This is a genomic window from Lentibacillus kimchii, from assembly GCF_042666895.1.
Lineage (GTDB): Bacteria > Bacillota > Bacilli > Bacillales > Amphibacillaceae > Lentibacillus > Lentibacillus kimchii.
The window spans coordinates 1-55893 of sequence record NZ_JBHTGR010000011.1; the positions used below are offsets into that span (position 1 = coordinate 1).

60 protein-coding genes and 1 pseudogene are annotated in these 55893 nt (G+C 41.7%); 33 read left to right on the plus strand and 28 right to left on the minus strand.

Features of this window, described 5'->3' with window-relative positions; genetic code table 11:
• Positions 1-540: 540 nt before the first annotated feature.
• The 7 genes from arsC to ACFQU8_RS06640 all read right to left on the minus strand — a co-directional run bounded on the left by arsC (position 541) and on the right by ACFQU8_RS06640 (position 4717).
• Positions 541-960 (minus strand): arsenate reductase (thioredoxin), encoded by a 420-nt coding sequence (gene arsC / locus ACFQU8_RS06610; RefSeq protein ID WP_382358412.1) that lies wholly within the window; start codon positions 958-960, stop codon positions 541-543.
• 133 nt (positions 961-1093) lie between these two features.
• Positions 1094-2383, minus strand: a complete 1290-nt coding sequence (locus ACFQU8_RS06615) for an arsenic transporter (protein WP_382358471.1) — start codon at positions 2381-2383, stop codon at positions 1094-1096.
• A gap of 25 nt (positions 2384-2408) precedes the next feature.
• Positions 2409-2753: an ArsR/SmtB family transcription factor gene (locus ACFQU8_RS06620; protein WP_382358413.1), complete on the minus strand. Its 345-nt coding sequence runs from the start codon at positions 2751-2753 to the stop codon at positions 2409-2411.
• A 167-nt stretch (positions 2754-2920) separates the two neighbouring features.
• Entirely contained in the window at positions 2921-3127 is a 207-nt protein-coding gene (locus ACFQU8_RS06625) for a hypothetical protein (RefSeq protein WP_382358415.1), read from the minus strand.
• A 137-nt stretch (positions 3128-3264) separates the two neighbouring features.
• The gene (locus tag ACFQU8_RS06630; protein WP_382358416.1) at positions 3265-3417 is read right to left on the minus strand and encodes a hypothetical protein; all 153 of its coding nucleotides are present in this window, start codon (positions 3415-3417) and stop codon (positions 3265-3267) included.
• Positions 3418-3431: 14 nt separating this feature from the next.
• Positions 3432-4316: a permease gene (locus ACFQU8_RS06635; RefSeq protein WP_382358417.1), complete on the minus strand. Its 885-nt coding sequence runs from the start codon at positions 4314-4316 to the stop codon at positions 3432-3434.
• Positions 4317-4390: 74 nt separating this feature from the next.
• The gene (locus ACFQU8_RS06640; protein ID WP_382358418.1) at positions 4391-4717 is read right to left on the minus strand and encodes an ArsR/SmtB family transcription factor; all 327 of its coding nucleotides are present in this window, start codon (positions 4715-4717) and stop codon (positions 4391-4393) included.
• A 352-nt stretch (positions 4718-5069) separates the two neighbouring features.
• Here ACFQU8_RS06640 and ACFQU8_RS06645 point away from each other — a divergent pair.
• The 6 genes and pseudogenes from ACFQU8_RS06645 to mqo all read left to right on the plus strand — a co-directional run.
• A pseudogene (locus ACFQU8_RS06645) lies at positions 5070-5633 on the plus strand (recombinase family protein); the annotation flags it as partial.
• Between the two features lie 449 nt (positions 5634-6082).
• On the plus strand, positions 6083-6724 hold the full coding sequence (locus ACFQU8_RS06650; RefSeq protein WP_382358419.1) for a GntR family transcriptional regulator: 642 nt from the start codon (positions 6083-6085) through the stop codon (positions 6722-6724).
• 14 nt (positions 6725-6738) lie between these two features.
• A complete protein-coding gene (locus tag ACFQU8_RS06655) occupies positions 6739-7116 on the plus strand; it encodes a CidA/LrgA family protein (protein WP_382358420.1) in 378 nt (125 codons plus the stop codon).
• Positions 7113-7793: an LrgB family protein gene (locus ACFQU8_RS06660; protein WP_382358421.1), complete on the plus strand. Its 681-nt coding sequence runs from the start codon at positions 7113-7115 to the stop codon at positions 7791-7793. The genes ACFQU8_RS06655 and ACFQU8_RS06660 overlap by 4 nt, the downstream gene beginning before the upstream one ends.
• Before the next feature lie 285 nt (positions 7794-8078).
• On the plus strand, positions 8079-9812 hold the full coding sequence (locus tag ACFQU8_RS06665) for a pyruvate oxidase (protein ID WP_382358422.1): 1734 nt from the start codon (positions 8079-8081) through the stop codon (positions 9810-9812).
• Between the two features lie 76 nt (positions 9813-9888).
• Entirely contained in the window at positions 9889-11430 is a 1542-nt protein-coding gene (mqo, locus tag ACFQU8_RS06670; protein ID WP_382358473.1) for a malate dehydrogenase (quinone), read from the plus strand.
• A gap of 636 nt (positions 11431-12066) precedes the next feature.
• Here mqo and ACFQU8_RS06675 read toward each other — a convergent pair.
• The gene (locus ACFQU8_RS06675; protein WP_382358423.1) at positions 12067-12336 is read right to left on the minus strand and encodes a type II toxin-antitoxin system RelE/ParE family toxin; all 270 of its coding nucleotides are present in this window, start codon (positions 12334-12336) and stop codon (positions 12067-12069) included.
• A gap of 3 nt (positions 12337-12339) precedes the next feature.
• Entirely contained in the window at positions 12340-12648 is a 309-nt protein-coding gene (locus tag ACFQU8_RS06680; protein ID WP_382358424.1) for an AbrB/MazE/SpoVT family DNA-binding domain-containing protein, read from the minus strand.
• 564 nt (positions 12649-13212) lie between these two features.
• Between ACFQU8_RS06680 and ACFQU8_RS06685 the strand changes: the two genes are divergently transcribed.
• The 3 genes from ACFQU8_RS06685 (at position 13213) to ACFQU8_RS06695 (ending at position 15008) form a co-directional block, all read left to right on the plus strand.
• Entirely contained in the window at positions 13213-13917 is a 705-nt protein-coding gene (locus ACFQU8_RS06685; protein ID WP_382358425.1) for an LPXTG cell wall anchor domain-containing protein, read from the plus strand.
• A 141-nt stretch (positions 13918-14058) separates the two neighbouring features.
• Complete coding sequence (locus tag ACFQU8_RS06690; RefSeq protein WP_382358426.1) at positions 14059-14718, plus strand: class D sortase; 660 nt, start codon at positions 14059-14061, stop codon at positions 14716-14718.
• Positions 14719-14771: 53 nt separating this feature from the next.
• Entirely contained in the window at positions 14772-15008 is a 237-nt protein-coding gene (locus ACFQU8_RS06695; protein WP_382358427.1) for a hypothetical protein, read from the plus strand.
• An 898-nt stretch (positions 15009-15906) separates the two neighbouring features.
• Here ACFQU8_RS06695 and ACFQU8_RS06700 read toward each other — a convergent pair.
• Together ACFQU8_RS06700 and ACFQU8_RS06705 are read right to left on the minus strand one after the other, a co-directional pair.
• Positions 15907-16431 carry a DinB family protein gene (locus ACFQU8_RS06700; protein WP_382358428.1) on the minus strand — a complete coding sequence of 175 codons (525 nt, stop codon included), beginning with the start codon at positions 16429-16431 and terminating at the stop codon, positions 15907-15909.
• Positions 16432-16552: 121 nt separating this feature from the next.
• Positions 16553-16738: a hypothetical protein gene (locus ACFQU8_RS06705; protein ID WP_382358429.1), complete on the minus strand. Its 186-nt coding sequence runs from the start codon at positions 16736-16738 to the stop codon at positions 16553-16555.
• A 268-nt stretch (positions 16739-17006) separates the two neighbouring features.
• On the opposite strand from ACFQU8_RS06705, the gene ACFQU8_RS06710 reads away from it, so the two are divergent.
• The gene (locus ACFQU8_RS06710) at positions 17007-17417 is read left to right on the plus strand and encodes a Fur family transcriptional regulator (protein ID WP_382358430.1); all 411 of its coding nucleotides are present in this window, start codon (positions 17007-17009) and stop codon (positions 17415-17417) included.
• A gap of 11 nt (positions 17418-17428) precedes the next feature.
• Here ACFQU8_RS06710 and ACFQU8_RS06715 read toward each other — a convergent pair whose 3' ends face one another.
• The gene (locus tag ACFQU8_RS06715) at positions 17429-18193 is read right to left on the minus strand and encodes a ZIP family metal transporter (protein WP_382358431.1); all 765 of its coding nucleotides are present in this window, start codon (positions 18191-18193) and stop codon (positions 17429-17431) included.
• 504 nt (positions 18194-18697) lie between these two features.
• Positions 18698-19513, minus strand: coding sequence for a ZIP family metal transporter (locus ACFQU8_RS06720; RefSeq protein WP_382358432.1), 816 nt, complete (start codon positions 19511-19513; stop codon positions 18698-18700).
• A 430-nt stretch (positions 19514-19943) separates the two neighbouring features.
• On the opposite strand from ACFQU8_RS06720, the gene ACFQU8_RS06725 reads away from it, so the two are divergent.
• Complete coding sequence (locus tag ACFQU8_RS06725) at positions 19944-23459, plus strand: SCO7613 C-terminal domain-containing membrane protein (RefSeq protein WP_382358433.1); 3516 nt, start codon at positions 19944-19946, stop codon at positions 23457-23459.
• Positions 23460-23593: 134 nt separating this feature from the next.
• Positions 23594-24274 (plus strand): LiaF transmembrane domain-containing protein, encoded by a 681-nt coding sequence (locus tag ACFQU8_RS06730; RefSeq protein WP_382358434.1) that lies wholly within the window; start codon positions 23594-23596, stop codon positions 24272-24274.
• A 111-nt stretch (positions 24275-24385) separates the two neighbouring features.
• Here ACFQU8_RS06730 and ACFQU8_RS06735 read toward each other — a convergent pair whose 3' ends face one another.
• Positions 24386-24550, minus strand: a complete 165-nt coding sequence (locus ACFQU8_RS06735; protein WP_382358474.1) for a DUF4083 family protein — start codon at positions 24548-24550, stop codon at positions 24386-24388.
• Positions 24551-25051: 501 nt separating this feature from the next.
• Between ACFQU8_RS06735 and ACFQU8_RS06740 the strand changes: the two genes are divergently transcribed.
• Positions 25052-25504, plus strand: a complete 453-nt coding sequence (locus ACFQU8_RS06740) for a hypothetical protein (protein ID WP_382358435.1) — start codon at positions 25052-25054, stop codon at positions 25502-25504.
• Positions 25505-25652: 148 nt separating this feature from the next.
• Here the strand turns inward: ACFQU8_RS06740 and ACFQU8_RS06745 are convergent, their stop codons facing one another.
• The 4 genes from ACFQU8_RS06745 to ACFQU8_RS06760 all read right to left on the minus strand — a co-directional run bounded on the left by ACFQU8_RS06745 (position 25653) and on the right by ACFQU8_RS06760 (position 28962).
• Positions 25653-27287 (minus strand): BCCT family transporter, encoded by a 1635-nt coding sequence (locus ACFQU8_RS06745; protein WP_382358436.1) that lies wholly within the window; start codon positions 27285-27287, stop codon positions 25653-25655.
• A gap of 233 nt (positions 27288-27520) precedes the next feature.
• On the minus strand, positions 27521-27643 hold the full coding sequence (locus ACFQU8_RS06750; RefSeq protein ID WP_382358437.1) for a hypothetical protein: 123 nt from the start codon (positions 27641-27643) through the stop codon (positions 27521-27523).
• A gap of 31 nt (positions 27644-27674) precedes the next feature.
• A complete protein-coding gene (locus ACFQU8_RS06755) occupies positions 27675-28142 on the minus strand; it encodes a hypothetical protein (protein ID WP_382358438.1) in 468 nt (155 codons plus the stop codon).
• Between the two features lie 13 nt (positions 28143-28155).
• Positions 28156-28962: a hypothetical protein gene (locus ACFQU8_RS06760; protein WP_382358439.1), complete on the minus strand. Its 807-nt coding sequence runs from the start codon at positions 28960-28962 to the stop codon at positions 28156-28158.
• A 129-nt stretch (positions 28963-29091) separates the two neighbouring features.
• Between ACFQU8_RS06760 and ACFQU8_RS06765 the strand changes: the two genes are divergently transcribed.
• The 3 genes from ACFQU8_RS06765 to nhaC all read left to right on the plus strand — a co-directional run bounded on the left by ACFQU8_RS06765 (position 29092) and on the right by nhaC (position 31882).
• On the plus strand, positions 29092-29472 hold the full coding sequence (locus ACFQU8_RS06765) for a hypothetical protein (protein ID WP_382358440.1): 381 nt from the start codon (positions 29092-29094) through the stop codon (positions 29470-29472).
• 60 nt (positions 29473-29532) lie between these two features.
• A complete protein-coding gene (locus ACFQU8_RS06770; protein ID WP_382358441.1) occupies positions 29533-30159 on the plus strand; it encodes a fumarylacetoacetate hydrolase family protein in 627 nt (208 codons plus the stop codon).
• Positions 30160-30448: 289 nt separating this feature from the next.
• The gene (gene nhaC, locus ACFQU8_RS06775; protein WP_382358442.1) at positions 30449-31882 is read left to right on the plus strand and encodes a Na+/H+ antiporter NhaC; all 1434 of its coding nucleotides are present in this window, start codon (positions 30449-30451) and stop codon (positions 31880-31882) included.
• Between the two features lie 87 nt (positions 31883-31969).
• Here the strand turns inward: nhaC and sda are convergent, their stop codons facing one another.
• Positions 31970-32140: a sporulation histidine kinase inhibitor Sda gene (sda, locus tag ACFQU8_RS06780; protein WP_382358443.1), complete on the minus strand. Its 171-nt coding sequence runs from the start codon at positions 32138-32140 to the stop codon at positions 31970-31972.
• Between the two features lie 242 nt (positions 32141-32382).
• Between sda and ACFQU8_RS06785 the strand changes: the two genes are divergently transcribed.
• Together ACFQU8_RS06785 and ACFQU8_RS06790 are read left to right on the plus strand one after the other, a co-directional pair.
• Positions 32383-33444, plus strand: coding sequence for an AbrB family transcriptional regulator (locus ACFQU8_RS06785; protein WP_382358444.1), 1062 nt, complete (start codon positions 32383-32385; stop codon positions 33442-33444).
• A gap of 128 nt (positions 33445-33572) precedes the next feature.
• On the plus strand, positions 33573-34058 hold the full coding sequence (locus ACFQU8_RS06790; RefSeq protein WP_382358445.1) for a PaaI family thioesterase: 486 nt from the start codon (positions 33573-33575) through the stop codon (positions 34056-34058).
• Between the two features lie 161 nt (positions 34059-34219).
• On the opposite strand, the gene ACFQU8_RS06795 is transcribed toward ACFQU8_RS06790, so the two are convergent.
• From ACFQU8_RS06795 to ACFQU8_RS06805, 3 genes are all read right to left on the minus strand, one after another.
• Positions 34220-35281 carry an NAD(P)/FAD-dependent oxidoreductase gene (locus ACFQU8_RS06795; RefSeq protein WP_382358446.1) on the minus strand — a complete coding sequence of 354 codons (1062 nt, stop codon included), beginning with the start codon at positions 35279-35281 and terminating at the stop codon, positions 34220-34222.
• Between the two features lie 187 nt (positions 35282-35468).
• Positions 35469-36161, minus strand: coding sequence for a DUF421 domain-containing protein (locus tag ACFQU8_RS06800; protein ID WP_382358447.1), 693 nt, complete (start codon positions 36159-36161; stop codon positions 35469-35471).
• Between the two features lie 14 nt (positions 36162-36175).
• Positions 36176-36547 (minus strand): DUF4363 family protein, encoded by a 372-nt coding sequence (locus ACFQU8_RS06805; RefSeq protein ID WP_382358448.1) that lies wholly within the window; start codon positions 36545-36547, stop codon positions 36176-36178.
• Between the two features lie 229 nt (positions 36548-36776).
• On the opposite strand from ACFQU8_RS06805, the gene ACFQU8_RS06810 reads away from it, so the two are divergent.
• The 3 genes from ACFQU8_RS06810 (at position 36777) to ACFQU8_RS06820 (ending at position 37887) form a co-directional block, all read left to right on the plus strand.
• The gene (locus tag ACFQU8_RS06810; protein ID WP_382358449.1) at positions 36777-37166 is read left to right on the plus strand and encodes a hypothetical protein; all 390 of its coding nucleotides are present in this window, start codon (positions 36777-36779) and stop codon (positions 37164-37166) included.
• Positions 37167-37220: 54 nt separating this feature from the next.
• Positions 37221-37484, plus strand: a complete 264-nt coding sequence (locus ACFQU8_RS06815; protein ID WP_382358450.1) for a DUF4190 domain-containing protein — start codon at positions 37221-37223, stop codon at positions 37482-37484.
• Between the two features lie 79 nt (positions 37485-37563).
• Positions 37564-37887 carry a hypothetical protein gene (locus ACFQU8_RS06820; protein WP_382358451.1) on the plus strand — a complete coding sequence of 108 codons (324 nt, stop codon included), beginning with the start codon at positions 37564-37566 and terminating at the stop codon, positions 37885-37887.
• A gap of 229 nt (positions 37888-38116) precedes the next feature.
• Here ACFQU8_RS06820 and ACFQU8_RS06825 read toward each other — a convergent pair whose 3' ends face one another.
• Complete coding sequence (locus tag ACFQU8_RS06825) at positions 38117-38572, minus strand: DinB family protein (protein ID WP_382358453.1); 456 nt, start codon at positions 38570-38572, stop codon at positions 38117-38119.
• Positions 38573-38678: 106 nt separating this feature from the next.
• On the minus strand, positions 38679-39680 hold the full coding sequence (locus tag ACFQU8_RS06830; RefSeq protein WP_382358454.1) for an LLM class flavin-dependent oxidoreductase: 1002 nt from the start codon (positions 39678-39680) through the stop codon (positions 38679-38681).
• A 190-nt stretch (positions 39681-39870) separates the two neighbouring features.
• Here ACFQU8_RS06830 and rlmN point away from each other — a divergent pair, with 190 nt between their 5' ends.
• Entirely contained in the window at positions 39871-40956 is a 1086-nt protein-coding gene (gene rlmN, locus ACFQU8_RS06835; RefSeq protein ID WP_382358455.1) for a 23S rRNA (adenine(2503)-C(2))-methyltransferase RlmN, read from the plus strand.
• 123 nt (positions 40957-41079) lie between these two features.
• Entirely contained in the window at positions 41080-41733 is a 654-nt protein-coding gene (locus ACFQU8_RS06840) for a DUF421 domain-containing protein (protein WP_382358456.1), read from the plus strand.
• 56 nt (positions 41734-41789) lie between these two features.
• Here ACFQU8_RS06840 and ACFQU8_RS06845 read toward each other — a convergent pair whose 3' ends face one another.
• Complete coding sequence (locus tag ACFQU8_RS06845; RefSeq protein ID WP_382358457.1) at positions 41790-43433, minus strand: BCCT family transporter; 1644 nt, start codon at positions 43431-43433, stop codon at positions 41790-41792.
• Positions 43434-43608: 175 nt separating this feature from the next.
• On the opposite strand from ACFQU8_RS06845, the gene ACFQU8_RS06850 reads away from it, so the two are divergent.
• The 5 genes from ACFQU8_RS06850 to ACFQU8_RS06870 all read left to right on the plus strand — a co-directional run bounded on the left by ACFQU8_RS06850 (position 43609) and on the right by ACFQU8_RS06870 (position 45621).
• Positions 43609-44064, plus strand: a complete 456-nt coding sequence (locus ACFQU8_RS06850; protein ID WP_382358458.1) for a nucleoside deaminase — start codon at positions 43609-43611, stop codon at positions 44062-44064.
• Between the two features lie 170 nt (positions 44065-44234).
• On the plus strand, positions 44235-44423 hold the full coding sequence (locus tag ACFQU8_RS06855; protein ID WP_382358459.1) for a helix-turn-helix transcriptional regulator: 189 nt from the start codon (positions 44235-44237) through the stop codon (positions 44421-44423).
• Positions 44424-44425: 2 nt separating this feature from the next.
• Positions 44426-44923: a DUF3278 domain-containing protein gene (locus ACFQU8_RS06860; protein WP_382358460.1), complete on the plus strand. Its 498-nt coding sequence runs from the start codon at positions 44426-44428 to the stop codon at positions 44921-44923.
• Between the two features lie 90 nt (positions 44924-45013).
• Positions 45014-45349: a hypothetical protein gene (locus tag ACFQU8_RS06865; RefSeq protein WP_382358461.1), complete on the plus strand. Its 336-nt coding sequence runs from the start codon at positions 45014-45016 to the stop codon at positions 45347-45349.
• 71 nt (positions 45350-45420) lie between these two features.
• Positions 45421-45621: a hypothetical protein gene (locus ACFQU8_RS06870; protein WP_382358462.1), complete on the plus strand. Its 201-nt coding sequence runs from the start codon at positions 45421-45423 to the stop codon at positions 45619-45621.
• A 905-nt stretch (positions 45622-46526) separates the two neighbouring features.
• Here ACFQU8_RS06870 and ACFQU8_RS06875 read toward each other — a convergent pair.
• Together ACFQU8_RS06875 and ACFQU8_RS06880 are read right to left on the minus strand one after the other, a co-directional pair.
• A complete protein-coding gene (locus ACFQU8_RS06875; protein WP_382358463.1) occupies positions 46527-46946 on the minus strand; it encodes a universal stress protein in 420 nt (139 codons plus the stop codon).
• 41 nt (positions 46947-46987) lie between these two features.
• Positions 46988-48427 carry a SulP family inorganic anion transporter gene (locus ACFQU8_RS06880; RefSeq protein WP_382358464.1) on the minus strand — a complete coding sequence of 480 codons (1440 nt, stop codon included), beginning with the start codon at positions 48425-48427 and terminating at the stop codon, positions 46988-46990.
• 152 nt (positions 48428-48579) lie between these two features.
• Here ACFQU8_RS06880 and ACFQU8_RS06885 point away from each other — a divergent pair, with 152 nt between their 5' ends.
• The 5 genes from ACFQU8_RS06885 (at position 48580) to ACFQU8_RS06905 (ending at position 53632) form a co-directional block, all read left to right on the plus strand.
• Positions 48580-49122 (plus strand): recombinase family protein, encoded by a 543-nt coding sequence (locus ACFQU8_RS06885; RefSeq protein ID WP_382358475.1) that lies wholly within the window; start codon positions 48580-48582, stop codon positions 49120-49122.
• 69 nt (positions 49123-49191) lie between these two features.
• The gene (locus ACFQU8_RS06890; protein WP_382358465.1) at positions 49192-49506 is read left to right on the plus strand and encodes a TIGR04104 family putative zinc finger protein; all 315 of its coding nucleotides are present in this window, start codon (positions 49192-49194) and stop codon (positions 49504-49506) included.
• Positions 49507-49966: 460 nt separating this feature from the next.
• Positions 49967-52177, plus strand: a complete 2211-nt coding sequence (locus ACFQU8_RS06895; protein ID WP_382358467.1) for a ribonucleoside-diphosphate reductase subunit alpha — start codon at positions 49967-49969, stop codon at positions 52175-52177.
• Positions 52174-52608 carry a flavodoxin gene (locus ACFQU8_RS06900; RefSeq protein ID WP_382358468.1) on the plus strand — a complete coding sequence of 145 codons (435 nt, stop codon included), beginning with the start codon at positions 52174-52176 and terminating at the stop codon, positions 52606-52608. The genes ACFQU8_RS06895 and ACFQU8_RS06900 overlap by 4 nt, the downstream gene beginning before the upstream one ends.
• Positions 52589-53632, plus strand: a complete 1044-nt coding sequence (locus ACFQU8_RS06905; protein ID WP_382358469.1) for a ribonucleotide-diphosphate reductase subunit beta — start codon at positions 52589-52591, stop codon at positions 53630-53632. The genes ACFQU8_RS06900 and ACFQU8_RS06905 overlap by 20 nt, the downstream gene beginning before the upstream one ends.
• A gap of 259 nt (positions 53633-53891) precedes the next feature.
• Here ACFQU8_RS06905 and ACFQU8_RS06910 read toward each other — a convergent pair whose 3' ends face one another.
• Positions 53892-55172 (minus strand): hypothetical protein, encoded by a 1281-nt coding sequence (locus ACFQU8_RS06910; RefSeq protein WP_382358470.1) that lies wholly within the window; start codon positions 55170-55172, stop codon positions 53892-53894.
• Between the last annotated feature and the right edge of the window lie 721 nt (positions 55173-55893).

Sequence of the window (55893 nt, forward strand, 5' to 3'; positions counted from 1 at the left end):
CTGTGGGTGTGTTTTGGCTAACTCTATTCTACAGGAAAGGGTCTTCCTTTTTCTATGACCATTATTGAGTCATTGCGATTTACACAAACTATTTTACGCTCTCTGACCAAATTCGAGGAGGTTTTACAGGCATATTCACATTCTATGTATCCTTTTATGAACAGGTCACATAGAAAAGAATACTTTTCCACAAACGGAGCATTGACTCTGCCAAAGACTTTGAAGCTGATAATGCCGGGCTAATTTATAGTAGCTATGATGCTATAAGTGTCCAGGAGGAGTTGATTAAAATAATAAAATATCTGTTTCCTTTCTTGCTATTTATTTGTCTTATTTTAGCTTCCTGCAGTGTAACTTTAAACACTATTTTGCATTTTTTTAGGCGTAATTATGCACTGTAAATTGATATATAAAACCTAATCCCCCTTTAAACGAGAGAAATTAGGCTTATGATTTTCTATAATCGCGCCCGATCGTATAACGAAAGAGTCGTTTTAAGTTAATAGTTTCCGGTAGACAAAATTAATTCGGACACATTGATTATTCTCCTGTATCTGCAAAGCCTTTAATTCGTTCTCCTATTTCATCACGAACGCGCTGAAATACTTGCCATATTTCTTCTTCCGTACCTTCTGCTTTTGCCGGGTCATCAAAACCCCAATGTTCTCTTCTAACATGGGGTGGTGTCATTTGACATCTATCTTCCGCATCCGCGCATAAGGTTACTGCCATCGTTGTATTATTCAAAAACGCTGCATCAATTTTCTCTGATTTTTGTTCAGAAATATCGATTCCAACTTCATTCATGGCTTTTACTGCGTTTTCGTTTAAACCATGTGCTTCAATGCCAGCACTCCTAATTTCCCATTCGTCTCCAAGGTATTTTTTAGCCCAGCCTTCTGCCATTTGACTACGGCATGAGTTTCCTGTGCACAGAAAATAAATCTTTTTTTGAGACATCCTAATTCTCCTTTTACATTATATTCTTCTTTTTGATAAAGCTTTTGAAAGATAAACAATATAGGAACTGCGAAAGAACATCCCACCTTACGATATTCCTCCCCAGAAGCTACATAACCCTATAATCAGATTCTTATAAAAAGGACAACGTTAAGAAAAGTCCCAGTAACGTTATAAACAGGATCGGAATGGTTAAAATTATCCCTGTTTTAAAATAAGTACCCCATGAAATCTTGACGCCTTTTTGCGACAAAACATGAAGCCACACTAAGGTCGCAAGTGAACCGATTGGTGTAATCTTTGGTCCCAAATCAGATCCAACGACGTTTGCATAAATCAGCGCCTCTTTGATAGCGCCGGAAGAATCGGTTTCAGCAATCGCCAGCGCATCAATCATCACGGTTGGCATATTGTTCATGATGGAAGACAAAAAAGCCGCAATGAAACCCATTGATACAGTCGCCACGAATAATCCCTGTTCTGCGGCCGCCTCAATGACGCTGCCCAAAGCACTCGTCAGTCCGGCATTCCCTAATCCATAAACAACCACATACATACCCAGGGAGAAAAACACGATATCCCAGGGTGCACCTTTTACCACCGCTTTTGTATCCACCGCCTTGCTTTTTCTCGCCATAAGTATGAAGAATATCGCTATAACCCCTGCAACAATAGAAACAGGAAGCATAATGAACTCACTTAAAAAGTAACCGACCAATAATACGCCAAGAACATACCATGATAAGCGAAACATCTTATGATCTTTAATGGCATCTTTAGGTTCACTTAATTGAGAAACATCATATGATCTCGGTATACTTTTTCTGAAATAGATTAATAATACGGTTATTGTTGCGGCCAATGCAAAGAAGTTTGGAATAATCATTCGGGATGCATATTCCACAAACCCAATATCAAAGAAGTCAGCTGACACAATATTAACAAGGTTGCTGACAATAAAAGGCAGTGAAGTCGTATCCGCGATAAAACCGCTGGCCATGATAAACGGAAAAATCATTTTTTCTGTAAAGTTTAAATTCCGAACCATTGCAAGAACAATAGGTGTAAGTATTAATGCTGCACCATCATTGGCAAAAAGGGCAGCTACGACCGCTCCTAAAATACTAATATAGACGAACATCTTGATTCCATTACCTTTTGCAATCCGTGCCATATGCAGTGCTGCCCATTCAAACAGTCCAATTTCATCCAGTATCAAGGAAATAAGTATAATAGCAACAAAAGCCAGGGTAGCGTTCCACACAATTTCCGCTACTTCTATGACATCGCTAAAACCTACTACGCCTACTAATAAGGCAACGATAGCTCCACCAATGGCAGACCATCCAATATTTAACCCTCTGGGCTGCCAAATAACTAAAACAAGTGTTACTAAAAAGATTAAAACAGCTAGTATCAACATTGATGACAAAAATATTCCCCTCCACTTAACAACAAATAATTCGCGTACCTTTTTCGTCCAACTCTTTCAGTTTGTGATCCTGACTAGGTAATTGGTCAAGAATTGGCTGAACAAACGGATAATATTCATTGTTTTTATTTATGGAGTAAAAAATCCATTGTCTTTTTCGTTCTTCCTTAACCAATCCAACATCTCTTAATTTCCTAAGATGTTGACTAATGGATGGTTGGCTTGCTTTAAAAATCTCAACAAATTCACAAACACAACAAGCTTGATTATCAATTAATTTCATCATCGTCAACCTTGTTTTATCGCCCATTAATTTTAAAATAACCGCAGCCTCTTCCATTTCAATGGCTGTTTGCAGCATACAAATTCCTCCCTCCATTACAATATTATTATATAACTATTTGCTTATATAAACAATGAAAAAGTAGACGAATATGTGAATGTATTTAAAAATCGTTACTCGGAAAATATGTGCGTTAAAAGAATCCATTTCAACAGTTTATGAGGAGGCTGTAAACTGGTCAAACATTACTCGATTTCATTCTCTAATTTTTGATAAGCTAATAAAAAGTTCTTATAGGTTTCCTTCCCAAAACGGCTTTCATTTGTTCCAAATAACTGTTTAAAAGCAATGTTCTTTGTTTCTTCTAGCGGACATTCATTCACATTCATAATCAACTTTATATAAGACTTAAAATAATCTTGAGTTAGTGTTCCTGCATGATTAACAACCATTACCTGTCCCCCTTTCAGATCTGAAGGTTTATTTATGACTTTTTCAGCAAGAAAGATAAACTTAGTGGAAACAAACAAAGGACTTACTTAAAAGTCCTTTGTTTGGGTGCTAGAATAAGTGATGACTGTTTAATTCATTAAGCTTCTTTCTGGTGCTTTTCACTGTTCTTATCGGTCTCACCACAGCAACTGTCGTTTTCGGTTGATTTGACTTCTTCAATTTCAACACTGCAACAGTCCTGATTGGGCTTGGAGAACAGCTTTTTCAGTCCTGACTTTTTCTCTGCCATGCTTATCACCTCCTTCAAAGGATAATGTGAAGGATAAATCCTGTACTAATAGCTACAATCAAAATAGAAGCCACAAATGTAATCACTAATTTCTTTTTAAAAAGCTTACTCAACAGGAGAACCTCGGGAATACTTGCTCCGGCTCCCCCAATTAAAAGGGCGATTACAGGACCAATCCCCATCCCTTTGCTCACCAGCGCATCACCGATAGGTAAAATGGCTTCTGCCCGAATATACATCGGAATACCGACAACGGAGGCGATTGGAATCGTCCAGGGGTTATCGCCTCCTGCATATTTAACGATGAAATCTTGTGGAATAAAGTCATAAATAAACGCCCCAATAAAGACCCCAATCAATAGGTAAGGCAGCAATGGATAAAAGAATCCCCAAGCATCTTCGAGCGCTAATTTCCACTTGGATTTTTCGATATTATCGTCTTGACTGCTTCCTTTTCTGACGTTGACATTTTTAACGGAATGTTCAAGCCCCAGTGCTTTCCAAACAACACCAATCAGCACAGCAAATATCCCAACAATAATCACGTAATAAAGGGTCAATTGCCATCCCAGTAATGTCCAAAGTAAGATGACGATAACAGGGTTCAAAAGTGGAGAAGCAACTAAAAATGACATTGATGGACCAAACGGAGCCTTAGATGATAATAACCCTGCTAAAATAGGAATCGTTGAACAGGAACAAAACGGAGTCAATGCTCCCAGACCAGTTCCATACAGATAACCACTCCATTTATTTGGGCGATCCAGTACTCGTTTAATCCTATCCTCGGTCACCTTTTGTTGTAGCCAACTAACCAAAAAACTGATGAAAATAAATAAAACTGTTAATTCCAAGAGAAGCTTAAAAAATGTTTGTAAGAAACCCAAAAAACTATCCATCGTATTTCCTCCGTCTAATACATCAAATAAAATTGATATTTTAATCAAAAATATTTGATCTATTGGTTAAAAATTTATTTTTTTTCGGGATAAAAAACACAGCACAATTCTTCTGACAAGAGTGCTCGAACCTTGTCATCATTCAAACGGTAATAATTCCACGTACCGATTTTTTCACGTTGAATGAGATCAACATCAAGTAAGATTTTTAAATGATACGACAACTTTGATTGAGGCAGATTTACGATTTTAACTAAATCACAGACACAAACCTGACCTCGCTGGTTCAACTCATACATGATTTTCAGGCGAAGTTGGTCAGCTAAAGCCTTGAATTTTGCTTCATAGGTTTTAAGTAATTCTTCTTGATCAACGTTATCAATTCGATTTAAAACTGGCATATGTACACTCTCCTTAGATCAAATTTTTTTGATTTATTAATTATTGTATTAGTTATGATTTAAAGTTGCAACCATATTAATCAAATTTTTTTGATTAACCGATTAAAAATTTTCACCCTGTGACTCCTGCCCTTTTATATGACAGTACATGAAAGATTTCTTAAACAATATGGTACGATTGTTTAATTCTGTCTAATATATGTTGTATTAAAAATGAATGTTTTTGATACTGATGTGCTGACCTGTTTTTTCTTAATAAATTACAGGATTATTAGTTTCAAAAGTTTATTCAAAAACTATGTATTTAAAACCTCCCTTAATGATACAATTGATTAGAAAGGTGGTTTTTTTATTGCCTCAATATATTTATGGATATGCAAGAGTCAGTACCCAACAGCAAGATTTATCCCGACAGGTAGATTTATTGAAAAAGTATAATTGCAATGAGATATTGACGGAAAAAATGACAGGGACCAAAGCCGATCGTCCTGAGTTAACCCGTTTGAAAGATAAAGTAAGACCTGGAGACATGGTTATTGTTGAAAGTTTCTCGAGACTCGGGAGAAGTACGAAGGATTTAATCGATCTCGTTAACTATTTTGAAGAGCATGAGGTGAAATTGGTCAGCAATAAGGAAAACTTTGATACATCGACGCCTCAAGGCCGGTTAATGATGACCGTGTTTCAGGCGTTCAGCCAATTCGAAAGAGATCTGACCGTTGAACGAACGAAAGAAGGACTGCAGGCTGCAAGATCCCGGGGAAGAAAAGGTGGACGCCCCACCGTTAATCAAAAAGCCATATCAAAGGCCATTAAGCTATATCATACCGAGGAATACAGTGTTAACGAAATTGAGGATATGACTGAAATTAGCAAGGCTACGCTATATCGTTATTTAAATAAAAATAAGAACTCTTAATAAGGAAGAAAATGATCAAAGGTAGTGACCCCACAAAGTTAGAGTTTTTTATTAAGCAACTGTTTGGCTGGTTTGAGTTCGGTATTGTACTGGACTTAAGCCAGCCACCGATTGAGTGTTTCATGGGTTATGTCGGACAACCATTTGATGAAAGTATGTTGTCTCGATTAATTTGACAAATCAGATTATTTAAAATATCACAGAAGGGCTGTGTACTTTCATTTTAAAAAAGGGGCATAGTCCCAAAGTTATTTAAAATGTCATGATATGGATTTGTGTGCTTTCTGATTGGGTGTTTAATACAATTTTCGCTTGGACGGGACAGATGTTACAAACAAAAGTCACCCCTCCACGTTCCCTTTATCTTTCATTTTCAAAGCATAACCATTGTAAAACACTCTTATATTGTATACAATACACATAATAACATTATTTGAGGTGTCATAATGCCAGAGCCCACATTTAATCCAAAACCATTAAAAGCACAAGCCCAATCCATTTTGAAAGAAGCGATCATTAACGGAGAATTGACCGAAGACATGCCGATCACAGAAAGGCTTGTACTGGAAAATTATCATATTAGCAAAACGCCGTTTCGAGAAGCGATCCAGAGTCTCGAAGCCCAGGGTTGGGTCAAAAATGTCCCTTATAAAGGAACGTATGTCATACCGTTAAAGGAAAAAGATATCGAAGATATTTTCGAACTGCGCTTGTTGCTTGAGCCGTCATTGCTCACCAAAATGGACGAGACGCAAATCAAAGAGATGACAGAGATTGCCGAAGACATGAAAAACAGCCATGCAAATTTGTCTGATGAGGAACTGATGCTGCTGGACCAGCAATTTCACCAGGTTCTTTACAAGAGTTCAAACAACCATCGACTCATGCAAATTTTCGACGGAATTAACGAGGCTGTCCGCCGTATTGGTATGCAGGTGCTGAACTATCAAACGAGACGAGAAGAGCTTATCCGCGAACATGAACAAATTGTTGCGGATCTCAAAAATGATACCGAAGCAGAGGCGATGAAAACTCATCTACGTAACCAGAAGCAGGCATTTATAAGCATCATCGAACACTCACCATGAAAGGAGCACCTATGTTGAAAATCATTCGCATCATTGTCCAAATTGTCGGCCTGTATGTCATCTATCTCATCGGACAAGGGATCCAGCATGTGACAGGCCTACCAATTCCCGGCAGCATTATCGGCATGATCTTATTGTTTTTCCTGTTGTTGACCGGCATCATCCGTCAAAAGCGGCTCGCATACGGCTCGTCTTTTTTACTTGCCTGGCTTCCTTTATTGTTTTTACCATCGGCCATCGGTGTGATAAAATATGAGTCTTTTTTTGCCCATAAAGGATTGTGGCTTATCATGCTAGTCTTCGTCAACACCGTTTTCATCATGGCCATCTCTTCTTTAATCGGCCAACGACTCGCTACCCGCGACACCAAAAAAAGGAGCCTTGAGCAATGATCCTTGCGATTGTGATTATTCTTGCTACCGTCGGAATTTATATTTTAGCTGTGAAATTGTACAGCCGTTTTCCAATGCCGTTGCTGCTGCCGATCTTCACCTCTGCGATCGTCATTATTTTTATACTGGATGGATTTCAAATTCCATACCATGTCTATATGCAAGGCGGAACGTGGATCAACCATCTGCTCGGCCCAGCGGTCGTCGCCCTGGCCTTCCCGCTTTATCAAGAGTGGCATCTTGTCAAACGCCATTTCGTGCCGATTCTGGGTGGCGTCCTCACCGGATCGGCGCTTGCGATTGTCGGGATGTGGGCTGTCGCGTCCATCTTCGGGATCAAACGTCAAATGATACTTTCGTTATTGCCGAAGTCCGTCACCACTCCTGTCGCCATCGACGTAGCGAAACAAATCGGGGGATTGCCTTCGCTGACCGTAACGTTCGTCATGATTGCGGGGATCGGTGGCGCACTTATTGGCCCTTACTTGTTTTCGTGGCTGCACATTCGCCATGAACTGGGTAAAGGCATCGGGTACGGCAGTGCTTCCCATGCGATCGGCACATCCAAAGCACTTGAAGATAGCGGCACGACTGGTGCAGTTAGCTCTGTCGCGATGATTTTGTCCGCACTTGTCATATCGGTGGTCCTTCCCGTGTTGTTCACCTTCATAACATAAAGCTTCTTGATTTCACCTTTTCAGTCCTGATTTCCTGTCATCGTTCTATTTATTGCAATAGAGATGGGTCGAATTGGCTTGATAAAGGCAAAATGAAAATTAAGTTAGATCCGAAAAGGGAAAAACGAATTAACCGTCCCTTTTGTCCTGAAGATTTTACGTCTGTAAAATCTTTAAAAGAGGAGGTTTTGATGATGTGAAAATCGTAAACGGCTTATCCATGGTGGTCTTAGGATGATGAATGCAACTCCGGAAACACTATTGAATAAAGAGAGGAGTAAGAAGATGGCAAAAATCAAAGCGAATGATGCATTAGTCAAGGCGCTTAATCATTGGCAAATTGATCATGTTTATGGAATACCTGGTGATTCAATCGATTCCGTGGTAGATGCCCTTAAAAAAGTTGAAAATGAGATTAAGTTCTATCACGTTCGCCATGAAGAAGTGGCAACACTTGCCGCAAGCAGTTATGCAAAATTAACCGGGAAGATTGCCGTCGCATTAAGTATTGGCGGCCCCGGCGCGATTCATTTATTAAATGGGATGTATGACGCGAAAATGGACAACGTCCCGATGCTCGTCTTTGCCGGGCAGGTTGCAAGCAGCGTAATGGGAACAAAATTCTTCCAGGAGGTTGATTTGCCTTCTGTATTTGAAGATGTAGCTGTGTATAATAAACAACTTGATTCTCCGGATAACATCCACGAAGTTGTAAATGAAGCGATTCAAACGGCTTATCAAAGAAAAGGTGTTGCGGTACTGACAATTCCGAGTGACATTCTTGATACCAAAATTGAGGACCGGGTTCCCTATGAAACCTACACATTTGAAAATCCACAAAATGAATTCACGGATTCGGATATCAAAGAAGCAGCAGCCCACCTGGACAAGGCGAACAAACCCGTTGCTCTGGTTGGGGTTGGGGCAAAAAACGCAAAAGATTCGTTACTTCAGTTCATCGATCATGCAAAAATACCTTCAGTGATCACTTTGCCGGCAAAAGGGATTGTGCCTGACACACATTCGAACTATTTAGGGAATCTGGGCAAAATTGGTACGAAACCAGCGTTTGAAGCCGTACAAGATGCTGATTTACTGATCATGATTGGAACCAATTATCCCTATTCCAATTACTTACCCAAAAGCGACATTCCCAGTATCCAAATTGACAATGATGCCTCGAATATCGGCAAGCGTTTTCCTGCAACGGCGGGAATTGTCGCTGATGTGGAAGATGCTTTGCAAGCATTGATCAAGGAAACAAACCAGGTCATGAAACGATCATTCCTCGATGCTTGTATGGAAAATATGAGAACCTGGAATGAGTGGATGCAAGAAGATAAAGAAGATCATTCAAAACCCATTCGCCCGGAACGATTAATGGCTGAAATTGCGCATATATCGGATCCTGACGCGATATTTTCTATCGATGTTGGTACAGCAACAGTTTGGGCAACACGTTACTTGAAGCTAGACCATGGACAAGATTTTCTCATCTCAAGTTGGTTAGGTACGATGGGATGCGCCCTACCGGGGTCAATAGCTAGCAAAATTGCTGAACCCCAAAGACAAGCCATTTGTATTACAGGTGATGGTGGATTCTCCATGGTGATGCAGGATTTTGTCACAGCAGTCATTTATGATTTGCCCATAATCGTGATCGTACTGAATAACAGTGAATTATCCTTTATTAAATATGAACAACAATCGGCGGGTGAATTAGAATACGGCATCGAGCTTGGAGATATTGACTATGCCAAATTTGCTGAATCCTGCAATGGCATAGGTTATACCGTGACTGAACCTGAACAGATTGCCCCTACACTTGAAAAGGCGAAAAACGCCAATAAGCCGGTTGTTGTAAATGTTTGGGTTGACCCGGACGCCGCCCCTCTTCCAGGTAAAATCATCTGGGATGAGGCCGTGGGTTATGCCAAATTTGAACTGAGATCAGCATTAGAGGAAAATAAATTGAAAAAAATGCCACCCCTTAAAACAGTGATGCGAAGAATCTTTTAAAAACGATTCATGTGATTATATAATAAAGAGAGAAGGTGTGAGTGCGCCCGGGTTTGCAACGAATCAGCGCACTAATATTCTCCCTGCAGAAAAGAGGTACCAGGAAATGAACAACAGACAAAAAAAAACCGAAGTGATCCTCGTTGGTGCCGGAGTCATGAGTGCAACTGTGGGCACGCTTCTAAATAAATTAGAGCCGCACTGGCATATTACACTGTTTGAGAAGCTCGACAAGGCGGGAAATGAAAGTTCTAATGAATGGAATAATGCAGGGACAGGACACGCAGCCCTGTGTGAACTAAATTATACGACGGTAAAGCAGGATGGATCCATGAATATAAGCAAGGCGGTTGAAATTAATGAACAATTCCAGGTTTCAAGACAACTCTGGTCTTATCTGGTGGACGAGAATCAAATTCGTGACCCGCAGGCGTTTATTCGACCCTTGCCCCATATAAGTTTTGTGCATGGTGAAGATAATGTGAAATTCTTGAAGAAACGGTTTGAAGCACTGTCAAACCATCCACTGTTTGAGGGGATGGAATATTCCGAGGACCTAGAAACATTAAAGGAATGGATCCCTTTGATGATGGAGGGCCGTACATCAAAAGAACCGATAGCGGCTACAAAAGTTGCCTCTGGAACAGATGTTAACTTTGGAGAACTAACGCGTAAAATGCTTGCCAATCTAGAAAATCAAAATAATGTGGACATCTATTACAATCATAGGGTGGATGATATCAAACGTATAGCGGACAATTCATGGGAGGTCAAGGTGCGTAACTTTGAGGACGATATGCTTGAATACCATACGGCGAATTTCGTTTTTATCGGTGCCGGTGGAGGAGCCTTGCCTTTACTCCAAAGAACGGGGATTCCCGAAAGCAAGCATGTTGGTGGATTCCCGATAAGCGGTGAATTCTTGATTTGTGATAATCCGGAAATTGTCGATCAACATCATGCAAAGGTATATGGTAAAGAGCCCGAGGGCGCCCCACCCATGACAGTGCCACATCTTGATAGCCGCCATATCGCGGGTAAAAATATTTTGCTATATGGACCGTTCGCGGGTTTCACGCCTAAATTTCTGAAGGCTGGATCTTATATGGATTTATTGGGCTCTGTTGAACCAAATAATATCTTTACTATGCTGGCAGCAGGCGCAAAGAACATGTCATTAATCAAATATTTGGCCCAACAGCTGTTGATGTCAAAAGAACAACGTATGAAGGAGCTCAGGAATTTTGTGCCAAATGCCAAAAATAAGGACTGGGATACACTAGTAGCAGGACAACGCGTTCAGGTACTTGAAGATACTGAGACTGGTGGTAAAGGGACACTTCAATTTGGTACAGAATTAATTTCTTCCAAAGACAATACGATGGCCGCGTTGTTGGGAGAGTCACCAGGTGCTTCAACTTCTGTTTCGATTGCGTTGGATGTTATCAAAACATGCTTTCCAGAATATCTAGAAGAATGGGAGACGAAAATCAAGGAAATGATTCCATCTTATGGCGAGTCATTGGCGGAAAACCCAGAACTTTTTCATAAGGTTCACCATTCAAGTTCGTGTACACTCGGTTTAGTGGAGAAGAATAAAAAAATGACCCTTCACTAAATGATTGGATTTTTCTTAGAAGTACAGGTTTCACGTGTAGAAGACATTTTTCTGGTAAAAGGGTACGCAGATGGTGTCCTTTTTTTAGTGTCTCGCTTAATTTTACAATCTAGGACTTTAAAATAACTGATTATCGTAGGCCATAGAGTATTATTTTCCCTAGAGGTTTCCACCAAATTGAGGTTCAGTAATGATCACGACCAGATGGGAGTGGCCCATCTACACGCAGTGGTTTTTATTTGCTTACGCTGCATAAAACAACTGCGTGTTTACGATGGGAGTTCATGCAAAGATTATTGAATATATAAGAGTCGATGGAACGACTTTTATATTAATTTTCCTGCAGGGGCTTTTGTAAATAAATAATTGTGATAGCAGAGTAAGGCAAGCTACGGGTTTGTCATGACAAACCCCAAAAACGAAGTTTTTGGCTTGTTAGGATAAAATCCTAATACCTTTACTTGTTATGAGGTGTCGCTTCGCTCGAATTTCAAACATTCAAGGGACGCTTTAAGATTTGTAATTGATGACGAAAAAAAAGACAGAGATTGTTGCTCTGTCTTTTGTATTTACCGGCCAAAAACATATGTTGCATGAAAAGCAGGAGAGAATAAAGCTATTAGTTTTACATCATGCCTAAGGATTATTTAATGTTTGATCATGATGGCCGCAATTGCGAAGAATAATCGTATCAGGTTTTTCGATTTCAAACGTTATGCGTAAATCCATACTGGCACTGGCTTCCCATATGGCTGGCTGACGATAGCCTTTCATCTTTTTGACGCGAAGGGACGGGTAAGAGAGATCTTGTTCCAGCTGCTGTAGTGTGATCTTAATCTTTCCCTGATTTTGAGGATCCAGTTTTTTATAGCGTTTAACAAATGCTTTGGTAAAGGCTAATTTCATGTCTTAATCCTTATGGGACCATGACTCGGCGTCATCACTATCCAGCCATTTTAAAGCACTGTCACTGTCTTCAAATGATTGAACCCTGCCTGCTTGAATATCTTCGTCAGCTTCTTGTTCTCCTTGCTGCCATTCTTTTCTCCAAAACCATTGTTGATTGGCAGGTACTTGGACCATAGGGACAATAGCTACGTCACCGTCCTCCGTGACTTCTAATTCCAGTGAATCGCCTTCCTCCAGATGAAATTTCTCCATAAAATGCTTGGGTAAGGTGATTTGGCCTTTTTTCCGAATGGTAATCCGTTCTTTCATGTCCATCCCTCTTTCATGAGCTTTTAAAGACATGATATGCACTTCCTTTTTATTGTTTCCGATTTTCCGAATTTCATACTTTCATTATAGCATAATTGATCGAGAATACAATCTTACGGAAGGGACTCTTAATGATCTTATTAAATAGGTCTTAGCATTTGCTGTTGAACTTGAGAACGCATGAGAGGCAATTTGGTAGAAAGAGCATAAGGAGAAAATGATATCATTTATTTTTAAAATTATTCTTGTTTTACCCCATCAAAGGGTTTATGCCATCTATCAAAAAAGCTGTTATAGAAATGATCCTTATTTGGACCAAAAAGTATTGTCAAAATAGGATGTTGTTTTCGGTATAAAAATTTGCCCCCCAATGTTTCGGAAATAAGTTTGGATGTTGAATAATTTTTAAATAAGTAGTATTCTTTTTTACAGGAAATAAATCAAAGTTCTTCCATCAAACCTAATAAAATTATTAAGTTTGAATTCGGAACGTTCATTTATTTTTCATTTCTTAGTGTCCTCGTGTTTAGAAGCATTTAAAATTAAAGAAAAGGAGAGATACGTATGACAGTAAATATAACAAAAAAATTATCTTTTATTGTTATTGCTCTACTTATAGCAGTTGCCATGTCTGGAGCCGTAGGACTTCATTTTAACTTGGGCTCCCATCAGGTTCATGCCCAAGCGAACAGCTCAGTAGGGAAAAATGCAGCAAGCCAAACAGCTCAGAATCAGTATGGCGGCGAGATTGGTGACGTTGATGCTAAAGAAGATAAATCACTTTATATCGTTGAGCTGCACAACAGCGAGAAAGGACACATTAGTGTAGCCGTGGGCGAATCTTCCGGGGACATCGTGGATATGCAAAAAATAGACGAGGAAGAACATGAAGGCGCAGCGAGCAACCCAACAAAAGGAAAAATGGGAGAATCCGCAGACACTGCGAACAATGAAGGCGCAGCGAGCAACCCAACAAAAGGAAAAATGGGAGAATCTGCAGACACTGCGAACAATGAAGGCGCAGCGAGCAACCCAACAAAAGGAAAAATGGGAGAATCCGCAGATACTGCGAACAATGAAGGCGCGGCGAGCAACCCAACAAAAGGAAAAATGGGAGAATCTGCAGATACTGCGAACAATGATCAAGAAGGCGGGGCTCTTCCCGATACTAGCAGCAACGCCCCATTAGGCTTATTAATCGGCGGGATCGTTGCTATGTCTGGCGGTGCATTACTTGCCTTCCGTAGAAAGAAAAAAGTAACTGAATAAAGGGATTATCAGGGAAGCGGGGGACTCCGCTTCCTTTTGTTTAGACAACACATCATCCATTAGAGAAAAGTGTCATTGTTAATGATGATAGCTGATAGGTGTATATATTGTCAGAAAACCACTGTGTAAGGATGATTACTGATGAAAAAGTTTGGTATTACGCTAGTTATATTTGGTTTGGTGATTGTTTCCTGGTATGGGTACCAATGGTGGAACAGTCAACAATCGGTGACTGACCTTGATGAAAAAGAAGTAGCCGTAGCCGAGGATTCGGATCAGCAACAGACAGACCATGAATCTGATCCTACGCTGTCTGCCAGTAATAAACAAGATGACCACGTTAAAGAAGATCATCATAAGCCAGAAATACCGGATTATCAAGAAGGTGAAGAAGTAGCTAAGCTTACGATACCTAAACTGGAAAAGGCCTTTAGCGTATATTGGGGAACTAACAGAGATACCCTGAAGAAAGGGGTCGGCGAATACGTAAGTAAATGGACGGTTCCTCCGGATCAAGGTGGTCACACTGTCCTGTCTGGACATAACAACACTGTATTTGAGGAATTAGGCGATCTTGATGATGGCGATTTGCTTTATATGACCTATCAGGGGAAAGACTATCAATACAAAATCAATAAAACCTGGATTACGACAGAGGATGACCGTTCAGTGATTGTCCAAAAAGATGATCCAACGCTGACGCTTACGACTTGCTATCCATTTGGCTATATTCAATATACACCAAAACGCTACATTGTTCAGGCTAATCTTATTGATGAAGGGGATCTGCTTAGCGATTAATCAACTAAACTAACAGATACCTTGTTCATTAAGATGCCAAAGGGGTCATTGAATTGGATTTAGAGACCAAATTGAATGGTAAGTCAGTTATCATTTTAGTGTTAGGCATTCTCTCAGTTTTAATTGAAGAATGGCTTGGTTTAATCGTTGGTATTGCTGGCATTGTGTTATATATAGAAGCTAAAAACCATATGTTACAGCATCAGATGCCAAGTAGAGGAGTTGCCCTTGCAGGTGTCATACTAAGTGTTGTTGGAACATTAATACAGTTCCTTGATATTATTGATTAATTTGCCGAGGTTGTTTGTTCATTAAACGTTAATGCCTAAAAAGAGGCCAGAAATATTTTTAATAAACTTGAGAACGCATGAGAGGAATTTAGTAGAAAGAGCATAAGGGAGAATTGATATCACTTTCATGCTATGGCCGGCAGTTCCGGCCTTTTCAGTGATAGCAAAAAATCGTCAAATATGTCATCATTGTGCCTTATTCTAAACACGCAATTTAGAATGAAAGCCATTAATGAAACAAATGTTGTCTTAAGACAACGGACATGATAAGGACCTTGGCTGTCTTTGTTTGTTGCAACATGTGTTGTGTAGAAAGCAAGAACCTTTATTGACGTTTCGCCCTTATAATTGAAAGTCTTTCAAGCTGTTCTTAATATCGTCCTCACGTAACAAAAGAAGTACTTTTTGAATGCTTATGAGGAAGATAGTTTTTCAATTTAATGGGTTCCATCAATCAAAAAGCCTAAAATTTAAAGCTAGGGGCTAGCTTTAAATTTTAGGCTTTTTATGAGCAAGTTATACAGAAAGTATTGTGACTAGTTATTCATGCTTAGAACTCATAAAGAAGGTAGTCTTAGTTTAAACGCTTTTTTATAATAAGACAAGGATTTTTTGACAAGTGTATATTTCCGAAAAAAGGTGGTATACTATAACTGCTCATCTTGATTTTGATGTTTAAAACCTAACCTCTTTAACGCAAATCTTGGGACCCTGAAATATCCTTCTCAGGGTCCTTTTTCGGTGTATGGTTTTATTAACTGTTTAAGGTTACCATACATGTTGTGAAAGGTCTAAAATAAAATACTAGCAAATGGGGATTTCACATGTAAGGTTTTAGCAAAACATTACATCAAATTACTACTAAAAAATAAAAAATCTGCCTATTTAAGACAGACCTCTATTCCACAATCGCGCCCGATTGTTTCAAATATAAATAAAGACCATAATCAGTCGGAACAGAAGCATAACCCATCTGTCTTAACATAGCTGTGATATTACCACGATGATATGTTCCATGATTAACGACATGGGGTACTTGTTCAAATACACTAGTTTCCATAATGTCGCCATTCGGATTCTCAATTTTGAGGGACTTATCTAAGCCTTCCAATTGATTAAAGAACAACTTATATCTTTCTGATAGTTTAAGAAACTTCGCTTCCATCTCCTCCAATCCTTTTGACTCCATTTCTCCTTTTAGTTGCTCTTGTAACGTCAAAGCATGCTCCATGTTTTTACCGGAGAAAACCTCAATCCAACCAAGGTCAGAAAGATAAACATGAGCCAAAACACGGGATATCGAGGAAAATACACTTTGAATTTCTTTACCATAAACATCCTTTGGAAGCTCTTTTAGTCGGTTGAAAATTTGTCCATTTGCCCATTCGTTATAATCATACAACTGTAATTCAAGTCGTTCCATTTGAGGCTTCTTCCCTTCGTGTTTAATTTAGCGCCAGCCCAATTATACAATACCATTTTTATTATTAGTAACATCAAAAAGGCTCTATCCTACTTCCATTAACTGGCCCGATTCTGACATATTAATTTTTATTATCTTTTTCAGAAAATATCTTATCTCCAATCAAAAAACCAATTAAAGCTGCTGACCCACTAATAAGCATTGATAAAAAAACATTTGTATTAGGAAAAAGGGATTCTTTAAGAAAGATAATTATACCGACAAATAAGCCTGTGAATAAAGCTCTATCGATGTTTTTTATATTCATAATCACTCTCCGAAACCATACTTTAAAAACAATTTAAAAAGAAATCTTCAACCTTACAAAATGGCCATATCGATTAGTTTGATCCTATCACAATGGTTTTTTTGACATGTAAGGTTTTATGAAAACATTACATGTTTTAGCACGACGATCGTTTCATTTTAATTGGAAGGGGTTGCCTTAATGACAACCTCTATGGAAACTCAAATTGTTAAAATCTTATCTTTTTACTTTTTCTTTGCTAAAATTAATATAGATGGGAGTAATGATCATGCTTGTGAGTGAAGCTTTACTAAAAATAAAAACAAATGGATACAAAATAACAGAAAAAAGAAAAGAAATCTTGACCTTTTTAAGCCAACATCCGCAGTATGTATCAGGCTCAGATGTTATTCAACATTTGAAAAACGATCATCCAGGTTTGAGCTATGATACCGTTTACCGAAACTTGGCGCTGTGTAGTGAATTAGGCATCCTTGAAGAAACGGAATTCGCTGGTGAAAAAAAATATCAACTATGTGCCGAATCTGATCATCATCATCATTTTATTTGTTTAAAATGCGGGGAAACCCGAGTTATTAAAAATTGTCCAATTCATGATATACCGGAAATGAATGACTTTCACATTACAGGGCATAAATTTGAAGTTTACGGTTATTGTCGTTTGTGTAAAACACCCTAATTACACATATATTAAAGGCCAGTGGCAGGCAGCATACCTAGTATCCATTGCATGATAAGATAAGCCAAAATGCTAAGAATAAAAGACAAAACGACAAGACGTTCACGTGAATGATTGATGATTGGGAGTAAATCCACTGCTGATACGTGTAAAAAGATGCCGGCCGTTAAAGAAAGCGCAATAACTAAAACTGTATCACCATTGGCGAAAAATCCTGTTATGAGCCAAGCTGCGAAGCCGCCGACAATCGTGGCAACCCCCATGATCAAAGCCGATAAGATCGCCTTACTCTTGTTCTTTGAAATGGAAAACACGATGGATGAGATGGTAACACCATCAGGTATTTTATGGAGAATAATCGCAACTAGTACCATGATACCTATACGTGTGTCCATTTCAAAACTGACAACGATAGCAAATCCATCAAAAAAAGCATGTATCATCATGCCAAAAATAGACCCGACAAGAGCGTTCTTTGTATTAATTATTTCTTGTGTGTCATTAGGGCTATGGGAGTGGGGCATCCAGCGCTCGAGAAAAAAAATCAACAGCATGCCAATTAAAATATATACCGGGTTGAACTTATTGCTTTCGGCTACATCTGGAATTAATTCAAGAATGGCGATTGATAGCAAAAGCCCTGCGCTGATTGCCATCAATGCATGAAGTGCCCGGTCAGACCAAATCTTTTTTATATAAATAATCAATCCACCCGCAACGTTGGCGATGGCTGCTAAGATAAGATAGTTTAAAATTCCCCAGGTTATTGAACTCACCCTCTTTCACATGATAATGAAAAAATCTAATTTGTAATCATTACGATTTACATGTTTAAAATTATATCGTAATCATTACGATATGTAAATCAATGTGAGAAAGTTATAGCAAGAAAGAACCCACAAGGTTTTAAGCATGTTTTTCTTTCCTACAAAATGGCTCGTTTCTTGAGTGAATCTCGAGATTATTTTAATCCTATCACAACGCGATTTGGCATGTAAGCTTCTAGGAAAACATTACATCGAAACAGAGAAAATTATAAAAGAGGAGAATACTATTTACTGTATTCTCCTCTTATTTAGAACAATTGGTTATTCAACAACTGCGTCCGTTAGTTAAATATTTAGCATCTGATTCCATGAAGCAGAGCGCTCATATTTGCATTTAGGGCTACTCTCGCAAATAATGAATTTACATGACGGACCATTTCATTCACCTGATACAGACGGCGGATAAGACGTGGACAGGGGAATGAAAAACGGAACGATAGCTATCCTGCCTTCCTATCCCAGTGCGACATCGAGAACCATCATAATGGTAAAGCCGACCATGACACTCATGGAGGCGAGATCGGTGTTTCCATTTTCCTGCGATCCTGGAATCACTTCTTCAGCGACAACGAAGATCATCGCACCCGCAGCAAAGCTTAAGGCATAAGGCAGCAATGGCTGCATAATGGTGACGGCAAGCGCCCCAATGATGCCAGCAATGGGTTCAACGATGCCAGATGCCTGCCCGTAGGCGAAACTTTTTCCCCGGGACATGCCTTCACGCCGGAGTGGCATCGATACGGCCAGCCCCTCAGGAAAGTTTTGAATGCCGATACCGAGCGCCAGCGCCACGGCTCCTCCAAGTGACGCGGTCGGCAAGTCAGCGGCAATGGCTCCGAATGCAACACCAACAGCCAGCCCTTCCGGAATATTATGCAGTGTAATGGCCAAAACGAGAAGCGTGCTGCGTCTTTTTCTGTCCGGATTGATTCCTTCAGCTTCATCCGTGGCCAAGCCCGGATGGAGATGCGGGAGGAGTTTATCGGATACCCAGAGGAAGATACCACCAAGCAAAAAGCCTATTGCGACTGGAGCCCATACCGGTAAAGGCCCGCCTTCCGCTTTTTCCAATGCCGGTGAGAGCAAGGACCAAAAACTTGCAGCAATCATGACACCCCCGGCAAAACCCAGCATACTGTCCATAAAACGCTGATTAAAGCCTTTCGTTGCAAAAACAAGCGCTGCACCGAGTGCAGTCATGCCCCATGTAAAAAGTGTGGCAATGGTTGCCTGTGCGATCGGGTTTAATTCCAGAAAATAATCAAACATAATAAATCAATCCTTCCCTATAAATTTACATTTTAAATCGTTTTAATCTTTCATAAATTAAAAAGGAACAGGGTCATTTATACAAAACTATTGATGCGCCCTTTTAACGACCCCAGAAACCTGAATGAATAGGCATACATTGGCGCTGGTTTCCCACAATCATACTGATAACTTTTTAGCATCGTGTATCAAAATTAATTACCAATAAAAAGGAAAATTCTGATATAATTCAATTAAGCATGCCATATTATTAAATGAAATCATTTTTGTGCAGACGAAACAAAAGGGAAATTAGTTACTTTTGGGGTATCCTAGGCTGCGATGACAGTGTTTATCGTATGGAATGTATCTCTCCATAATTAAAAGGCAATTAGCGCTGAAACTTTCGCTGTGCTGTCAATGTATTCAAGTATGCAGGGGTGTGTAACATATGAGTACTCGAGAGCCATCTGATCGGGAAAAGGTAACAAAAGAAGAGATTCGTCAATTAAAAGAAAAGCAGTATATCACACCAGGTGTTTATGAGGAAATCATACAACGCTATGAGCAGTTTCTTAAAGATGACCAGACCTATGTACAAGACACATTCGATCAGGAAAACGAAGCAATACAGCAAAACCTTGCAGACAAGACAAATCCGGAAAATAAAGCTGCTTCGACAAAAACATATGCTGCATTTGCCTCGGAGACCCCAGCTGCCCAACAAAGTGATTCAGACCAGTCAGCTGTACATAAGACAGTGCCCAAACAAAAAAGCAAGCAGCAAATAAGGGATCAAAATATTACATGGTCATTGAGCATAGGGATCATTCTGCTTTTAATTGGCGGTACTGTCCTTGCCACAAGTAACTGGGACATAATGTCGAGTTGGATGAAGACGGGGATGATAGCCGCTATTGCTGCATTATTTTTTGGGCTGGCGGTATTTACGAAAAACATCTTGAAAATCCGCAAAACAGCATTGGCTTTTTATGTGCTCGGAAATTTGTTTTTGCCTATTGTTTATATATCTCTCGGGTTTTATGAACAATTGGGGACTTATTTTTCCCCAGGTGGTGAGGGGCGTTATCTATACGGTGCCACCGGAAGTTTGCTGTTGTTTTCGGTTTATCTTTATTCGGCTTTTAAATTGAATACCCGGTTGTTTGTTTGGTTTGCCAATAGCATGTTAACGCTGTTTGCCGGCTTTTTCATCGGCTGGCTGGATCTGTCTGTGGACGGTTTCTATTTAGGTGTGATTCTGTTTAATTCATTGCTTGTTGGAGCTTATCAGTATCTTAAAAGGCAAGCCAAATGGCAGTTGTTCGTAAATGAATTCACCCTGTATATTCAGGCAAATCTCATTTTATCAACGCTTTTGATGCTGCTGTTCTACAGCAATGACGTGTTCCATGGATTCAATCTGCTGTTAACCGCAGCCGTATACATGTCGATGTTGTATGTCACGAAGCGGACCGAATACTTTTTTGTCTTTACCCTGATGCTTGTCTACGGGGCCTATCAAACAATTGAGTTTTCTGTTGCGCACAATATAGGGGCAGTTGCCTATGCTCTGCTGGGGTTTGTGTTTCTTGTGTTACCGAAACTCATCGCTCACCAGGCTGCACTCGATAAATTGTTCAAATACACCAGTGCGGTTGTTTCCGGTTTTGCGTTTATTTATATAAGTGTGCAAGGTCTCCTGATACATATGGATGATCCATCGCTTACTTTGATCCTGGCTTACTTTCTGATTGCCGGTAACTATATTTATTTATCAAACCTGACCGACATTAAACGAACGATCTTTTACTATTTGAGTTCTGCCTTTCTCCTGGCAGGTCTGTTTGAACTGGTCAGATTAGGTCAAACCATCCTGCCTTATGAGTCTATGACATTCTCAATGTTTATCGTGTCGTTTGCCTTTTATGTGGGGGTTGGCTGTTTAGGAAAATTGCCTTATTTAAAAGCGATCAATACTAGTGCCAGAGACATGGCGATGCTGGTGATGGCTGTCTGCCTTTTATGGGAAGCAGCGGCTATGAACTGGATGCATCTTGGCATTATGCTGCTTCTGACTAGCGCTTTGGGCGTTGTCATGGATGCTTTTGAACAGCGCCTGGCAAGCAGTAATGCCCGCTTGACGGCCTATTTGCTGCAGCCAATTGCTTTGGGCCTTGCTGTAACCATGTTTTATATGACAGGGCAAGGTGACATTTTGCCTGGCGGGGATCCGGGTCCTTTTGCACCGGTACCGCTTGTACTGGCAAGCCTTTCTTTACTGCTTGCAACTTTCATATGGCAGCAGCTCAAACGTCATTCATTCAGCAACCAGTCATTTTATGTGGCTCAGGGCTTTTATTTGCTGGCGATATTCCAAACGTTATCATTAACCAATTTGGAATTTAATCCAACACTGAGGTACGTCATAATCTTGGGCGGCGTCATCATGGCTTATTTATTGTACCGGAAAGTGGCGTCTGCGATTATTCCCTATGTGATGGGGCTTTTCACGTTATTGTTTTATTTATCGCTGTTGTATGCTCTGCATGACGGCTATGCATTGACCTCCGAGTTATTTATCTCGCTGCAATTTGCAATTGGCGCCTTCCTGCTGTTTGTCACAGGTGCCGGTTTCTGGAGGTTTGACCAATCGATAGCAAACGCCTATTGGTATGTTGCGCACATCTATTATCCGCTGGCTTTGATAGTTTCGCTATTCTATGGCGATATTGCCGTATGGTCCGCGATGCTGGCCGTGGTTGTTTACGGCGTCAGTACTTGGGCTGCAAGGGTGGAATGGACACGGAAACTATGTTTATATGCCGGACTGACGTCTTTTTGGCTGCTGGTCATGTATACCATGCTTTCGTTCGATAGGGGCGATGACTTGCATTATGCCTCGCTCATAACAACCATTCTGTTAACCAGTGGCTGGGCATTAAGCAATACCATCTGGAGACAGCGAATCATCTATTATGTTATTCCTTTTTCATTAATCGGATTGATGAATTTTGCGCTGCTTCATCCATTTGATCTCACACAGCTCATCGTTACAATGCTATACACCAGTATCATCCTGGGCATGCTGCACATACAGAAATGGGATACGTTAAACGGCATCCCGTTGATGATATTATTTATCGCCTTAATCAACTTTATCCAAACACATCCGACCTATGATGACATTGTTTTAGTAGTGGCCAGCGTTATTTTCCTGATTATTGGGTTACTGCTTTATCCAGTCATTTATAAGGCGCACAAGGCTACATTTCCCCTGGTGGACTGGTATACGATAGCCGGATTCGTTTCGCTGGGATTTCTCTATGTTTATGACGGTGATACGCTCTTTCAGCAATTACTGCCGGGCATCCTTGTGTCACTGGCGATTTACGTACAACGCAATCGTCTTCCATTTGTAGCAGGCAAATGGCTGGTTGCGGGGGCTGTCGGATACTTGCTTCAGCCTTATTATACGTTACTTAATCATTTGGCTATACCGGATTTAATCGAAGCGGAATGTTATGTATTGCCATGGGTCGGATTAGCTATGTTCATCAAGGCCATCGCTGGGAAACAGCATCAACGTCTCATGAATGATACTCAATGGGTTGTGCTGGTGCTTGTTTCGCTGGTTCTTGTACAAGACGGTTTGCAAAGTAATACCGTGTATGATGCGATCATCCTTGGATCCCTTTCACTTCTGGCCATGCTTGGAGGAATGATGTTCAAGCAAAAGTCATTCTTTTTCACAGGCTCAGGCGTATTGTTATTGAATCTGCTGATACAAACAAGGCCTTTTTGGGGTAACATGCCATGGTGGGTATATCTGCTCATTGCTGGATCGATCCTGATTACAGTTGCAAGTTATTATGAATGGCATAAGCAAAAGACGTCAAAAGGAAACGATACGTTTATGACCTTATTTTATAAAAATGTTGTTCAGCGGATTAAAAAATGGGAGTAATAGGAACAAGACGCCGCTGTCTTTCTTATGGCAGGCTGTTGCTTGGTTTAGCACCAGGCTAATAAATTGTTATGAATGTTTAGAAGAATAATAGTTGCACAATGCATATAATTATAGTGATAGGAGTGTTGTTTGTGGGAGGACGCGTGTGGGTAGGCGTGTTGTTGATTGTGCTGGGACTGGGTTTTTTCCTGCAGCAGTCAGAATTATGGAATTTTGAGCAGGTTCTTTCAGCATGGTGGCCTCTTATTTTGATCGTTATTGGCATGGTTCAGCTTATCAAGCGCACTTATTCATCTCCCATTACCGGATTAATACTTCTTATGGCAGGTATATTGTTTTTAATCAATCAATGGGTTGATTTTAACGCTGCTGCTTTTATATGGCCGCTGATTTTGATTTTAGTTGGTATAGATTTTCTATTTTCCAGGCGTGAAAGGAAGGGGTCAGAACAGCGTTATACGAAGAAGTCACAGCATACCGATCAATTGATTAAAACATTTTCTCTGTTTTCCGAAGCGGACGTTAAAAGTCGCTCATCGGATTTTAATGGGGGCTATGTAACAACGTTGTTTGGCGAAGCGAAAGTAGATTTGCTGGAGGCGGACTTTCCTCATGAAGCAACCATGGATTTAACAAGTATCTTTGGTGACATTGACGTAAAAGTGCCCAAAAATGTAAATGTAGAAATATCAGGGCTCCCGGTTTTTGGCGAATGGGATAACAACACACGGCTTCAAGACAGTGACGGGGATACTGCTGTATTGAAAATAAACTGTTTAGTCATTTTCGGTGATGTTGATATTAAAAATTGACAGTGAAAAAGTGCATATGGCACAAAACCAGCTAGCGGAGGAAAACACGAAGACGCCTGCGGGAAAGCGCAGTGGAAAGATCCCGCAGGAAAAAATGTTGATCCTAAATGATTAGTACTTTTTTTCTTTCAATTCATCTAACTTTTGTGATATGTCATCCATTTTATGAAGCAGTAATTTATCATTGTGGCTTTTCGTTCTCATAAACTGTAATACACTTATTAAGAAATAAACGACAAAAGCAAAAATCGCTAGATATATGAGCATCATAATCATCGAAAATGAAACCAATTATTTCTCTCCTTATGTCCTTTTTTACCTGATTCCACTATATCTTCTAAGGCGATATCTGTTTTTTAATTCTTCGTACAGGAGGATACAACGTTAATAGTCCAAAGGCAGAGATCATAATCCGCCCCATTTTCCCAAATTTATTACCTTTCCACATGAGGATGAAACCTGCTGGGAAAAATAAAATTAACATAAATACGACAAACCAAGTTCTGTAGTAATAGGGGTATTTCTCTGGCATTGACTAGTCTCCTTTTCGCTTTGTTATTTAAGAACATGCAGCACAGGCTCGGAGCTTAAACTAAACCCTATTTAACTTTTGCATTTGATTTTACAATGAAGCATGTTTAATACAGACTATGACACTGTGCAGGCATTTATTATGGCCAGCGGCAAGTAGTTGCTTTGCGTATTCCGTGTGGCAACATTACAACGAGAAATCTTATCGCTCGTTTTAGCCATCGTTTGAAAGGGAGGGGAGATAATATGGACGTCAAGAACAGGACCATTCGCATGGGTGGTGAAGGTGCTCATTTTATAATAGATGAGTATGGTATTGCTGATGGCGCGATTTTTCACCGGTATGTTGTTTTAAGCTGGGATCTTTATGAAATGTTCCAAAAGAATCCGGATGATGACATGCATTTTGATGCATTTTTAAGACAACATAATCTTGATTCAGAATGGAAGCGTGTGGCAAAGGACGACATCGGCAATTTCCCGGGATTGCTGCAAGATACAGATTGCGAAAATGTGCCAGCTGGGACCGCCGAAGCAGACGAGGAACCTAAAGACAGAACTTATAGGACGGTTTACGACGCATTGTCAGAAAAGGAAACACTTATCACTGATCCATTAATCATGGATGTTTTCAACGAGGCAATCAGGGGTGACTCGGACTTGGCTGATTGGGAAAGTATTTTTCCTTTTTTTCGATGAGATTAATGCATCCCCGCACTCTCCCAGGATCCCTAACATATTGACAGTAATAAAATTTCATAACGCTGGAATTTAAAAATAAAAACACGAAGTCCATATTGGATGATAAGGAAATGGACTTCGTGTTTTGAACTCGTTTAATCTAAGCCTAAATTTCGTCGTCATCTTCTGCATCAGGAAGGCTGTCACGAAGTTGTTTACGTTTATGTTTAAGTAATCGTTTCTGTCTTTTTCGATAATCATCATCATATTCACGCTGTTTGTTTTCCATTTTTAGAATGTCATACTCGCTTGTTAAAGCTTTGAGAAGCGATATACACATAAATATGATGAGAATCGCAAATGGAAATGCTGCGATTAACATGGCCATTTGCAGGGCTGACAGGCCGCCAGTCCATAGTAAGACTGATGCGATAGCGGCGAGAATAATGGCCCAGATAATTTTAACGATCATGCTTGGATTTAACTTTCCGCCTGTTGTTAACATACCGAGCACAAAGGTGCCGGAATCAGCAGAGGTTACGAAAAATGACGAAATGAGTATAACAGCGATTCCGATAATAATCGATGACATAGGTGATGACTCAAGAAAACCAAACAGGGCTACTTCATCCCCTAATTCATTCATAAGCTGATAAATATAGCCACCATTTGCTGTGTCCATGTTCAGTCCGGAAATGCCAAATACAGAGAACCAAAGTGCGCTGAATACAACGGGGACAGCGGTTACCCCAAGGACAAATTCGCGAATCGTCCGTCCTCTGGAGACTCTGGCGATGAATGTCCCAACAAAAGGTGACCAGCCAATCCACCAGGACCAGTAGAAGAGCGTCCAGGAATTAAGAAACTCTCGGTCACCCTCAAATGCATTCATGCTTAATGTCATACGCGGAAGGTCCCGAATATAGTTGCCTAAGGTTGTCGTGAATGATTCGATCATTTGCACGGATGAACCTAAAACGAAAACAAAAATCATGAGTGCGGCAGCCAAAACAAGATTGGCCCAGCTCAGGTAACGGATACCCCGATTAACACCTGTTGTTGTCGAAATCATAAACAGCACGGTGACGACAGCAATAACAATCAAGTTCGTGGTCAATGTATCCGGTATCCCTTCAAATGTAAAACTGAGACCGGATGTAATCTGCTTGGCGCCCAGCCCAAGTGATGTGGCAATACCGAAAACTGTTGCAAAGACAGCTAATGTATCAATAGCTGTTCCTAAACCACCTTTAGCCTTATTGCCAATCAATGGACTAAAAGCGGAGCTAATTAATGCAGGCGCATTGTGCCGGAATTTAAAATAAGCGAGCGTTAATGCGACAATCGCATATACCGACCAAGGATGCACGCCCCAATGAAATAATGTGAATTTCAAAGATTCTTCTGCGGCAGCTTTTGTCTCAGGATCGGCGAATGGCGGGTTGTAATAATGCGTTAAAGGCTCTGTTACGCCATAAAATACAAGCCCGACCCCCATGCCGGCAGTGAATAAAAATGCAAACCAGGTAAAGTAACTGTACTCTGGTTTTTCATCAGGCTTACCAAGTTTGATTTTTCCGTATGGCCCGAAGATCAAAAACAAAGCAAGTATCACAAAACCTGTCGTAACTAATAAATAAAACCAGCCAAATGTATTGGAAATAAAATCGTTAATTTGGCCCAGTACATATTCAACATTGCCTGGAAATATAACACCCCAGAGAATGAATAATGCTACTAGAGCAATCGATATCCAAAAAGTGGATGTAATTGTTTTATTCTTAATACTAAAACCTCCCATTTCAATATATAGGAATTTAACAGCTTGGTCAAATTGTTTTAGAGGCGGCATCTACGTAGTCTAAAGGGTAAAGGCCCCGAAATGCAAAGGAAGAGAGCATTTAGTTGTTTGCCGGCCTGAAGCAAATTAATTTTCTTTTTAAGTGACATCATCATCTTACGCTATACAGCCTGTTGAGAGTGTCATTCCAGGGTCACTTATATTAGCATTTATTCTCTCGATTATGGCTCCTTTTAAAGATAGATTGTTGTCAGAGCAGCTAGTCCTTTTAAATTAACCCCTTTGCCAAAGTAACCGTACAAGTCCAGCCAGAGATTAAGGATGTTATCAGCTATAAGACCAAACGCAAGGGCCAAGCAGGATGTGACATACAGCATAACGGCCAGTTTAAGACCTGTGGCTGATATCGTCCATTTTGGCAATACCCAGCGCAAAATTATCCCAGAGAATGTCTTCAATTATGTCAACCTGCTCGCTTTTACAATAGACAATAAGAATGAGCTCAGATGCCTTCCCGCTCAGCTTTAACGTGTGCTTTTGTTTCTTCCTGTTCATAAACAGCTTGATCAAAAATCCTGCCGCAGCGCCAACCACAGCTCCTATTAGACCCCAAATGATTGGTCCCCACGTCAGTTGAAAGCCAGCACTTGCACCGATGACGGAAAATGCAGTGGCGAGGGCAGCTGCAATATCAAACATACTAAAGCCGTCTGAACGATAGATTGTATCAAACAGTTTTCTTTCCTCTGTACGATTGTCTAAGGGAACAGCCAGGATGTCTTCGTTGGGGACACCCTTCATTTCAATAGCTGACAGCGCTAATTCCACGTATAATGACTGATCAAAGGTAGCCATCACATACATGCTCTCACTCGTTTCGTTTTTTAAGATTAAGGGGTAATACAAAATTCGGGTTCTGATATCTGCGTCTTAAAAAGTTTTTTTGTTCCGTTTCAAATAATTTGTTGTTTTCCACAGTATTGATATAGGCATCATAAATGGCAAAGAAATAGAGGGAGGGGAGAAACAACAGCCATTCGCCATCAAGGATTGCTGTCGCTTGCGTCAAGTCACCTGAAACAAGCAAGTGAATACCTTCAAGAAAACGGGAAAAATAAACGACAGTAATCAGCCAGATGATAATAAAAAAAGCCGTTGCGATCCGATGAATGTAAAGCTGTCCGGCTCCGGGCATGAAAACTGACCACATCACAGATATCCAGGGTTTTCGTTTATCTAAGTAATTGATTTCCAGCCCTGTAATCTGGAAATTTATAAACTCAGCGTTTTCCCGGTCAGCCAGAATAAATAACTTGTTCAGATCGACTGATGTGCGGTAGCTGTCCCATATGGCATAAATGTAAATCGGGATGTAGAGCAGCATCCACCGCGGTTCCAAAGCCATTTTTGCGAGTTCGAATTGACCGGTAAACGAATAGATCATCGCTTCATTGATGTGGGCATTAATGTTGATGAAAAATTCCCACAGCACTAATAAATAGCCCCGAATGTATTTGGAAAGAAGCAAGTGTCCGAAGCCCGGGAAGGCAGCAGACCACCATGCGATAATGAATGGATTCCGCAAATGAATCTGTGTGGTGCCTAATATACTTACATAAGCTCTGAATCGTCTCGCTCTATCTGAATTGTGCAACGTTATCCCTCGGTTCGCCATATGTATTGCGCTTAAGCTATAGTATTAGACAATGGTTGTCTGGATATGCATAAGGACGTCAACATGAAATCATTGTGTGTTAAAATTTAAACGAGATCCTTGATTAAGGGGCGCAGGGGGTGATTCATTATGGCGATTAAGCTCGATCATGCCGTGATATATGCTGAAGACCATGATCAGGCAGCGCGTGAATTTGCCTGGGTGATGGATTTGCCGCTGGGAAGAGTAGCAGGGGAAGGCTATGAATTTTCGGCGGTACGTATTCATTCGGAGCTGGCGATTTATTTTATGAACAGAGATGAAGGCAGCTTAGAGCAGCATATGGCATTCCATGTTGACGGACGTACCTTTGATAAAATGGTCAAGCGGCTTAAAAAAGATGGAATGGCTTTTGGCAACAGTCCTTTTGATACAGCGAATCAGCGAACAGATCACGATTTCATGCCCCGCGGTTTGTTCTGGACGAACCGGGATGGCTGTCTCTTTGAAATCATAACGGATGCGTTATAATCGTGTGCCGCGTTTTAGCAACTAGTACTTTAAAATACATTCGAAAGACGGTGATGATATATGGCTATTCGTAATATCTTTTGTGTTGGACGGAATTACGCTGATCATGCGACGGAACTCGGTGATACCGTGCCAGGTGAGCCAATGATTTTTTCCAAGCCGACGAACGCACTTGTTCATGCGGATGACAGGACGGTTCGTTACCCAGAGAATCAGGGTGCAGTTCATCATGAGCTGGAAGTCGTTTTGTATGTCGGGAAGGATGTTCTCAGTGATGATTTTGCGGTAGATGATGTCGTGTCGAAAATGGCACTTGGGGTCGATATGACGCTGCGTGATGTGCAGGAAGAGTTAAAGCAGGAGGGGAAGCCATGGCTTTTAGCGAAAGGGTTTAAGAACGCAGCTGTTGTGACGGAATTTTGGGATTTCCCGGGAGAGGCGGCCTGCCGGGAAGCGTATTTTAAGTTAACGCGTGATGGTGAGGTTGTCCAAACGGGAAACATTAACGATATGATTTTCTCATTTCATGACATTATGACCTATATTCAGGCTCATTTTGGATTGCGGGAAGGGGATATCATTTATACGGGCACCCCTGAAGGTGTTGGTCCGGTCTCTGACGGTGAAACATATGAATTATGGTGGGGCGACACGCTGCAAGGGCAATTTGGCGTGTCTATGGCATAACAGGTGGCAGCAATTGAAGGAATAAAATGACAATGATTTGAAGGATAAGCTCTCATGTGGCTTCATTTGTAAGAATAAGCGTCTTTTTGACCGCTTCAGTCTGCATATCGCGGTCTCATCGGGTAAAATGGTCTGTTAGCTCGTTTCCTAATTAATTGATAATTTGCTAAAATATAAATTGTTATATGCATATCAGACGATTCAAATTAGGGAAAATTGTTCGAACAATTAATGGAGCGCTCCTTAACAGTCCCTTATTTTAAAGGGCAATTTTTGAAGGAGTGTTTAGATGGCTGACGAAACAAAGAAACCGACGTTCTTATATGCGCTGACCATTTTATTAGTCGTGGTGGCGATTATTGCAACAGGGATGATTGTTTTTGGCGCTGCCATCCAGATTATGATGTTCACGGCTTTACTGGCTGTGATTCCGTTTATCATGAGGCTTGGCTACTCATTTAAAGAGGTGGAACAGAATATTTATGAGTCCATGCTGAAGGCGCTTCAGCCGGGCATGATCATCCTGACAGTCGGTATTCTGATCGGAGCCTGGATGGCTTCCGGTACGGTACCGTCGATTATTTACTACGGTATTGAAGCCATTTCGCCTCAGTTCTTCCTGGTGACGGCCCTTATATTATGTTCGGTTGTTTCGATGGCGACAGGGGCATCCTGGGCAACACTTGGAACAGCGGGTGTAGCCATGATGGGTGTCGGTCACAGTCTTGGCATGCCTGTGGGAATGACGGCTGGTGCGGTTGTCAGCGGAGCGTTTTTTGGTGATAAAATGTCCCCGTTATCAGATAGCACGAATTTATCCGCAGCTATTGTTGGAGCCGACGTCCTTGACCATATTAAACATATGCTTTTGACCACGGGGCCCGCCTATATCATCAGTGCGATTATTTTCACCATTCTCGGCTGGGTCTATGGCGGTTCAGCCATTAATTCGACGGATGTCGATACGCTTACCGGTTATTTGGCTGAGAATTTTCATCTGGGACTGATTCCGTTGATTCCGCCTGCCATTGTGATTGTGCTTTTGGTGATGAAAAAGCCTCCCGTCACGTCCATTTTTATTGGTGCTCTGGCTGGTGCCGCTGTAGCCGTCTTAGATCAAGGGGCGACCATGAGTCAGGTCACCCATATATTTTATGAAGGCTATACGGACAGTTCCGGGATTGATATTGTGGATAGTCTGCTGCAGCAGGGTGGTCTGACAAGTATGCTGCCACTGATAGGTCTGTACTTGTTTGCACTCGGCTTAGGCGGTGCTTTGTATAACTTTGGTGTGCTTGAAGCGATGCTGCAGGCAGTAGCAGCCCATATCAAAGGCAGAGGTGTTCTCGTTGGTCTGTCGATGGCCACAGGTTATGCAATGCTTGGAATTGGCGGTTCTTTCTCGTTTTCCGGAGTCATGACGGGTACATTGCTGCGGCCTTTATTTGAAAGGTTCAAGCTTAGTCCGCTTAACCTATCCAGAATTATTGAAGACACCGCTACGCAAACGGCACCATTACTGCCGTGGACGGCAGGCGGCTTATTCACGATAGGAGCCCTTGGCATATCACCGCTTGTCTATATTCCATTCTGCTTTCTGGCGCTGATCACGCCGGTATTTACGCTTTTATATGGCATCACAGGTATTGGTATGAAAGAGACGAAGGATGTACGGTCAAAACCTTCTATAAAAAGAAAATCAGTGTCCGCAGATCTTAGGTGATGGTTCGGAAACAGCAGCTTAGGGCTCGCTTTTTGGGTACCTGGGCTGTTTTCTTAAAGGAGATAATGGAGGGTCTGGTGAAGGATCTTAGCGACGCGGTTTGTCTGATTTAGCAGTATCTTTAGTTGAGGATCGGGTGACGAGAATCGATCGTTGTTTTAGTGTTTCTTCAATCATGTCGATGAAGTCACTGTCCAACTGCATAGCTCTGGCCTGACAATAAACTTCAATAAGCAATTGATTAGATAGCTTGTCCATGAAAATTTAAAACATTCCTTCCTATAAAAATATTCGAAAACCAATTCCTTAGTATAGTAATCAATTAACGAATTAGCAAGACTAAAGTGTGTATGGCAGCATGCAGCAAAATTCCCTGAGATGTGCCTCCTAAGCGGTATGCCTTTCGCAAATGCCTTCTTTCCTCTATAATGAGCGTGGGCCATCATCGCGATGGTTCCTTTTTTTGCAATATTAGATAGCTGCAGAGGAGATGACAACTGTTGCCTAAGGTTTTTGCTTTCCTGGAGACACTGGCAGTTGCGCTTGCCGGTGTTGCCTTGTTCTCAATGATACATATTCCGCTGCCGTGGCTGATTGGCTCACTTGTCGCGGTGGCTGCCTGGCGTATCCTGCTGCAGCGGGAACTATTCTGGCTCTCGTCATTTCAGAAAATCGCGATGGTTTTGCTCGGTTATTTGACCGGGACCTCCTTTACGAAAGAGACGCTTGTACAAATGGGGGATCATATCCCGTCTATGATAGCTGTGACACTTCTGACGATTGGTTTCAGCCTGCTGCTTGGGTGGTTTTTTTCCAAATTGACTGGGCTGGATTTGGCCAGTTGTATGATTGGTGCGATACCAGGCGGCTTGTCACAGATTATGGTCCTGCTGGATGAGATAAAAGGGTTGAATCCCACGATTATTATGTTTTTGCAGAGTATGCGCGTGATGATGATTGTGATTGTTGTGCCGATTACGGCGGTGTATCTGTTCGGCGGGGGTGCTGGAACCGCTCCCGGGGCAGAGGCAGACACGATTAGCTGGCTGGCGATGCCATGGTATACGTATCTGCTGTATCCCCTTTTGCTGGTCGCTGCTGCGTGGCTGTTTTCCCGGTTGCGGGTGCCCGCTCCTATGCTGCTCGGGCCGATGGTGCTGACGATTGCACTGACGTTTACCAGTCTCCCGGTACCTGACCTTCCAACTGGCCTTGTCGGGCTCGCACAGCTTTTTATCGGTGTTCATATTGGTCTGCAGATGCAGCCCAGAGATCTGCCGGGCTGGAAACGCATTATGGCCTATACCATCATAATGATCATTGTCATTGTGCTGTTTGGCTTTGTTCTTGGCACGGGGCTCGCGCTTATATATGATGTTCCTTATACCACAGCGCTGTTAAGCACGACTCCGGGCGGCATGGTTGAAATGGGGCTGACAGCAGCAGGAATCGGTGCTGATATATCAGTGGTCACCAGCTACCAGCTGTTTCGTCTCTTGCTGATTATGGTGTTTGTCCCGTTCTTCTTCAGGTGGCTTGGAAAACGACGGGCCGGTCAATAAGGCAGTCATGTTGTCCGGTCCTGACGTTTTTGCAGAATATTTCTGTGGAAAATTCTGATTAATCGTCTATTTTCCCTCTTCAGAGAAACCGCTTTCGTGATATACTGATCTAAAAGGGGGAGTTAGATATGACTGAGGAAATGACCTATGCAATTCAGGATGATTATCCGAATGATTTAGCCTATTGTTACGGATGCGGCCGGCTGAATAAAGAGGGCCATCTGTTCCGGACTGGCTGGGACGGGGATCAAACGGTGACCTGGCATACGCCGGACGACGTTTATACAGCTATCCCCGGCTTTGTATATGGCGGTTTAATCGCCTCTATGGTCGACTGTCACGGAACAGGGTCAGCTTCTTTGGCGCTGCACCGGAAAAATGGGTATGAGCCTGGGGAAGGTAAGGAAGCATCGCGTTTTGTAACGGCCTCATTAAATGTGGACTACATCAAGCCAACACCACAGAACACGCCATTAAAAGCGATTGGCAAACCGGAGGAAGTGCACCCGAAAAAATTCAAGGTGCATACCGAAGTTTACGCCGGTGATGAGTTATGTGCGAAGGCTGTGGTAACGGCCGCCGTTATGCCGGATACATTTACACAGCCGACATAATTCACAGACAAGCTTGCTGCGTACAAGGAACTGGGACATAACTGATGCAGCTGCAATCTGCGAGGAGCGTGAGAAGGTTCACCAGCTGCCCGCGTTTTGTTAATAAAAATTACTTTTGTCCCGGCTCCTTAAAATACCAGTCAGCCATTCGTAAGCTATTATTAATGCCGCTTGTTCAGCCAGAGCACACCTGATTTAGCCAGACGTGGAATGAAACCGGTCATAGGCTGTGTCATCATTTCGCCGAAGCCGTCTGCGCTGCCGAGTGCACCGAGTGTGCCTTTCAGCTTGATCGGGCCGGGTTTCTTAGGTTCCTTTCCTTTAAGAACGGCCGCGAGCACTTCGGCAATCTGCTCGCCTTGCTGCCGGGCCAGCTGCGCACTTGGTGAATGCTCAGACACGGCACAGTCACCAACGGCATATATATGCGGCTGTTCTGGTACTTGATAGAAATCATTGATTATGATTTTTTCCTGTTCATTCAGTTCTAATGGCAGTTCACGGACGAGGTAACTTGGGCGCACGCCAGCTGTCCAGATGGTAACGTCGTTAACATAGCAAATGCCATTGTTGCAGACACCATCCTTTTCCACGTATTCGACGTTGGCATTATGAATGACGTCCACATCATTTTTCATAAACCAGTCTTCTACATAATTTTGAATTTTGGTATCAAAGGCTTTCAAAACAGTCTCGCCGCGGTCCAGCAGACGAATGTTTAAATCTGGACGGCTCTCACGGATTTCGGCAGCTACTTCAATGCCACTCAGGCCCGCACCGACAATGGTAGCTTTGCCATAGGCAGGCAGATTACCGATCGCAACACCCGCGCGACGTGCTTTATAGAATGTTTGAATGCTCTCGGAAAACGCAGCTGCTCCGTCGACCCCGTGGTAATTATCTTCACAGCCGAGCGCAAGCACCAGATAATCATAAGCAACTGAATCGCTGCGGTTCTGCAGCTGAATTTGCTGGTTCGCTGTATCGATTTGACTGATTTCCGCGTAGACATAATTGACTTTGGGATGCTCTGGGAAGTCCATGCGTACGTCTTTATCAGCAGATGTACCGGCAGCAATTGTGTAAAATTCTGTTTTAACCGAATGGTACGGATTGCGGTCGATAAGCGTTATATAGACATCTTCAGGCAGGTTGCGCTCAATCAGATTTTGCATAATATTGATACCGCCATAGCCACCCCCGACGATCACTAAATGTGTCATGTTAAAACCCCTTGTTCATGAAAAAGTCTTTCTTATTAAGATTATCAAATGTTGTATCGGAAAACTAGGGGTAGCCACGGAAATGTCAGCTTTAAGAAAGGGTATAGAGAGGATTCATAAAACTGTGCATATTCAGTTGCAGCTCAGGCGGAAGGTAATAACCATAAACGTCATGATCACCGCCTGATCAAAAGATATTTGGGGTTTGCAGATCTTTACTTTTGTTGATCACATATAACTGACCCTGGCTGTCTATCTGGGCCAGGAGTACATCGTTTATATCGTTGATGGAAAATGTCATTAACCGCTGCATCAGCCATTCTTCGTCTTTTTGAAAGAAGGAGAGATTTTCATCATTAATCTGACCATCAATGACCAGCGGGAAGCTTAAGAAAACAGGAAATGGCTGTATGGCTATGTCACTTGGCTGAACCGGCCTCGCTTCAGGCGCTGGAACAACGGAAAGCTTGCCATTGGGCTCAATAATGGCATACTTGACGTCTGCTATATTTTGATACCCCTTCAGTCTCAGTTCGGATAACAATAACGGGATGTTCATGTTGCCCTTTCTTAATTCTTTTTCTTGAACATGGCCGCCGGAAATAACAATCGTCGGTTTCGAGTCCATATTATAGAAGCGTGTTCTCAGCGATAAAGTTCCGAGTAACACAATGATAATGACAATAACAGCTGCCCCAACGGAAGCTTTGGAGGGAACTTTATAAACTAATGGCTCAGCTGTCACCGTTGTAAGCAGCATAATACCCGCAAAGTCATAACTGGTCATGTTGGAAATGGATTTCTTTCCGATTAATCTGATCGCCGTCCACGTAACCAACAGCATTATGATACAGCGAATGATATAAGCAATAGCATCCATCGTTATCCCCCCCCTTATGGACCAGGAACAATTTTATTTAAGTTTTTCCAGAATCGTTTTGCATTTTCGGCATTGGCAAGAACAGTCGGTAAGTCTTTTACATCGCTTCCTGCTACTAAGGCATTTAACGCTTCATCGAATAGCGAGTGTTCTGATTCGGCGTAGTTTATATTGATGATCAGTTTGTACCTTTCCCAGTCTTTTTGAACTTCTTTCGCGAGGGAATATGCTTTTTGCCAATCATCTTGTTTCGCATAGGTTTCTACTTGGGCAATGGATTCAGTGAGATTTATATGTGTCCGGACAATTTCTTTTATACCAAAATAAGCTGTAAACAATACAAGAACGATTATTGCCAGCGTATAAGTGATGGTTTTATTTTTCATCCCGCCACCTCTGAAAAAGCATATTTTGCCTAGTATGGTTTTTAGAATGGCTGGCTATTCGCTGATTAGAAAAGCCAGTGGAGTAATTCTTCAGACCTTCTGATGTTAAAATTATCATTATTTTGTGTTACTTTGGTTTAAGAAAAGAATTTATATCAGGAAGGCATAGGAAGCGTTGAGGTTAGCTGGAAGGATGATCGTAAAGTGTCTGTCATTAGGGGGATTTCTATTGAAAAAGGCATCCATATTGTGCGCTTTACTGATGTTTGTTTTATTAACTAGCTGTTCCAATGCTGCAAAAGATGAATCGAAACCTCCGAAGCATTTATATTCTGATGAAGAAGATTATTATGCCTTACTGATCATAACATCTCAAGATGCTGATGAAACAGACTGGTTTAAATGGGCGGATAACAATAATATTCGAAATGTCAATAAAATGACGATGACTCAGGAATCCTCTTCAAATAAAGCTAAAAAACAATACGACTATTTAGAGTTGGAGGAACTTCCAAGTTTTGTTGTTTTTGACAGGAAAGGTGTGGCCCTTCAGACCAACAATGAGGAAAAAATGATTACGTTTTTGAAGAGCCAAGTACCAGAGTCATGGAACCATTAATTCACAGTTAAATTGGGAATTTAAAGATGGTTCCTTAAATCGAGGTGGATTTAAATGGCAAATACGGAAGTAGCGACACCACGATTCAATTATGCTGGCATATCTTTGGCATTAGGGATTGTAGGTATTTTTATCCCCGTTTTAGGTTTGGTATTTGGTGTTGCCGGTACAGTAACATCCAATAAAACAATAAAAGCCTTAAAAAATGCCAATGAAAAAGGGTATAAGACAGCAGTTGCCGGACTTGTTTGCAGTATCGCTGCAATTGTGATTCAGATATTTGCAATCATCGGTCTTTGGACTTTTTACCAAATTTAGATCTTATGGGGTTAATGAAATTAAATACAGGATAAATAGATAATGCCAGGTAATAGTTTTAAATTTTTATTCAATTTAAGTGAGAGTGATGGAAATGAGAATTTTTGGTTACATTTTGCTTGTTTCAGGAACAATTTTATTTGGCATCATGCATCTCGCAATTGCTTTATATTTACCTGATTTGGGAGGTTGGGGTGATCCGCCTGGTCTGATTGCGACTGTTTTGTCTGACATTGCTGGATGGATTCCCTATATTTTAAGCATTGTTTTTATGGTTACAGGTATCATTCTTATTGCTTATGATTTTATTTCAAACTCTAAGTGGGGGCAAAAACAGAAGGACGAAATGAAAGCCAGGAATAGGGAATTCAACACATCCAGGGAGGAAAATAGGAAAAGATAGTTGCATAAAATAGCGAGGCACTTGCAGGATGTAACCATATAAACGAATAATTGACAGGGATGATCATGACGGTCAAATTAAAAGGTGACCAGTTTTACAATAACGTCGTTGATAAAGAAGGTCTAAACAAAATAGATAGCGGCCTATAAGGTCTTAAGGTAATGAATAAAAAGAAACAGCCCGGGTCGCGACACCTGAGCTGTTTTCATTAGAGTGGTTTCATGCTGTCTTATTTTTTCAGAACTTTTTTCATGGCGTTGACCCGGCCGGCATGGTTGCCTTCATGGAAGGCGGCGACGGTTATCAATTCGCCATATGTCTGGGCGCCTAGAACAGCTTGTGGCAGTTTTTCCGATAGTTTTTCTTCCGGAATTTGCTTAATCCGTTCCAGCTGATCGGCGAGCTGCTCTTTAAGCTCGTCAACACTTGGGACGTCCTCAGGCCAGTCCGCTGGTTTGGTCCCATTGCTGAATAGGTCATGATAGTGTTTCGGAAGATGGTCGGTATTATCAGGGAAACTGAACAGAAGTGATTCACTGATGGTGAGCACATGGCCGATATGCCAGTGGATCGTGTTGTTGAATCCTTCAGGCTGTGTGTCCAGCGTAGCCTCGTCCAAGTCTTTAATTTCACCCATGAAGCCGTTGTGAGTTGTTTCGAATTGTGAATAAATAAGCTCCGTCATAAGTAACCCTCACTTTCATGATACTAATTCCATTATATCAAGTTTAAAAGGCATCTCAAAACCGCAGCCCGTTATCAGGCACTGCGGTTTTTGCCTGGCCATTCCATTAGTCCATCAGTTCGCTGACAATTTCATAAGAATGGATGCGGGCGTCGATGTCATAGATTGATGAATTGATAATCATCTCGTCGGCACCGGTTGACTCAAGCAGTTCCTCGAGCTTTTTACGTACAGTTTCTTTAGTGCCGATAACTGTATACGGCGAATTGGACGACTGCTCAATAATGGCTTTATCCATTTGTGAGAAGGCTTCGTCAGGATTTTCAATTGGCGGCTGCAGTTTACCCGGCTGTCCGCGGTGCATATTGAGCACTTGCTGCTGCTGGGTCGTGTTCAAGTAGCGTGCTTCCTCTTCTGTATCAGCAGCGATGACGTTGACACCGATCATGGCATGCGGTTCAGCCAACGCCTCAGATGGTGTGAAGTAAGTACGGTACAAGTCCAGTGCAGCTACTGTGTTATCCGGTGCGAAATGGCTCGCAAATGAGTAAGGCAATCCTTTTTGTGCTGCCATTTTAGCGCTGAAACCGCTGGATCCGAGCAGCCAGATCGGAACATTGAGGCCTTCTCCGGGAACACTTTGCACTGCTGCAGTCCCGGCAAAGTAGTCCTCGAGTTCTTCAACTTGCCGCGGATAGTCCTCGGGATGCTGATCCAGCTTGCCTCTTATGGCAAAAACTGTCTGCTGATCTGTTCCTGGTGCCCGGCCGAGACCAAGATCAATACGATCCGGATACATGCTTTCGAGTGTTCCAAATTGTTCGGCGACGATAAGTGACGAATGGTTTGGCAGCATCACACCGCCTGACCCGACGCGCATCGTATTCGTAGCACCGGCAATATGACCGATCAGCACTGGTGTTGCGGAGCTGGCAATACCTGGAATATTATGGTGCTCAGCCATCCAGTAACGGTTGAAGCCTAATTTTTCCACGTTTTGCGCTAATTTAACACTGTTTTGAAATGATTCTTTCGGTGTGCTGCCTTCCAGAACCGGTGCGAGGTCCAGAACCGACAGCGGGATATTGTTAAACGTTTTAGAACTCATAAATCTCACTCCTTTAGATAAAGGATACGATCTTCTGTTCAGGACTTCCAATATCCTGCTCAATGTGCCATTGGTCCATACCCCTGGAGCTTAATGTCTCGAATGTAGCCTGTTCTATTTGCCATATAAGATCTGATGTGATAGTATATTGCGATAGACATTTGGAACGTTTGTGAAATGAGGGATACGTATGAGCGAACAATCAATTTACGCTTTGACATATGAACAGCTGGAAAACTTTCTCACAGAAAATGGCCAGCGCCGCTTCCGCACGGATCAGGTCTGGAACTGGCTGTATGTCAAACGTGTTAGTGCGTTTAATGAAATGAAAAATATCAATAAGGAAACCATCGAGCTGCTTGAAGAAAACTTTGTTCTTCATACAATGGAAGAAGGGCTCAGGCAGGAATCCGAAGACGGCACGGTTAAATATTTGTTCCGGCTGTCAGATGGCAATCTGATTGAAACGGTTTTGATGCGTTTTAATTATGGCCTGTCGGTTTGTGTTACGACCCAGGTGGGCTGCAGAGTCGGCTGTTCCTTCTGTGCAAGCGGACTGCTGCGGAAAAACCGTGATCTCGACGCCGGTGAAATTGTTGAACAGATTATGAATGTCCAGAAAGATGTCGATAAGAAAGACGAGGATGAACGCGTCAGCCATATTGTCGTCATGGGCATCGGCGAACCATTTGATAATTTCAATAACCTGATGGACTTTATTAATGTCGTGAACCATGATGCCGGCCTTAATATTGGCGCACGTCACATTACGGTTTCGACGAGCGGTCTTGCTCATAAAATTTACAAATGGGCAGATACCGGCACGCAAGTAAATCTGGCTATTTCTCTGCATGCGCCAAATAATGAGCTGAGATCATCGATCATGCAGATTAACAAGGCTTTCCCGATTGAAAAACTGATGGATGCTGTTGACTATTATCTGGAGCGTGTCAATCGCCGTGTCACGTATGAATACATCATGCTCAAGGATGTCAATGATCATAAAGAAGATGCTGAAGAGCTGGTGGAACTGCTTGCTAATAAACGTCATCTGACTTATGTGAATTTGATTCCATACAACACGGTAAGCGAGCTTGATCAGTATGAACGCAGTGATTCACCAACGATTAAGGCCTTTTTTGAGACGCTGCAGGAAAATGGCATCAACTGCGGTGTCCGCTGGGAAAACGGTGCCGATATTGACGCGGCATGCGGCCAGTTGCGAAGCAGGCAAGTGAATAAAGAGAATGCAGCGAGAAAAGAAATACCATCATAAGCTTCAGCCCCCGGATCAGTTAAACTATCTGATTCCGGGGGTTTTGTCTATTTAAGACGCGCTCATTTTCTGCATAAGATGCCGGTTTTTCATTAAACTAAAAGCAGAAAGGAGTCTGATATCGTGACGTTTGATTGGATATGGAAGGCGATCCTGATCATCATTGCCGGGACGTTTCTGCTGCGGATAGCCGGACGGAAATCCATCTCGCAGATGACACTCCCGCAAACGGTGATCATGATTGGAATTGGTACGCTGCTGATTCAGCCTGTTACCGGTAAGAATATCTGGTTAACATTAGCTGTGGGATTGCTCTTAGTTGGCGCATTATGCCTTATTGAATATGCACAGATTAAGTGGAATATCTTTGAAAAGATTTTCACTGGCAAATCAAAGCTTTTAATTGAAAATGGAAAGCTGCAGGAAGGCACCATTAAAAAAATGCGCATGACGGTTGATCAATTGGAAATGAACCTTCGCATCAAAAACGTTCAGCATATTGATGATGTGGAATGGGCTACATTGGAGCCGAACGGTCAGATTGGCTTTCGTTTAAAGACAGATGCTCAGACGGTTACGAAGAAGGAATTTAACCAGCTGTCATCGGATGTGCAGCAAATTCTAAGCCAGATGTCGGCCGATTCGCAGATGAATCAGCTTCAGAAACAATTGAATGATTTGAATAACCAGATCGCGCAAATGCAATCACAGCGTCATCTATTTAAAGAAACATCTGACCAGGAACAACAAAACCCCTCGCCGGACCACTTGCAGTAAGGCGGGGGTCTTTTTTTGCTTTTTGGTTTGCTTGTTTGTGATGCAAATTAATACCTTCAGCGGTCAGAATCATCGGTGTCTTGATCTGCTGATTCCATAGCAGAACGACGCTTTTCCCGGTTTTTCACATGCTGCATAATTTCACGCCGGTTAATATGAATGGTTGGCGGTTCGTACTCTTTGGATGCGCGGAGATCCTCACTGGACGCTTTCATGAATGACCAGGCGAGCAGTACCATGATGAACAGCACCGGGAACCCGGCTACGATACTTGCGGTCTGCAATGTCTGCAGATCTCCGATAAACATGAGCACCAGCGGCATCAGACATAAGGTGAACGCCCAGAACAGTCTGTTCCATCTTAATGGCTCGGACTGGACTTCTTTTTGCACGACTGATGACAAAATAAAGGATGAGGAATCAAAGGTGGTTGCGAGAAAAATAATCGCCAGGACGGTAAACACCACAACCATGAATCCGGCTAGCGGAAGCTGATTAATAATCGCGATAATCGCAGCTGGTGCGCCGTTTTCGTTCATGAAACCAACCACATCAAAACTGCCGGTCAGCTGCAGATGCAGTCCGAAGTTGCCCATGATTCCAAAGAACAGGATACTGCCCAGCGTACCGTACACGATGGTGCCAAAAGCCATCTCCTGAATGGTCCGTCCGCGTGATATGCGAGCGACGAACAATCCAACAAACGGCGCATACACCACCCACCAGGCCCAGTAAAACACCGTCCAGGCTTCAGGAAATCTTGTGCTGCGAAAGCCTTCAATGCCAGCGAACGGTTCCAGCCACGTCGCCATTTTAAAGAAATTATTTAAAATACGGCCGAGACTCGTAAACGTCGTTTCACTAATAAATAATGTCGGCCCGAGCACAAACGTAAAGGCTAACAAAAAGACTGCCAGCCATAGATTAACATCACTCAGCATCTTAATCCCGCGGCGCAGCCCCGAATAAGCACTGATTGCAAAAATGACGGTGCACAACAGCATAATAACTGCTTTCATCGTCATGGTCACCGGCAAGCCTGTAATATCGTGCACGCCTTGAGCAATCATCGGCGTTCCCAGTGCCAGTGTCGTTCCAGCACCACCCATAAGCCCGAACATAAACAGAATGTCCACAATATTCCCAAGTGGTGAATCAACCAATTTGCCAAGCACTGGCCTGACCGCCTCACTGATCTTTAAAACAGGTTTTTTGCGGACATAATAGAAATAGGCGATAGGGAGTGCCGGTAATGTATAAATGGCCCATGCTATTGGACCCCAATGGAAAATGCCATAAGAAGCTGCCCATTGAATGGCCGCATTTGATTCGCCTTGAAGGTCAAATGGCGGTCCTTGATAATAACTGGCCCATTCGATCATGGCCCAGTACAGGATACTTGAACCAATTCCAGCAGAAAACAGCATGGCTGCCCAGGAAAATGTGCCAAATTCTCTTTCTTCATTTTTGTCACCAAGTTTAATGTGACCATTTTTACTAAAGCCGACATAGATCAGAAAGGCGAAAGCAGCCAGTCCGAAGATAAGATATAAAACACCAAAATTGCCAGTCATAAAGTCATTAGCCACATTAACCACTGCCTTGCCTGCTTCCGGAAAAACCGCAAGAGGAACCGAAACGGCAAGCAGAAGAACTAAAGCCCCGATAAATGTGGGCCAATCGATTAAATTCTTGTTCATCGTCATCACCCTTTCTGTGTCTAGCGTTTAGTGTTAGGTGATATTAGCGATTTATACACGCTAGAGGCGTGTTTGCACGTGGCAGCAGCGGCAGATTGGAATATACGGCGTTCAGTGAGATATACTATAGCAGTACTGTACAGAACAGCCTTATTCAGTAAGATGGAGGGTTCATATGAATCAATTTATGGAACGAGCTGTTAAACTGGCCGAGGAAAATGTTCGAGAGGGGCAAATACCGTTTGGAGCAGTGCTTGTTAAAGACGGCGAGATCGTGACAGAGGCTGCGGCAGGTGAGCAGGAGAATCCTGATGTCACAGGTCATGCAGAAATCAATGCCATCCGGAAGGCTCAAAAACAATTACAGACAAGTGATCTGTCCGATTATACAATCTATACAAGCGGCGAGCCTTGCTCAATGTGCATGACCGCTATCTATGCAGCAGACATTGAAACTGTTTACTTTTATAATGGCCTTGAGCAAATGACTGAGGTCGGAATGGGCGAAGGGGAGAAGATTTATGAGGAACTGTCGAAGCCTAATGAAGAACGGTCGATTACGATTAAGCACTTCTCCGATCAGACTGATCAAACAGATCCCATGCAGCTCTGGTATGATAAACAGTCGTAACGTTCAGCGGCATAGTTGTCAGCAGATGATTTTGCGGTGGAGCGAGCATGTTTTTGGGAGTATTTCTAAAAACATGCTCTTTTTTGTTGTTGCGGTGTGTCATATATAATTGACATAGCCTTATAATGTCACATATAATGTACACACGGTTGCAGAAAGGGATGTCTGATGTGAACAGAGTCAAAGAGCACAGAGTGTTTATGCAATTGACGCAAATTGACCTAGCGAGAAAAGTGGGGGCCGCAAGACAAACGATTAATCTGATCGAGAATAATAAATATAATCCCTCTTTGTCTTTGTGTATTGCTTTGGCCAAGGAACTGGACACAGATCTTAATACGTTGTTTTGGGAGGAGTAGCCGTGAGAGATAAATTGCTTAATCGTTTTATAGGCACTATGGATGACCGGGATGAATATCAGAGGCACGAAATACATAAAATGTTAGCTTCTTCAGGTGCTCTGCTGTGGATTGTAACCATGCTGTTAATGCTCTTCTCACTTATTATGGATACCATTCATAATAAGATGTCATTTATAACACCAGCGCTTTTTATTATCAATATGGCATATGCGTTCAATATCACTGTGCGATTGCGCAAAAATCGTTTGGATGATACAGACTGTGCTTCTCCGGAAGAATACAGGGTTAAGAAAAGACAGCTTATCAAATCGTCAGCGTTATCAGGTCTGCTTTGGGGGTTTTTAATGTTATTCATGATGGAATACCTGTTTCCATATTTAGAAACTGGTGACCTAGCGATGAGCTGGTCCAATACGTTGATATGGGTTGTCGCCGGAATCATATTCGGCTTAATCATGTACCTGTTTGGGAAGTCGAAATTAAACAAGCCATTTTAAGATTGTCCTGGCAGTGTTTAGTTAATTTTATCACACCGATGACACCATTAACTGAATTGTGTTACATTTAAATAAACAGGGAGTGAGTTAATGGCTGAACAATGTGACTACCCGGTAGCCGATAATGCTGAAGAACTGCTGGCTGCGTTAAAGAGAAAAAACGACTATATTTTAGTCAAAGGCGGTTTCAAGAAGGAACTTGAAGAAAACACGCAGTTCCCGCTTACAGAGAAAGAACAAATGGGATTCAATATTGGCTTTCGCGGGTTTGCGGGCATCTTCGGGGAAGTATTTTATCAAATTGGTAACTTATTCAGTGATAAAAGTAAGCAGCAAAAGACGATAGAGAGCAAACTTCGCAAATACAAACTAACGTATTTAAATGACAATGAATTGCTGCTGCACCTCAGACAATTGGATTATTAAATAGCGATGAGGGTCGTGTAGCAATCAGATGGATAACCAGGAGAATAACCATTAATTAAGGATGAGACACCATGACAAAGAAAATCCGTATTTATCATATTTTATTAACGAACGGTGAATGGCTTAAAAATATCCGGATTAAAGACCGCCCGCTCGAATTGAAGTTTAATGGTATCGGACAAAATTTTATTTCTGTGGAAGATGGTGATGGTAAGACGGTTGTGCTTAGTAAATACCAGATTGTTAAAGCAGAACTGGTTAGCATTGAATAAAAGAATCATGCATGGTCAGGGAGTGTCGAGGATTGAACGAAAAAGGCTAATAACAGCATTAATAATACACTAATCAGCATATCTTCCAGCACGATATTTATTGTGTTATGCAACAAACGCGTCCGTTTGCATGATTTTTCACGTTTTCTTGTATTTGTTTTTTATTGAGTCGAATAGCTTATTAAGCAATAGAATAGAAATAGTTAGAATCCCGATAAAAATATACAGTTTCTTGGATAAATCGAAAATAAAAACAGGGGTAGCAAAAATAATAAAAAATAAAATCGCTGTTATATACTCTCTTTTACTTGTCACGTCTCTATTTTTGAATGGAAAAAATATCTCCATAAAAATGAAAAAAAGAGCAAACACAATGGTATCCACAGGATCCGGTTTAGGCAAATTAAGAATAAATAATAAGAGAATTGCGATTAAAATTATTATACCTGATTTAAGATATTCGAGTGCTTTTGCAGACATATTATTCCTCACTTATTAAATAAAATGGCCCTATTCCTGAATATTTTGTACATCGAGCCCCTCCCTAGTCCTCCTTATGCGTAATAACACGATATTATCATACTATTCTGCAAAAATCTGGCCCATTTGCTTTATAATACTTACTATTTATTCTAACATAAATGTTTCAGCAGCTTCGAAAACACCATAATACATGTCGCTAAATTTATGTACTTCTGCTAAACACGATGCTAATTTCCGACGTAAAGTAATATAAGCACCGTCATAATTGCAAAAAAAGATGCTTAATCATATGTGATTTGCACCTCTAATTTGTATATTGCTTCTTGTTATCTCGCCTGAAACTGACCCCCGTTAAAATTAACCCTGTACTTTTTGTGTGTTATTTATGAGGTTGATCTATCACAATTAGGCGAGTATTTTCGTTACTTAACTATAAGTACAGGACAATCGACTCTTTTTACGACTTTATGACTGACACTGCCCAGCACCATTTCCTGCAATGTATTCAATCCACGGCTGCCGATGATTGCTAAATCATAGTCTCCCTCATTTGCATGCTGGATAATGGCTGGACCGGGTTCGCCATGAAGTACATTTACGTCATAGGAAAGATTGTTGCTTTCCAATTTGTCTTCCACGTGAAATAGTTTCTTTTTGCGTGAAATTTTCAGCTCTTCCTTCCCCTGAGAATGAAGGACCTCATTTTTAGCTTTAGAAAAATCGGCAACTAAAATAACATCAATAAAACTTTTCTTTGTTAGAGTGGCTATTTTCACGGCTTCGTCTGTTGCTCTAAGGGAATGTTCCGAACCATCGACGGCTATGAGTATCCGATTATACATGTAAACACTCCTTGATATATCGTCCTTAACTAGTGTATTCATTATAGGTCATGGACCGCTAATTTACCAATCATCTTTTGGCTGGCGGGATTTAAGCCGGTCAGTGCTACTTGGTTATTATGTTCCTGGTATTTCAATACGACTTTGTCGATTGCCCCAACCGCGGATTCATCCCATATTTGTGCATTGGAAAAATCGATCGAGATGTCTGTATCCCAGGTATTGAAATCAAAAGCGTTAATAAAGCTTTCTGTAGAGGCGAAAAACAATTGCCCTTGCACATGGACATTTAATTTTTCGTTTTCCTGTTGTTTAGTAACATTTATTTTCGATATCTTGGCAACAAAGAAGACCGCACTTAGTATGACGCCAGCGATGACGCCTTTGGACAAGTCGTTTGTTGCGACGACAATAATGACAGTGATAAGCATGACTGCAGCGTCGCTTTTCGGTGCTTTTATGATATAACGGAATGAGGACCAGTCAAATGTCCCGATCGAAACCATGATCATAATTCCTACGAGAGCAGGCATTGGAATCTGCACGACTAAATCACCAAGCACAATAATTAAAAAGATAAGGAATGAACCTGCTACGAATGCAGATAGCCTGCCTCGCCCTCCTGATTTGACGTTGATAACAGATTGGCCGATCATGGCACACCCAGCCATACCACCAAAAAATCCGGTAATCGTATTGGCAATTCCCTGGCCTCTGGCTTCTTTATTTTTCTTGCTTTCTGTCCCGGTCATATCATCAACGATCGTAGAAGTCAGTAAGGATTCCAGTAATCCGACAATTGCTAGCGCAAAGGAATACGGGAAAATAATAGCCAATGTTTCAAAGGTGAACGGAACATCGGGTATGAAGAATGATGGCAAGGAGCTTGTAATAGAGCCTAAATCACCAACAGTTCGCACATCTGCACTTGTATAAATGGAAACAATTGTTAATAATATGATTGCGATCAAGGGTGCAGGAATAATTTTTACAAATCGCGGTACAACATAAACAATAACAAGTGTAATTGCTACAAATAAGTAAGTCATATTGGAGATACCTAAAAAATGCGGCACTTGTGCCATGAATATTAAAATGGCCAGAGCATTAACAAAACCAATCATGACGGCGTTTGGGATAAACTTCATTAATTTAGCTACTTTAAATACACCGAATAAAATTTGAATGATACCGGCTAGTATTGTTGCTGCAAGTAAATAATCCAGTCCATGGTCACGTATTAATGGCCCCATTAACAGTGCCATGGACCCTGTTGCGGCAGAAATCATAGCAGGACGCCCGCCGACAAATGAGATAACGACAGCGATCACAAAGGATGCGTACAGCCCAACCATGGGATCAACGCCAGCTATAATAGAAAAGGCTATGGCTTCAGGGATTAAAGCAAGTGCAACGACAATACCGGCAAGGATATCACCTCTAATATTAGAAAACCATTCGTTTTTTATTTTACTTCCCATGACACTCGTACTCCTTTATCCTATATAATATAACTAACTATCATTTATTCTGTAATGCAATAAAGTAGTTTAACATCATTCGTTTCAAAAAGGAACCCTATTAGGACTTTAGTGAAATGAAATATAGCTTTTCTCAAGCAAGGAGCGTTTTCATGCTTATAGGATACATGCGACCAGATCAGGAAGATCCAAACTGTGAGTGGCAGCTTCAAATGTTAAGCGATAAAAATTGTAATGAGATTATCACGGAGACACATTCATTCGCCAAAAGAAGAGATCGATTAGAAAATTTATTTCATAATATCGGAAGAGGCGATAAGGTCATTGTTACCAAACTCTATGCAATTGCAGATTCCACACGTCATCTTGTTGAGTTACTTGATAAACTTGCAGAGAAAGAAGCCCATTTGCAATCATTGAGAGAAGATATTGATACGAGTAAGACAGGCGGTTATTCATTTACAGTTATTGTGAAGCATCTTGCGGCATTTCAAAGTGACGTCATAAGCAACCAGACGAAAAAAGGAATGACAAACGCGAAGCAAAAAGGGGTGGCTGCTGGCAGACCGAGGAAGCCTGATAAGAATGTAAAGCGTGCTATCACTATGTATGAAAGCAAAAAATACAGCTTGGCTGACATTAAATCTGAAACAGGTATAAGTAAATCAACATTATACAGGTATATGGAAAGCTAATTACAGATTAATCATTCACTAGATACTTTCCTTTTGCTAGAATAGAAATATAGGATTTTGATCTAAAGGGTGATATCATTGCCGACTTGTGCAAACTGCCATCACAGATGGAGCTGGGGGCAGACAATTAAAAAAACAAACGCAATAGATCCTGCTATGACATGCCCTTACTGCGGAGAAAAACAATACGAAACCCAAAAATCGCGCAAGAAAAACAGTGTTTTAAATCTGGTGATTCTGCTGCCGCTTCTTATACAAGCGTTTTTTGATATTCCAGCAGTTGTCTTAATCGCTTTCATCATTATTATATTTGTTGCCGTTATATTGCTTCATCCGCTTTGGATGGAGATAAGCAGCCGGGAAGAGCCGCCACTGGACCTCTAGATTATGAAACCTCTAAATATAAGTATAGCGAATCGAACATTTGTTTGTCAAATGCTGTTTGGCTAATTTAAATTAGTTGACAAAGGAAAATATGATAGATAGATTATAAAAAGTTCCTTAGCCGGGAACTTTCTTTTTGCGGTAGAATAGGGCTTGTAGAGACTTCCTTTAAAAGTCTATTGAACCCTTTGCTATTCTATGCTAAGCTATTTATACAAAATATACTACATAGTAATTACAAAGCACACTACATGTAGTATACGACAGCTATGATAATATATTTATTTTAAAAGAAAACATGGGGATAAACCGGACTTGTTCCTGCAAATGTAAACTGTGTACGACTGGATTAATCACTGTATATTGATCATGGCATGAGACATTAGAAAAAATACATCGATAGGAGATAAAGCATCGGTGAATTCGTACGGTGCTTTTTAATATTCAAGGAGGCGTATATATGACAACGTTCGTAGAAAATGACCTGACGCGTTTAGTTGATCAGGCCACTGAAGGTCTTGCTGTGGATAAACAGGCATTTCTTGAAAAAATCCAGAAAACAGGGGATACGCCAACATGGGATAACATGATTAAACGTGCCCTGGAAAACATAGATGAAGCCAATCCGGACTGGACCTATGTTGCGAGCCGTCTGTATTTAAAGACTTTATACGAAAAAGCCGCTGCCAATCGGGGCTATGAGGCAGCTGAAGGCTATGGCAGTTTTTACGAATTGATTCAGATACTGATTGATAAAGGCATCTATACGCCGCAATTGCTTGAAACCTATTCCAAAGATGATATTGATTATTTTGCCGGCATGATGGAACCTTCACGCGACTGGCTGTTTAATTATCTCGGTTTATATACGATGGCTACGCGTTATATGGCTGTTGATCATGATCAGAATACGCATGAATTGCCTCAGGAGCGCTGGATGATTATTGCGATGCATCTGATGCAGCAGGAAGACCCGTCAGAGCGCCGCGAGTATGTTAAAGAAGCATACTGGGCGTTAAGCAATTTATATATGACGGTTGCAACACCTACCCTTACAAACGCAGGCAAAACACATGGCCAGCTGTCCAGCTGCTTTATTGATACGGTTGATGACAGTCTGCAGTCGATTTACGACAGTAATACGGATATCGCCAATCTGTCGAAAAATGGCGGCGGTATCGGCGTCTATATGGGTAAAATTCGCGGCCGCGGCAGTTCGATTAAAGGCTTTAAAGGCATGTCGAGCGGTGTTGTGCCATGGATTAAACAGCTGAATAATACGGCTGTCAGTGTTGATCAGCTCGGTACCCGCAAAGGGGCGATTGCTGTCTATCTCGACGTTTGGCATTCTGATATTGAAGCGTTTCTTGATTTGAAACTGAATAACGGTGATGAACGATTGCGCGCCCATGACGTATTCACAGGTGTCACATTGCCGGACTATTTTATGGAACAAGTCGAGAACCGCGGTGACTGGTATTTGTTTGATCCACATGAAGTGCGTGAGGTCATGGGCTATTCGCTCGAAGATTTCTATGATGAAGAGAAAGGTGCCGGATCATGGCGCGAGCGCTACCTGGAATGTGTTAATTCGGATAAACTGACAAAACGTGCGGTGCCGGCGATTGATATTATGAAACGGATCATGAAATCACAGCTCGAATCTGGTACGCCGTTTATGTTTTACCGCGATGAAGTGAACCGGCAGAACAGCAATGCGCATCAAGGCATGATCTATTGCTCCAATCTGTGCACGGAGATTACACAAAATCAGTCACCGACCGAATTTCTGGAGGAAATGACGGAAGCGGACGGGACGCTGGTGAAAAAATACAAACCCGGCGATTACGTTGTGTGCAATCTGAGTTCGATTAATCTTGGCCGTGCCGTACCTGAAGGCGTGCTGGAACGATTGATTCCTATCCAGGTACGCATGCTGGATAATGTGATTGATATTAATACACTGCCGCTGACACAAACGACAATGACGAATCACAAGTACCGTGCTATTGGCCTGGGAACATTTGGCTGGCACCATTTGCTCGCCAAGGAAAATATTCCGTGGGAGACCGATGAATCGGTTGATTATGCTGATCAGCTCTATGAAAAAATAGCCTACCTTACGATCAGGACCAGTATGGAACTGAGCAAGGAAAAAGGCAGCTATCCCGTGTTTGCCGGCAGCAAATGGGATACAGGCGAGTACTTCACAATTAAAGGCTATACGAGTGACGCATGGATACAGCTGAAGCAGGAAGTAGCTGAAAACGGCATGCGCAACGGCTACTTGATGGCCGTGGCGCCGAATTCATCAACATCGATGATTGCAGGTTCGACCGCCAGCATAGACCCTGTTTTCTCACCGTTTTACTTTGAAGAGAAGAAGGATTTCAAGATCCCAGTTACGGCACCGGAGTTAAATCATCAGACATATGATATTTATCGCCGGTCAGCCTATATCGTCGACCAGCGCTGGTCGGTTAAACAAAATGCCGCCCGGCAGAAACATATTGATCAGAGTGTGTCGTTTAATATTTATGTGCCGCACACCATCAAAGCATCCGTTCTGCTTGATGTGCATCTGCAGGCATGGCGTCAGGGCCTGAAAACAACCTATTATATTCGTTCAACAGCCAACGATATTGAAGAATGTGAGTGGTGTGAAAGTTGAAGGCACTGATTGCTTATTTGTCCTATAGCGGCAATACACAGGAGACAGCTGAATTGATTGCGGATCATCTGGCTGCAGACGGGGTGAATGCTAATGTCCATGAAATTGGCCTTGACCCCCCGGTTGATGCGTCCAGCTACGATGTGATTTTTCTGGGCACGTTCACCTGGGAAATTGGAAGGACGCCTGATGAAGTGAAAGATTTCGTTCTGGAAGTCGGCTATAAACCGGACAATGTAGCGGTGTTCGGCACTGGTGATACGCAATTTGGCGGTGATGATTTATTTTGCCTGGCAGTTGATAAACTGGTCACATTTTATAACAGCAGATGGTCTGGTTTAAAAATTGAGCAGTCACCGCGCGGCTCACAGGAAATAGTGATTAGGAATTGGCTGGAAGGAGTGCTGCATGATGTCAAAAGTCTTGCTTGATAAGGCGAAAACGCTTGAACCGAGGAATCCGAATAAGTCGACAGCCGTATTCGGCGGCGAGTCAAGTGGTATATTGAACTGGAATGATATTAAATATCCGCATTGGTATCAGATGTATAAGCGGCTTATCGGCAATTATTGGCAGGCGGACGAAATTAATATGGCCGATGATCTGCGCCAGTTTGGCTCCTTGACGGATAATGAGCGGGATACGTATTTGAAAGTCATTGGTCTGTTATCAACACTGGATGGCCCACAGACCCGGACGGCGCTGCTTTTGTCGCTGTACGCGACCGATCCGTCTGTACAGTCGATTATGGCGGTAATTGCCCAGCAGGAAGCTGTGCATAATGAGAGCTATTCGTATGTTCTGTCATCCGTCGTATCACTCGATGAACAGAATGAATCATTTCAGCTCGGGCGCAAAGACCCTATCCTGCTGAAGCGGAATGAAGCGATCATCCAGCAATACAATGCGTTTGTTGAGGAACCGACGATTGAAAATATCCTGAAAACGATGGTCTATACGGCGCTTTTGGAAGGCATGTTTTTCTACTCTGGTTTTGCGTTTTTCTATCATCTTGCACGGGAGAATAAAATGGTCGGCACCTCAACGATGATTAGCTACATTAACAGGGATGAACTCGAGCATGGCCGTTTTATCGCGGAGCTGTTCCGGGCGACTCTGTATGAAAATCCGGAGCAGAATACGGCTGAACTGACAGAGTGGGTTTACAATCATTTCCGGGAGTCGGTTGACCGGGAAATTGAATGGTCGAACTATGTACTCGCAGAGATTGAAGGTATTGATCTTGAGGAAATGGCTGGCTATATTAAATACCGCGCGAATAAAATGCTTCGCATGATGGGACTGAGCGAATTGTATCCGGAGCATACAGAAAACCCGATGAAATGGATCCGTGCCTATGCGGACAACTTCGACGGAACCAAAACGGACTTTTTCGAGCAAAAATCACGCCAGTATACAAAAACAAGCAACTTGAACGGATTTGATGATTTGTAATCGTGTCAAAAGGGGTCACGATAAAGGTATTTTTATCAATTAAAGCGCGAACCGCTGGAATATATAGTTAGAGCAATAAGTCCACTCCGGAAATATACGCCTTCTCCGCGGGCAGCTGGTGAGCCTCCTCGTGTTGACACACTCTGGGGTCTCACCTATGCTTTTTCTCCCGCAGGAGTCTGCGTATATTTCCTCCGCTAAGTCTGAACTTATTTGTTTTTATAGTTGATAATTAAAGTTATGCCCAACCCAGCCCTCTCTAAACATCTGTCAGGTCCATGAGTTCGCCTGTCACAGCATTGACGCCATAGGCACAATTGATCTTGGCGTACTTGAAATAACGGTTCTTGCCTGAGTCATGTACATACACGGGTCTGACTTCCAGGTGTTCACGTAACGTGTTAAAAGCCTCTGTTTGGGAGACTTCGGGGTGTCTGGTTTCTGTAAATGTTTGGAACATCCCAGCGAATAACCGGTTCTGATCAATGTAATTCAGTGCTGTTAATGTATCTCTGTTAATGATCAGTTTAATCTTCGGATTGAGCACGTTTTGCACAGTCGTTACCGCACTTATTTCGGCAATGATTAAGTTATTATCCAAATAAATGCCAGTAAGCCGCCACTTGCCGCTGTCGTCCGGATAAACAAGCCGCATAAAACGCAGCACTTCTTGTTCACATGCTGCAACTTCAGCCTCAGTTAATGGATAGGCATCCGGATGGGCCTTATTGGCGAGAGCTGTTTCAAGTGTCACTACCGAAGACCTATTGATAGCTTGTGTGGTGAATTCCCCATTCAACGGTGCGCTCCACGTCAAAATCATATCTTCCTCTACATACGAACTTAAATTTTTATTTTCATATGGGACTGTTTGTTTCCCGTCATTTGTTAGATAAAATTCTTCAATGCCGTATACGAATACCCATGCTTCCTTAGCCTGGTCGGGCAGGGTCAGCAGCTTGCAAGCCGCTTGAGCCACAGATTCGTATTGCGGTAATGTCAGGGCAAATGGTTCTGATGCGATCTGATCTTCATTTGGAAATACACCATTTATGTCAAACACAGTCAGTATACCGTCGTCATTGACTTTGATTAGGATATTACCGCCTGGATAAACCGGTGTATGTTCCACCGCAGCCATAAATCGCTGCTTATGTTCTTCGTCTGTGTCATTCTCACGTATAAAATGACGATCATACGTTAGCCCGGTCATCGTTTCAATCCATTTGATCATCGCTTTCTTGTTTTCTAGTTTGGGATATATGCTGGTGTCTGCCGTGTTGACATTCTCTACGAAAGTTATGTTTCGTATTTCTTTTGTAAACAAATTTATCTCTACGGAGGCTGTGCCTGCAGGGTTTAAGTCTTCATCAACAATTACCGCGTCGTTCGGGAACCATTCCATACTTAACAGATAGTATGTTTCGCACCAGGCATTTATTTCCCGGAAAATATTGTGGCGCTTCAACGTGTGATTATTGAGCCCGAGTGTTTTCCGGGTTTGTCCTATCAATTCCTGCAATTGTTCGTTCATGCTCATCACGGCCTTTTTTAGCAATTAAGGGCAGTATAACATAAATTTTAAATAAACTAATATTTCGTTTTTTAGTCTCCTCGCCAAATCCAAGGTTAATATTAATGAATAAATATGACACAAGACTAGCGAGCGGAGGAAAAACACGAAGACTCCTGCGGGAAAGCGACGTGTTTTTCCGCAGCGGACACTATAATCCACGGTAGTTTGTGATATTTCATTAAAAAAGCTGCCCCTGTCAAACTAACAAGTTTAGTTTCAGGGGAGAAAACATTAAATAAAACACAATTTAGAGATGCAAATCACATATGATTTAGCATCTCTTTTTTCTGTGTTGACAGTATTTATAGTGTTTTATACGGGAAATAACTAACAAATTAACATAGTCAATAACAGGCGCACATAAATTATTGTACTTTTGTTATTTTATACTCTGTTTTCAAAATACTTGTGATTCATACTGTTTCTTGGCTTTTAATTTTAAAATAATTAAAATTTATCAAGAAATTTTCGAAGGAAAATCAATAATATACATAATCATTGATATAGTACTTCTATTGTTACTTTGGATTGTTTTAGATATTATAGGAATAAGCGTATCATATGTTGTTCCACCTTTAATAGGGGGGCGTCAATAATTTTGTGTAAATGACCCTATCCCTTTTGAATTTAGTTAGCCAGTGTTTTAGTCGTTTAAACTTGTTCCTCCAGCGATTCAAACATCTGC

Excerpts from the sequence above, each read along its gene's own strand:
- arsC (WP_382358412.1), bottom strand. The coding sequence starts at position 960 with ATGTCTCAAAAAAAGATTTATTTTCTGTGCACAGGAAACTCATGCCGT.
- ACFQU8_RS06615 (WP_382358471.1), bottom strand. The coding sequence starts at position 2,383 with ATGTTGATACTAGCTGTTTTAATCTTTTTAGTAACACTTGTTTTAGTT.
- ACFQU8_RS06620 (WP_382358413.1), bottom strand. The coding sequence starts at position 2,753 with ATGCTGCAAACAGCCATTGAAATGGAAGAGGCTGCGGTTATTTTAAAA.
- ACFQU8_RS06625 (WP_382358415.1), bottom strand. The coding sequence starts at position 3,127 with ATGGTTGTTAATCATGCAGGAACACTAACTCAAGATTATTTTAAGTCT.
- ACFQU8_RS06630 (WP_382358416.1), bottom strand. The coding sequence starts at position 3,417 with ATGGCAGAGAAAAAGTCAGGACTGAAAAAGCTGTTCTCCAAGCCCAAT.
- ACFQU8_RS06635 (WP_382358417.1), bottom strand. The coding sequence starts at position 4,316 with ATGGATAGTTTTTTGGGTTTCTTACAAACATTTTTTAAGCTTCTCTTG.
- ACFQU8_RS06640 (WP_382358418.1), bottom strand. The coding sequence starts at position 4,717 with ATGCCAGTTTTAAATCGAATTGATAACGTTGATCAAGAAGAATTACTT.
- ACFQU8_RS06650 (WP_382358419.1), top strand. The coding sequence starts at position 6,083 with ATGCCAGAGCCCACATTTAATCCAAAACCATTAAAAGCACAAGCCCAA.
- ACFQU8_RS06660 (WP_382358421.1), top strand. The coding sequence starts at position 7,113 with ATGATCCTTGCGATTGTGATTATTCTTGCTACCGTCGGAATTTATATT.
- ACFQU8_RS06665 (WP_382358422.1), top strand. The coding sequence starts at position 8,079 with ATGGCAAAAATCAAAGCGAATGATGCATTAGTCAAGGCGCTTAATCAT.
- ACFQU8_RS06675 (WP_382358423.1), bottom strand. The coding sequence starts at position 12,336 with ATGAAATTAGCCTTTACCAAAGCATTTGTTAAACGCTATAAAAAACTG.
- ACFQU8_RS06680 (WP_382358424.1), bottom strand. The coding sequence starts at position 12,648 with ATGAAAGAACGGATTACCATTCGGAAAAAAGGCCAAATCACCTTACCC.
- ACFQU8_RS06685 (WP_382358425.1), top strand. The coding sequence starts at position 13,213 with ATGACAGTAAATATAACAAAAAAATTATCTTTTATTGTTATTGCTCTA.
- ACFQU8_RS06690 (WP_382358426.1), top strand. The coding sequence starts at position 14,059 with ATGAAAAAGTTTGGTATTACGCTAGTTATATTTGGTTTGGTGATTGTT.
- ACFQU8_RS06700 (WP_382358428.1), bottom strand. The coding sequence starts at position 16,431 with ATGGAACGACTTGAATTACAGTTGTATGATTATAACGAATGGGCAAAT.
- ACFQU8_RS06705 (WP_382358429.1), bottom strand. The coding sequence starts at position 16,738 with ATGAATATAAAAAACATCGATAGAGCTTTATTCACAGGCTTATTTGTC.
- ACFQU8_RS06710 (WP_382358430.1), top strand. The coding sequence starts at position 17,007 with ATGCTTGTGAGTGAAGCTTTACTAAAAATAAAAACAAATGGATACAAA.
- ACFQU8_RS06720 (WP_382358432.1), bottom strand. The coding sequence starts at position 19,513 with ATGTTTGATTATTTTCTGGAATTAAACCCGATCGCACAGGCAACCATT.
- ACFQU8_RS06725 (WP_382358433.1), top strand. The coding sequence starts at position 19,944 with ATGAGTACTCGAGAGCCATCTGATCGGGAAAAGGTAACAAAAGAAGAG.
- ACFQU8_RS06735 (WP_382358474.1), bottom strand. The coding sequence starts at position 24,550 with ATGATTATGATGCTCATATATCTAGCGATTTTTGCTTTTGTCGTTTAT.
- ACFQU8_RS06740 (WP_382358435.1), top strand. The coding sequence starts at position 25,052 with ATGGACGTCAAGAACAGGACCATTCGCATGGGTGGTGAAGGTGCTCAT.
- ACFQU8_RS06745 (WP_382358436.1), bottom strand. The coding sequence starts at position 27,287 with ATGGGAGGTTTTAGTATTAAGAATAAAACAATTACATCCACTTTTTGG.
- ACFQU8_RS06755 (WP_382358438.1), bottom strand. The coding sequence starts at position 28,142 with ATGGCTACCTTTGATCAGTCATTATACGTGGAATTAGCGCTGTCAGCT.
- ACFQU8_RS06760 (WP_382358439.1), bottom strand. The coding sequence starts at position 28,962 with ATGGCGAACCGAGGGATAACGTTGCACAATTCAGATAGAGCGAGACGA.
- ACFQU8_RS06765 (WP_382358440.1), top strand. The coding sequence starts at position 29,092 with ATGGCGATTAAGCTCGATCATGCCGTGATATATGCTGAAGACCATGAT.
- ACFQU8_RS06770 (WP_382358441.1), top strand. The coding sequence starts at position 29,533 with ATGGCTATTCGTAATATCTTTTGTGTTGGACGGAATTACGCTGATCAT.
- nhaC (WP_382358442.1), top strand. The coding sequence starts at position 30,449 with ATGGCTGACGAAACAAAGAAACCGACGTTCTTATATGCGCTGACCATT.
- sda (WP_382358443.1), bottom strand. The coding sequence starts at position 32,140 with ATGGACAAGCTATCTAATCAATTGCTTATTGAAGTTTATTGTCAGGCC.
- ACFQU8_RS06790 (WP_382358445.1), top strand. The coding sequence starts at position 33,573 with ATGACTGAGGAAATGACCTATGCAATTCAGGATGATTATCCGAATGAT.
- ACFQU8_RS06795 (WP_382358446.1), bottom strand. The coding sequence starts at position 35,281 with ATGACACATTTAGTGATCGTCGGGGGTGGCTATGGCGGTATCAATATT.
- ACFQU8_RS06800 (WP_382358447.1), bottom strand. The coding sequence starts at position 36,161 with ATGGATGCTATTGCTTATATCATTCGCTGTATCATAATGCTGTTGGTT.
- ACFQU8_RS06805 (WP_382358448.1), bottom strand. The coding sequence starts at position 36,547 with ATGAAAAATAAAACCATCACTTATACGCTGGCAATAATCGTTCTTGTA.
- ACFQU8_RS06815 (WP_382358450.1), top strand. The coding sequence starts at position 37,221 with ATGGCAAATACGGAAGTAGCGACACCACGATTCAATTATGCTGGCATA.
- ACFQU8_RS06825 (WP_382358453.1), bottom strand. The coding sequence starts at position 38,572 with ATGACGGAGCTTATTTATTCACAATTCGAAACAACTCACAACGGCTTC.
- ACFQU8_RS06830 (WP_382358454.1), bottom strand. The coding sequence starts at position 39,680 with ATGAGTTCTAAAACGTTTAACAATATCCCGCTGTCGGTTCTGGACCTC.
- rlmN (WP_382358455.1), top strand. The coding sequence starts at position 39,871 with ATGAGCGAACAATCAATTTACGCTTTGACATATGAACAGCTGGAAAAC.
- ACFQU8_RS06845 (WP_382358457.1), bottom strand. The coding sequence starts at position 43,433 with ATGAACAAGAATTTAATCGATTGGCCCACATTTATCGGGGCTTTAGTT.
- ACFQU8_RS06850 (WP_382358458.1), top strand. The coding sequence starts at position 43,609 with ATGAATCAATTTATGGAACGAGCTGTTAAACTGGCCGAGGAAAATGTT.
- ACFQU8_RS06865 (WP_382358461.1), top strand. The coding sequence starts at position 45,014 with ATGGCTGAACAATGTGACTACCCGGTAGCCGATAATGCTGAAGAACTG.
- ACFQU8_RS06870 (WP_382358462.1), top strand. The coding sequence starts at position 45,421 with ATGACAAAGAAAATCCGTATTTATCATATTTTATTAACGAACGGTGAA.
- ACFQU8_RS06875 (WP_382358463.1), bottom strand. The coding sequence starts at position 46,946 with ATGTATAATCGGATACTCATAGCCGTCGATGGTTCGGAACATTCCCTT.
- ACFQU8_RS06880 (WP_382358464.1), bottom strand. The coding sequence starts at position 48,427 with ATGGGAAGTAAAATAAAAAACGAATGGTTTTCTAATATTAGAGGTGAT.
- ACFQU8_RS06885 (WP_382358475.1), top strand. The coding sequence starts at position 48,580 with ATGCTTATAGGATACATGCGACCAGATCAGGAAGATCCAAACTGTGAG.
- ACFQU8_RS06895 (WP_382358467.1), top strand. The coding sequence starts at position 49,967 with ATGACAACGTTCGTAGAAAATGACCTGACGCGTTTAGTTGATCAGGCC.
- ACFQU8_RS06905 (WP_382358469.1), top strand. The coding sequence starts at position 52,589 with ATGTCAAAAGTCTTGCTTGATAAGGCGAAAACGCTTGAACCGAGGAAT.
- ACFQU8_RS06910 (WP_382358470.1), bottom strand. The coding sequence starts at position 55,172 with ATGAGCATGAACGAACAATTGCAGGAATTGATAGGACAAACCCGGAAA.